The sequence below is a fragment of the Streptomyces armeniacus genome, assembly GCF_003355155.1.
GTDB lineage: Bacteria > Actinomycetota > Actinomycetes > Streptomycetales > Streptomycetaceae > Streptomyces > Streptomyces armeniacus.
This window is the reverse complement of the sequence record NZ_CP031320.1, coordinates 6,006,845-6,064,515: the sequence shown is the minus strand read 5'-3', so window position 1 is coordinate 6,064,515 and position 57,671 is coordinate 6,006,845. Positions and strand designations below refer to the sequence as shown.

31 protein-coding genes and 2 pseudogenes (2 of these 33 running past the window's edge) are annotated in these 57,671 nt (G+C 73.0%); 14 read left to right on the top strand and 19 right to left on the bottom strand.

The window, feature by feature from the left end; translation table 11 throughout:
- On the bottom strand, positions 1–106 hold the beginning of the coding sequence (locus tag DVA86_RS26285) for a sensor histidine kinase (protein WP_208881963.1). It extends 1,169 nt beyond the left edge of the window; only the first 106 of its 1,275 coding nucleotides appear in the window; the start codon lies at positions 104–106; the stop codon falls past the left edge of the window.
- A 253-nt stretch (positions 107–359) separates the two neighbouring features.
- On the opposite strand from DVA86_RS26285, the gene DVA86_RS26280 reads away from it, so the two are divergent.
- Genes DVA86_RS26280 through DVA86_RS26270 form a run of 3 tightly spaced genes read left to right on the top strand, consistent with a single transcriptional unit; the run spans position 360 to position 3,889 of the window.
- Entirely contained in the window at positions 360–608 is a 249-nt protein-coding gene (locus DVA86_RS26280; RefSeq protein WP_208885629.1) for a hypothetical protein, read from the top strand.
- Complete coding sequence (locus DVA86_RS26275) at positions 605–1,366, top strand: ABC transporter ATP-binding protein (protein ID WP_208881961.1); 762 nt, start codon at positions 605–607, stop codon at positions 1,364–1,366. Before DVA86_RS26280 ends, DVA86_RS26275 begins: the two co-directional genes overlap by 4 nt.
- 3 nt (positions 1,367–1,369) lie before the next feature.
- A complete protein-coding gene (locus tag DVA86_RS26270) occupies positions 1,370–3,889 on the top strand; it encodes an ABC transporter permease (protein ID WP_208881959.1) in 2,520 nt (839 codons plus the stop codon).
- 109 nt (positions 3,890–3,998) lie between these two features.
- Here the strand turns inward: DVA86_RS26270 and DVA86_RS26265 are convergent, their stop codons facing one another.
- Positions 3,999–4,538, bottom strand: coding sequence for an NUDIX domain-containing protein (locus tag DVA86_RS26265; protein WP_245997188.1), 540 nt, complete (start codon positions 4,536–4,538; stop codon positions 3,999–4,001).
- A gap of 40 nt (positions 4,539–4,578) precedes the next feature.
- A complete protein-coding gene (locus tag DVA86_RS26260) occupies positions 4,579–5,913 on the bottom strand; it encodes an NsdA family TPR-like regulatory protein (RefSeq protein ID WP_208881955.1) in 1,335 nt (444 codons plus the stop codon).
- Between the two features lie 200 nt (positions 5,914–6,113).
- Between DVA86_RS26260 and DVA86_RS26255 the strand changes: the two genes are divergently transcribed.
- The 5 genes from DVA86_RS26255 to DVA86_RS26235 all read left to right on the top strand — a co-directional run bounded on the left by DVA86_RS26255 (position 6,114) and on the right by DVA86_RS26235 (position 8,780).
- Positions 6,114–6,428, top strand: coding sequence for a DUF6415 family natural product biosynthesis protein (locus DVA86_RS26255; RefSeq protein WP_208881954.1), 315 nt, complete (start codon positions 6,114–6,116; stop codon positions 6,426–6,428).
- Positions 6,425–6,655 carry a hypothetical protein gene (locus DVA86_RS26250; protein WP_208881952.1) on the top strand — a complete coding sequence of 77 codons (231 nt, stop codon included), beginning with the start codon at positions 6,425–6,427 and terminating at the stop codon, positions 6,653–6,655. Before DVA86_RS26255 ends, DVA86_RS26250 begins: the two co-directional genes overlap by 4 nt.
- 384 nt (positions 6,656–7,039) lie before the next feature.
- Positions 7,040–7,225: a hypothetical protein gene (locus tag DVA86_RS26245; protein WP_208881950.1), complete on the top strand. Its 186-nt coding sequence runs from the start codon at positions 7,040–7,042 to the stop codon at positions 7,223–7,225.
- Between the two features lie 479 nt (positions 7,226–7,704).
- Positions 7,705–8,340, top strand: a complete 636-nt coding sequence (locus tag DVA86_RS26240) for a nucleoside/nucleotide kinase family protein (protein WP_208885183.1) — start codon at positions 7,705–7,707, stop codon at positions 8,338–8,340.
- Positions 8,328–8,780, top strand: coding sequence for a YbhB/YbcL family Raf kinase inhibitor-like protein (locus DVA86_RS26235; RefSeq protein ID WP_208881948.1), 453 nt, complete (start codon positions 8,328–8,330; stop codon positions 8,778–8,780). Before DVA86_RS26240 ends, DVA86_RS26235 begins: the two co-directional genes overlap by 13 nt.
- Positions 8,781–8,955: 175 nt before the next feature.
- Here the strand turns inward: DVA86_RS26235 and DVA86_RS26230 are convergent, their stop codons facing one another.
- Together DVA86_RS26230 and DVA86_RS26225 are read right to left on the bottom strand one after the other, a co-directional pair.
- Positions 8,956–10,869, bottom strand: a complete 1,914-nt coding sequence (locus DVA86_RS26230; RefSeq protein ID WP_208881947.1) for a right-handed parallel beta-helix repeat-containing protein — start codon at positions 10,867–10,869, stop codon at positions 8,956–8,958.
- A 230-nt stretch (positions 10,870–11,099) separates the two neighbouring features.
- A complete protein-coding gene (locus DVA86_RS26225) occupies positions 11,100–11,783 on the bottom strand; it encodes an HAD family hydrolase (protein WP_208881945.1) in 684 nt (227 codons plus the stop codon).
- Positions 11,784–12,008: 225 nt separating this feature from the next.
- Between DVA86_RS26225 and DVA86_RS26220 the strand changes: the two genes are divergently transcribed.
- The 4 genes from DVA86_RS26220 (at position 12,009) to DVA86_RS26205 (ending at position 16,026) form a co-directional block, all read left to right on the top strand.
- Positions 12,009–13,496, top strand: a complete 1,488-nt coding sequence (locus DVA86_RS26220; RefSeq protein WP_208881943.1) for an aminotransferase class I/II-fold pyridoxal phosphate-dependent enzyme — start codon at positions 12,009–12,011, stop codon at positions 13,494–13,496.
- Between the two features lie 205 nt (positions 13,497–13,701).
- Entirely contained in the window at positions 13,702–14,157 is a 456-nt protein-coding gene (locus DVA86_RS26215) for a hypothetical protein (protein ID WP_208881941.1), read from the top strand.
- 70 nt (positions 14,158–14,227) lie between these two features.
- A complete protein-coding gene (locus tag DVA86_RS26210; protein ID WP_208881940.1) occupies positions 14,228–14,551 on the top strand; it encodes a plasmid stabilization protein in 324 nt (107 codons plus the stop codon).
- A gap of 14 nt (positions 14,552–14,565) precedes the next feature.
- Positions 14,566–16,026, top strand: coding sequence for a cytochrome P450 (locus DVA86_RS26205; protein ID WP_245997184.1), 1,461 nt, complete (start codon positions 14,566–14,568; stop codon positions 16,024–16,026).
- A gap of 67 nt (positions 16,027–16,093) precedes the next feature.
- Here the strand turns inward: DVA86_RS26205 and DVA86_RS26200 are convergent, their stop codons facing one another.
- From DVA86_RS26200 to DVA86_RS26150, 11 genes and pseudogenes are all read right to left on the bottom strand, one after another.
- Positions 16,094–17,272 carry an aromatic ring-hydroxylating oxygenase subunit alpha gene (locus DVA86_RS26200; protein WP_208881937.1) on the bottom strand — a complete coding sequence of 393 codons (1,179 nt, stop codon included), beginning with the start codon at positions 17,270–17,272 and terminating at the stop codon, positions 16,094–16,096.
- A gap of 108 nt (positions 17,273–17,380) precedes the next feature.
- Complete coding sequence (locus DVA86_RS26195; protein ID WP_208881936.1) at positions 17,381–19,849, bottom strand: GcvT family protein; 2,469 nt, start codon at positions 19,847–19,849, stop codon at positions 17,381–17,383.
- A gap of 170 nt (positions 19,850–20,019) precedes the next feature.
- Positions 20,020–20,547: pseudogene (locus tag DVA86_RS35545) on the bottom strand (MBL fold metallo-hydrolase); the annotation flags it as partial.
- A gap of 31 nt (positions 20,548–20,578) precedes the next feature.
- A pseudogene (locus DVA86_RS26185) lies at positions 20,579–28,576 on the bottom strand (type I polyketide synthase); the annotation flags it as partial.
- 59 nt (positions 28,577–28,635) lie between these two features.
- Positions 28,636–35,391 carry a type I polyketide synthase gene (locus tag DVA86_RS26180; RefSeq protein ID WP_425471001.1) on the bottom strand — a complete coding sequence of 2,252 codons (6,756 nt, stop codon included), beginning with the start codon at positions 35,389–35,391 and terminating at the stop codon, positions 28,636–28,638.
- A gap of 62 nt (positions 35,392–35,453) precedes the next feature.
- Positions 35,454–41,078 carry a type I polyketide synthase gene (locus tag DVA86_RS26175; RefSeq protein ID WP_208881933.1) on the bottom strand — a complete coding sequence of 1,875 codons (5,625 nt, stop codon included), beginning with the start codon at positions 41,076–41,078 and terminating at the stop codon, positions 35,454–35,456.
- Positions 41,075–46,753, bottom strand: coding sequence for a type I polyketide synthase (locus tag DVA86_RS35535; RefSeq protein WP_208881931.1), 5,679 nt, complete (start codon positions 46,751–46,753; stop codon positions 41,075–41,077). Before DVA86_RS35535 ends, DVA86_RS26175 begins: the two co-directional genes overlap by 4 nt.
- Positions 46,754–46,775: 22 nt before the next feature.
- Entirely contained in the window at positions 46,776–49,556 is a 2,781-nt protein-coding gene (locus tag DVA86_RS26165) for a type I polyketide synthase (RefSeq protein ID WP_208881930.1), read from the bottom strand.
- Positions 49,557–49,760: 204 nt separating this feature from the next.
- Entirely contained in the window at positions 49,761–50,717 is a 957-nt protein-coding gene (locus DVA86_RS26160; RefSeq protein WP_208881928.1) for a hypothetical protein, read from the bottom strand.
- Positions 50,718–51,042: 325 nt separating this feature from the next.
- Positions 51,043–52,875, bottom strand: coding sequence for a thiamine pyrophosphate-requiring protein (locus DVA86_RS26155; RefSeq protein ID WP_208881926.1), 1,833 nt, complete (start codon positions 52,873–52,875; stop codon positions 51,043–51,045).
- Positions 52,876–52,995: 120 nt separating this feature from the next.
- Complete coding sequence (locus DVA86_RS26150) at positions 52,996–53,607, bottom strand: TetR family transcriptional regulator (protein ID WP_208881925.1); 612 nt, start codon at positions 53,605–53,607, stop codon at positions 52,996–52,998.
- A gap of 98 nt (positions 53,608–53,705) precedes the next feature.
- On the opposite strand from DVA86_RS26150, the gene DVA86_RS26145 reads away from it, so the two are divergent.
- Complete coding sequence (locus tag DVA86_RS26145; RefSeq protein WP_208881923.1) at positions 53,706–54,548, top strand: SDR family NAD(P)-dependent oxidoreductase; 843 nt, start codon at positions 53,706–53,708, stop codon at positions 54,546–54,548.
- Here DVA86_RS26145 and DVA86_RS26140 read toward each other — a convergent pair.
- From DVA86_RS26140 to DVA86_RS26130, 3 genes are all read right to left on the bottom strand, one after another.
- The gene (locus DVA86_RS26140) at positions 54,545–54,898 is read right to left on the bottom strand and encodes a hypothetical protein (RefSeq protein WP_208881921.1); all 354 of its coding nucleotides are present in this window, start codon (positions 54,896–54,898) and stop codon (positions 54,545–54,547) included. The two genes, DVA86_RS26145 and DVA86_RS26140, sit on opposite strands and share 4 nt — an antisense overlap.
- Before the next feature lie 83 nt (positions 54,899–54,981).
- Positions 54,982–56,325, bottom strand: coding sequence for a 6-phospho-beta-glucosidase (locus DVA86_RS26135; protein ID WP_208881919.1), 1,344 nt, complete (start codon positions 56,323–56,325; stop codon positions 54,982–54,984).
- Entirely contained in the window at positions 56,322–57,074 is a 753-nt protein-coding gene (locus DVA86_RS26130; protein ID WP_208881918.1) for a DeoR/GlpR family DNA-binding transcription regulator, read from the bottom strand. Before DVA86_RS26130 ends, DVA86_RS26135 begins: the two co-directional genes overlap by 4 nt.
- Before the next feature lie 150 nt (positions 57,075–57,224).
- Between DVA86_RS26130 and DVA86_RS26125 the strand changes: the two genes are divergently transcribed.
- Positions 57,225–57,671: the 5' portion of a carbohydrate kinase family protein gene (locus DVA86_RS26125; RefSeq protein ID WP_425470930.1), read on the top strand. It continues 675 nt past the right edge of the window; only the first 447 of its 1,122 coding nucleotides appear in the window; the start codon lies at positions 57,225–57,227; the stop codon falls past the right edge of the window.

Below are 57,671 nucleotides of genomic sequence, written 5' to 3'. Positions count from 1 at the left end.
CGCCGACGATGTGCTCGAGCCCGTCGAGCGTCGCGCGGCCCCGGGCCCGCAGGTCACGTTCGACGGCCCGCCTCAGGCCGGCCGTACCGGCCTTGTCGGCCTGCATCCGCTGCTCCCCCGTTCGTCCCGGACCCCCGTTCGTCCGGACCCCCGTTCGTCCCGGACCCCTCCCCGGTCCGGCGACGATATGGCACCGGCGCCGCGCCTGTCAGGCCGCGGACCGGGGAGTACAGCCTGCTGTACCACGGCTGACCGGCTGGCGGGATCGTACGGGGAGGCCGCCGCTCGTAGCGTGATGCTCCGTCAAGCGGCCCACCGGACGAGGAGACGCCGTGTCGGACCCCTACCGTTTTCCCGATATGCCCGGATCTGGTGCGCCGGGCACCCCCGGCGGCCCGGACGGCGGCGGTCCGGACGGCCCCGGCACGGACCCGCAGCGCGGGATGCTGCGGCCGGTGCTGTGGACCGGACTGGTGATCAGCGCCGCCGCCAACGCGCTGCTCTCCGGCACCGGCGCCAGCGTGCCGGCCGGCATCGGGTGCGGGCTGCTGACCCTGGCCTGCGCCACCGCGCTCGTCGTCCACCACTACCGGAACCGGCGCGGATGAGGACCGCCGCCGAGTACGGCCCTCCCGGCACGTCCCGGCAGGCGCACGCCGTCGCGCTGGAGAACGTCACCAAGACCTACCCAGGCGGCGTCACCGCCCTCGACGACGTGTCCCTCGCCGTACGCCCCGGCACGTTCACCGCCGTGATGGGCCCGTCCGGCTCAGGCAAGAGCACGCTGATGCACTGCGCGGCCGGGCTGGACGCGCCGACCGAGGGCACCGTCCACATCGACGGCACCGCCATCAGCAGGCTGAGCGAGACCCACCGCACCGAACTGCGCCGCGACCGCGTCGGGTTCGTGTTCCAGTCCTACAACCTCGTGCCGTCGCTCAGCATCGCCGACAACATCACCCTGCCGCTGCGGCTCGCGGGCAAGCGCCCGGACCACGACTGGCTGCGGCTGCTCGTCGAACGGGTCGGCCTGGAGGGCCGGCTGACGCACCGCCCCGCCGAACTCTCCGGCGGGCAGCAGCAGCGCGCCGCCATCGCCCGCGCGCTGGTGTCCCGGCCCGCCGTCGTGTTCGCCGACGAGCCGACCGGCGCGCTGGACCTGCGTACGGCCCGCGAGGTACTCGGGCTGCTCCGCGACCTGGTCGCCGGCCTCGGCCAGACGGTGGTGATGGTCACCCACGACCCCGCCGCCGCCTCGCGGTCGGACCGGGCGCTGGTCATGGCCGACGGCCGGGTGGTCGACACCCTCGAGTCCCCTACGGCCGCGGAGCTGGCGCACCGCATCACCACCCTGGAAACGGAGTAGGCCGTGCTCTACCTGGCGTTGCGCATGGCGCGCCACCGGATCGCCGCGCTCGTCGCCGTCGCGTGCGCGACGCTCGGCGGCGCGGCCGTGCTCACCGCCGTCGGCGTGCTGGCCGAGTCGGGGCTGCGCTCGCACGCGCCCGTCGACCGGCTGGCGCGGGCCGATGTCGTCGTCTCGGCAGACCAGACGTACCGGCCTCCCGGCCCCCTGCCGTTCGCGCTGCCCGAACGGGCGCGGGTGCCAGGCGAGTTGACCGGACGGCTGGGACGGCTGCCCGGCGTCACGGCCGCCGTCGGCGACCTGAGCTTCCCCGCCGCCCCGGTCGACGGGCGCGGCCGGCCCGTCGCCGCCGGCGAGCCCGGGACCGCCGGACACGGCTGGTCCTCGGTCGCCCTGCTGGACGGCGCGGACGTGTCCGGCACGGCCCCGTCGGGCCGCGACGAGGTCGCCGTCGACGAGGCCACCGCGGAGGCCGCCGGGGTCAGGCCCGGCGGCCGGCTCACGGTCGTCGCCGCCGGACAGCCCGCCGACTACCGGGTGTCCGCCGTCGTCGCCGGCTCCGACCGCGGCGTCTACTTCGCCGACACCACCGCACGTCGCCTCGCCGGCCAGGGCGAACTCGCGGACGCAGTCGACCTCGTGGCACTCCGTACCGAACCGGACGCCCGCGGCTCCGTCGCCGAACAGGCCCGGAAGATCGCGCGGGAGGACGGGCTGACCGTGTCCACCGGCGCCTCGCGCGGCGACGTCGAGGCACCCGACGCGATGGCGGCGCGTAACGTCCTGCCGCTGATGGCGAGTTCGCTCGCCGGCGTCACCGTGCTCGTCGTCGGCTTCATCGTGGGCGGCGCCCTCGCCGTGTCCGTCGCCGCGCAGCGCCGTGACCTCGCTCTGATGCGCGCGGTCGGCGCCGTACCGCGGCAGGTACGCCGCCTCGCCGCCGCACAGGCGGCCCTCGTGACCCTGGTGACGCTGGTGCCGGGCGCCCTCCTCGGCTATCTGCTGGCCGAACGGTTCCGTGAACTCCTCGTCTGGGCAGGGATGCTGCCCGACTCGCTGCCGCTGACGTTCAGCCCGCTCCCCGCCGTCGCCGCGGCGCTGCTGCTGACCGGCGTCGTGTGGGTGTCGGCCTGGTGCTCCTCGTGGCGTACGTCGCGGATGCCCGCCACGGAAGCGGTCTCCGAGTCGCACAGCGAACCCCGTACGCCCTCCAGAGGCCGCGGATTCGCCGGCATGCTGCTCATCGCCGCCGCGACCGTACTGTCCGGCGGGCCCTTGCTGGCACGCTCGCAGGCCGGTGCGGCGGTCACCGCGGTCTCCGGCCTCGTGGCCGTGATCGGCCTCGCCCTCGCAGGCCCCGACCTGGTCCGCCGCATCGCCCGTACGCTGGCTCGCAGGCTGCCCGCGAAGGTGTCGGCGCCGACCTGGCTGGCCGTCGCCAACAGCCACGGGTACGCGCTGCGCGTCGCCGGCGCCGTCACCACCCTCGCCATGGCCGTGGTCTTCACCCTCACCTACACCCTGACCCAGACCACCGTCCTCGCGGCCACGGACGAGGACGCCGAGGCCGCCAACCGCGCCGAGTTCAGCCTGAGCGCCCCCGCGCTCGGCGGGCTCCCCGCCGACCTGCCCGCCGCCGTACGGGACACCCCCGGCGTGACGGCCGCGGAACCGGTCAGCGCGACCACGGTGCTGTGGACGTACGAGATGCTGGGCGAGCCGGAGACCGGCAACGGCTCGGCACTCATCCTCACCCCCGGCGCGCCCGAGGTGCTCGACCTCGACGTACGCTCCGGGGACCTCGGCGACCTGACCGGCGCCACCGTTGCCATGGACCAGGGCACCGCGGACCAGCACAACGCGTCCGTCGGCGAGCGCGTCAGCGTGATCCTCGGCGACGGCGCGCAGGTGGACGCGCGGCTCGTCGCGACGTACGCGCGCGGCCTCGGCCTCGGCCCCGTGGCGCTCTCCCGCGACCTGGCCGCGGGCCACACCACCACGGGCCTCGACCAGGACCTGCTGATCCGCACCGACGGCTCCGACGAGGCCCAACGCGGCCTCGCCGCCCTCGCCCAGTCCCGTCCGGGCCTCGCCCTGGACGACTCCTGGGACGCGCCGGGCGGGACACCGCCGGAACTGTGGATCAACATCGCGGTGCTCGCCGTACTCCTCGGCTACATCCTCCTCGGCATCGCCAACAAACTCATCGCCACGACGACCGCACGCCGCCACGAGATCGCCGCACTCCAGCTGATCGGCGCCACGCCGGCGCAGATACGGGCGATGATGCGGAAGGAGTCGACGCTGGTCGGTGGCCTCGCGCTGGCCACAGGGCTGCTGCTGTCGGCCGTGCCGCTCGCCCTGCTGGGCATCGGCTTCCTGGGCCGCCCGCTGCCGGCGGGCCCGGTCTGGCTGCTGCCGGCGGTGGCGGCGACGGTGGCGGGGATCGCGTTCGCCGCGATGGAGTTCCCGACCCGCAAGGCGCTCCGCACACCCCCGGCCCAAGCCCTGACCCGCGGCTGATCCCCGTCCCGCCGTGCACACGTGGACGGCGCTCAGCCACCAACTTGAGCCCGTCCGGCGATTGAGGACAGCCACCCGCCACGGACCACACACGGCGAGAGGACGGCGTCTACGCGTCAGCCCGGAGCCGGTGGAGCATGAGTAGCGCGGCCAGTGCGTTCGCCGATCGGATCTCGCCGCGCTCGATCAGCTCGGGCACGTTCTCCAGCGGCACCCATTCCCGCCGCGCCGACTCGATGTCGTCGGTCGGGATCTGCCGCACCTGCTCGGCACTGTCCGACCAGTACACGCGGTGGTGAGATGTCGAAATCCCGGGCATGGGATCCATGGAGACGAGGAGCCGCATCGGTCCTGGCCGCCAGCCGGTCTCTTCCTCGAACTCGCGCGCTGCTGCGGCTGCGGGGTCTTCGCCCTCGGCGGTGCCGCCGGAGGGAAGTTCCCAGCCCCAGGCGCCGGTGATGAAGCGGTGCCGCCACAGCAACAGCACCTCGTTCCGCTCGTTGACGACGGTCGCCACGGCCACGGGCCGCAGACGGATCACGGTGTGGTCGAGGCGGCGGCCGTCGGGCAGGGCGACGTCCGCCATGTTCACCGTGACCCAGCGGTTCTCGTACACGGTGTGCTCGCCGAGGTTCTGCCACACGGACACGGGAGCTGCCTCTCGTCGGGATCCCATCCCAGCACACGCGTCACATCGGCAGGTCGAGGACCCCGTCGATATGCTCCACGACGTCCGCGGCAGCGGCGCTGTTGGTCGCGGTGAGCGACCGGCGGACCTTCGTGAGGCGGTCGTTCAGGCGGCACGACTCCATGCCGGCCATGGTCTCCAGCATCTGACTCGCGGAGTTGACTGCGGCGTCGACGCTTCCCGCTTTCAACTCGCAGTCAGTGAGGGTGGCCAGCCGGTGTACGCGGCCCCGTGCGTGGGTCTGCGCTGCGACGGCCTGGGCGGCGTACGTCTGCGCGGGGCCGGTGTCACCGATCCGCATGAGCGCATCAGCCATGTTGGACTCCAGCAGTCCGGGCTGTACGTAGCCGGTTTCGGCTGGCTCCTCGTCCGGGCGGATCCGCTCCGCAGCGGTCTCAGCCAGGGTCATGCTCCTGCGGGCTGCCGCGCGGTCGCCCATCCGGGAGAACGCTTTGGCCTGCATCGCGTGCAGGTCGCAGGAGAGACCGGGCGAGATGGCGTGCCCGGCGGTGCGCAGCCCGGCTTCGGCGAAGGCGACTGCCGAGCGGTACTCGCCCAGGTAGAGCGACTGGTTGACCAGGAGCGCTATCACGTACCCGCCGAACGCCCGGTCGCCGGACGCCTTTGCGAGTCGGAGCGCTTGGTGGAAGTAGCGTTGCGCGAGGCCCTGGGTGTTCGAGTCGTAGGCGCAGATCCCGGCGATGGCGACGAGGCCGCCGGTCGCCCGGTGCAGTTCCCGGCCGATGGCGTCGGTGTACGCACCGTGAATGAGGGGCGCGGTGTCGGAGACGAGGTAGAGGAGCACGCGGGAGCGGGTCACGACGCCTCCTGTCTTGCGGTACATCTGCTCGTAGTGGGAGCGGGCGGCGCGCAGCGCGGTGATGTCGCGGGTCCGTACGCGTACGGACCCGTGCCGGGACACGTCGGTGTCCTCCGGCGGGTTCTCCCACTCCCACACGGGGCCGACGGCAGTCAGGCCGGTGAGGACGGGCGCCTGCCGGAGGTCGTCACGCTGCTGATGGTCACCGCGCCACAAGGCGGTCGCGCGGTTGAGGAAGGTCTCCAACGGTACCGCCGGGGTGGCAGGGGCGGCGCTGCCCATGCCGATGTCGTCAAGGGTGAGAGGCCGGGCGAGGCGCCTGGACAAGGTCTCCGCGATCAACTCGGGCACCCGGCCTCGGGGTTGCTGGCCCTTGAGCCAGCGGATCACCGAACTGTGGTCGTAGCGCACGGTCTTCCCTCGCACCGAGGCTGCGCGATTGACCCGCGTGGCAAGGCCGAGCCGCGACATTCCCGCCTCGTCGAGTAGCGCGCCGAGCAATGTGTTGGGCTCCATGTGCCCCCCCAGGGACCGGACGTCCGCTCAGCGTAGCCACACTCCGGTCACACACTGTGTGAAGCCGTCAACGCACAGCCCCTGCAGCACACAATGGCACTGGCCGCAGCAGGTGCCTGATCGTGTGGCACATGAAAGGGAAAGAGCTGCCCCCACTCGTCGAAGGCGACCCAACCGGCACAACGACGGCCGGGGCGCCCTTGGACATTCACGCGATCCGAACCACCGTCGACCGCGCACTACGCCCCCTCGCACGCCCGGCCCGGCCGGACATGGTCGAGCTGGAGCAGCTGCTGCGGGAGCACGTCGAGCAGCTGCTGCCAGCCGCGGAGTTCGCCATCGAGCAGATGTGGCACGGCTCGGTGGACTGGTGGGACCACCGCACCCAACTCGACCGCATCCGCCGTGACGCCGACCGCGGCCTCGGCGACAGCCCGCTGTCCGCGCACGTGCAGGTGCGACACCTCGCCCGCGACTGCGCAACCCTCCTCGCGTACGCGGGGGCAGAGCGGTGACCGCCGCGGCCGAACTACTCGCCCCGGGCGGCGAGTGCGCCGTGTGCAAGGAACACGCAGACGAACGCGTACTGGTCAGCCTGGTCGAAGTGGGCTCCGGACCGGGGCACTCCGTCCACGGCTGCCTGCCCTGCGCCCGCCGTCGAGCCGCCTCGCAGTTCGCCCCGTCGTGGCTCGCGGAGGACCTGGCCGTCATCGACGCGGAACGCGGAGGCACTGACTCGTGACGGACCTGCCCCGCCCCTGGCCGCGCTGACTGTACGCGGGCGCGCGGCCGGGAGGGGCACCACCGAGATAGGAGATCGCCATGTGCCGAGTCACCGGCCAGCCCTGCCAATTCGTCCGCCAAGGCGACGGGACCATGCGCTGCCAGAACTGCCGCCTCGTCGTCCAGTGACACCGACCCCCGCGCCCGGCGCGTGTGCGACGGACACCACTGGGCGCGGGCCCAACCCCGACAGGAGGACCGATGAGCGAGTACAGCGAGTACCAGGACCGGGCGAACGGCGTGGGGAAGGCAAGCACGCCAAGGACGAGGGCGGCGGTTGCATGGTCGTCGGGCCGTTACCGGCAGCGTTGGTCGGTATGGTCGTGGCGGCGTTATTCCGAGCATGGAGACGGTCCCTGTGAAGATCCTCGGCGTGCGGGAGTGCCAGAACCCGGCGTGCCCTGAAACGTCACCGCACGAGGATGACGAGGGCCTGCGGCTCTTCGGCGTGCCCTCGTGGTTGATCGCGTTCCTGACCGTGGTGGCCATGGGCGTGGGGATGCTGGCGTACACCGCCGCCGTACGCTGACCGCGACCACAGAGCGCATGCGTCCCACGGCGACCGTGGCGGGGATCGCGTTCGCCGCGATGGAGTTCCCGACCCGCAAGGCGCTCCGCACACCCCCGGCCCAAGCCCTGACCCGCGGCTGATCCCCGTCCCGCCGTGCACGCGTGGACGGCGCGCAACCAGCGATTGAGCCCGTCCGGCGATTGAGGACAGCCACCCGCCACGGACCAGCCGCACCGGCCGGTGAACGGACACGCACCACGACCAACCGCCGATCCGATTCTCAGCATGCGCCGATTCTGGCGGACAGCCCCGGGCAGGGCAGCACGCGCGCGGCGCGGCCGCGTACGGTCGGGCGCGCGTCCCCGTACGAGCCGAGCCCCTGGAGAGCGCACGTGCACCCGCCCGCCGGACCCAACGCCGGAGCACACCCCGGACCCAGCGCCGGTCCTCCCGCCGAGACCGACTTCGCCGCCCTGCTCGCGCGGGCGCGGCGGCTCATGGAGCGGCCGGGGCGTGCCTTCCTCGGTGTCGCCGGGCCGCCCGCCGCCGGCAAAAGCACGCTGGCCGCGCTGCTCGCCCGCGAACTGGGGCCGTGTGCCTGCCTGTTGCCGATGGACGGCTTCCATCTGGCGGACTCGGTGCTGATCGCGCTCGGCCGCCGGAACCGGAAGGGTGCCCCGGACACGTTCGACGCCGCCGGTTTCGCCGCTCTCCTGCACCGGCTGCGGGAAGCGGAGGCATCCGAAGAGACCGTGTACGCGCCGCGCTTCCACCGGGAGATCGAGGAGTCCATCGCGGGCGAGATCGTCATCGGCCCGGAGACGGCCCTGGTCATCGCCGAGGGCAACTACCTGCTGCTGCCGGACGGCCCCTGGGCGCGTATCCGGCCGCTGCTGGACGAGGGCTGGTACGTGGAGCCGGACGAGGAGCTGCGGCTGCGGCGGCTGGTGGACCGGCACGTCGAGTTCGGCAAGAGCCCGGAGGAGGCGTACGCCTGGGCGCACGGCACCGACCAGGCGAACGCCGCCGTCATCGCGGCCACCCGCGGCCACGCCGACCTGCTGGTACGGCTGCCGCCCGGATGCGGAATGCGCCCGGACGAGGGGGGAACCCGGGCGCCATGGCTGGGATAGACCTCAAGAGTTCCGCGTTCAGCGACCACGCCCCCGTACCGCGCCGGTACTCGTGGGAGGGCGACAACGCCTCGCCGCCGCTGACCTGGTCGGGCGTGCCGGACGGTACGGCCGAGCTGGTGCTGCTGTGCGAGGACCCCGACGCCCCGTCGGGCACCTTCGTCCACTGGGCGGTACGCGGCATCGACCCGCGCACGGACGGCGTGGACGCGGGCGAGCCGCCGCCGGGCAGTACGGAGCTGGTCAACGGCTTCGGGCAGCGCGGCTGGGGCGGCCCCCTCCCGCCGCCCGGCGACGAGGCGCACCGCTACTTCTTCCGCCTCTACGCGCTCTCCGGGCCGAGCGCCCTCCCGGACGCGCCTTCGGCGGACGACGTGCACCAGGCGGTGGAGGAACGGCAGCTCGCCAGCGGCACGCTGGTGGGCCTGTACCAGCGCTGACCCGCCCGCCGAGCCCCGCCCAACCCAAGCCCGTCCGGCGTTCGAGGACGGCCTGAAGCGGCCACCTTCCGGTGGTGGCCCACAAGCCTGTGGCGCAGCGCACGCTTCGCCATGGCCGGGGGCTGTCCTCAAACGCCGGACGGGCCGGGTCGTGCCGGACGGGCTGGGGCGCGTGCTACGGGGCGCCGTTGATCACGAACTGCGAGCCCGGCTCGACCACCACGTCGCCCTCCGCCGAGTCGGTGATCGTCACGTCCGTCAGCGTCGCGCTGCCGCGCGCGCCGCCGTGGGCGAGGATGCCGGCGCCGTTGTTGGACTTGTCGATCACCACGTTGCTGATCGCCGCGTCCGGTACGGCGCCGCCGCCCGACTTGAACTGGATGCCGTCGTACGTCGAGTCGTGGATCTCGGTGTCCCGGATCGTGACGCCGGGGATGTCCCCGCTCGCCGCGAACAGCGTGATGGCGCCGAACTCCTGCGCCTCGCCCCAGAAGGCGCCGCCGCAGCGCTGGAGCGTGTTCCCGGCGAGCACGGTCTCGCCGGAGAACGGCAGCGGGTCGTGGTCCGTGGCCAGCATGATGCCGGGGTAGTTGGCGGTGTCGGCGATCAGGTTGTTCTCGGCCTTGTTGCCGTAACCGCCGTAGATCGCGATGCCGTTGGCCCGCCAGGGCAGCTGGATGGTGTTGTCGCGGAAGGTGTTGTCGTGCCCGATGTCCGTCGCCGGGTCCTTCACGTAGCGGCTGGCCCAGACGGCCAGCGCGTCGTCGCCGGTGGTGCGGAACGACGAGTTCGTCACGCTGGAGTTCCGGGTGCCGTTGGTGAAGTTGATGCCGTCGGCGTACGTGTTGCGGATGCGCATGCCGCTGAACTCCAGGCCGTCGCCCGGTCCCCACAGCTCCGGGATGTTGCTGTGGTCGCGGCCGGCCCAGACGCCCACGTTGGCGTGCTCGATCCACACGTTGGAGATCTTCGTGCCCTTGCCGAAGCGCCCGTTGAGGCCCACGCCGCCCTCGGCGCCGCCGTCCCCGCCGCGGATGGTGCCGGAGCCGAAGATGGCGATGTCGGAGATCCGGGTGTTGGCGTCGATGTCGAAGCCGAAGTTGCCCTCGTGCGGGTGGTTGATGCCGTCCGCCTCGTGCGGCGGTGTCTCCGTGTGGAACTGCGAGTGCCACATGCCCGCGCCGCGTACGGTCACGTCGCGGATGCCGACCTGGTTGTACTCGCCGCGGTCCTGCGGGTCGTCGGTCAGGATCTTCTGCTCCTGCCGCCACTGCCCGGCGGGCACCCACACGCACTCGATGGTGCCGTTCTGGTCGTCCGTCACAGCCTTCTGGAGGGCGGCCGTGTCGTCCTCGCCGTCGTCGGGCACCGCGCCGTACTCCTCGATCGAGGTGCATTCGGCGGGCTTCTCCGCGGGCGGCGCCACCTGCTCCAGGTCGACCAGGTCGATGACGTGGAACTCGGCGTCGTCGCCCTCGTCGCGCTGGAGCCGGAACGTGCTGCCGGCCGGGTAGCTCTCCGGCAGCAGCGCGTGCGACTCGTCGAACAGCCGCCGGGCGTCGGCCCCCGGCGTGTTCGTCAGCCCCTCGGGGTCGTCGGTGTTGCCGTACAGCCAGCTGTGCTTGGAGGACAGGTCGAGCTTCTGCACGAACGTGTCGTTGACGTAGAGGCTGATGGTGGCCTCGGTGCCGCCGCCGTTCGGCGCGTCGGGGATGGAGTTGCGCACGACGATCGAGTTCGCGGCGTCGGTGGAGGTGAACTCCACGAACTGCCCGGTGCCGTCCAGCCGTACGGACTGCCGCCCGGACGACTCGCTGCCGAAGTTGGTGTGCCCGAACGTCCGCTTCGAGTCGGCCTCCAGCAGGGTGCCCTCGTACGTGCCGGCCTCCGCCTCGTATTCGGTGTACGGGAGGTCCGCCCCGCTCTGGGCGGCTTGCGCGCCGGGTGCGGCGGCCGTGCCCCTTCCGCGGTCTGCGGTGCGGCCGCCGGGGTCGTCGGCCGCGGCGGTGAGGGGCACGAGCGCGACGGCGAGCAGGCCGGCCACGGGGATGCCGGTGATCAGCCGCCGTCTGAGTTGCGTCCTTTTCATGGGGGTCCTCGCCTGGTGCCGGGAGTGGGGGATGGAACCGGAAACGGCAGACTGCCGCAGCATTGCAAGGGAAACGCGAAGAATTGAGTTGTTGAGTCAATCTCTTGCGGGATGGCAGTCAGAGTTTTCAAGCGGTGCTGGGGTTTGTCAACAGTTCGCGCACGCGTCAATCCCGCCCACAGGGGCGGGACTTCGCGGCGGGGGCGCGTCTGCGCCGCGTCAGGCGCGCGTCAGGCGCCCGTCATCGCCGTACCGCGGCGCAGCTGTGCCAGCAGGTCGGCGAGGCCCTCGTACACGGCGGCCGCGCCCGCCGCCTCCAGGTCGGCCCTCGGTATGCCGCCGGACAGCAGGCCGAGGCAGCGCACCCCGGCCGCGCCGCAGGCGCGCATGTCCCAGACGGTGTCGCCGACGAACAGCGCCTGCGATGCGGGGAGTCCGGAGAGCCGTACGGCCGCCCGTACGAGGTCGGGTGCCGGCTTGGTCGCGTCCACGTCGTCGCCGCTCGTGGCGCCGGCGATGACGTCGTCGGCGTCGACCGCCGCGCGCATCGCGGCGAGTTCGGCGCCGCCGGCGGAGCTGGCGAGGACGACGCGCCAGCCGCGTTCCGCCAGGGCACGCAGCAGGTCGGCGGCGCCGGGCAGCGGGGCAAGCTTCGGGAAGTACGCGGCGTACAGCGCGGTGTGCGCCGCGCTGACGGCGCCGTCCTGCGAACGGTCGCGGTCCGGGCCCAGCAGGTGCACGATCAGCCGGTCGCCGCCCATGCCGACGGCGCGGTGGATGTCCGGCATCGGAACGGTGTGCCCGGCCTGCCGGAACGCCTCCCACCAGGTCACGGCGTGCAGGTAGTTGGTGTCCACGAGGGTGCCGTCGACGTCGAAGAGCGCCGCGCGCCGGGGTCCGCCGGAGTGTGCCATCGCCCGCTCCTCTCCTCCCGGTGCGGCGCGGCCCGGCCGCCGACGGCCCGGGTCCCCGCCGCCCGCGAGCGGAAACCACGGGCGGGACCACCGGACGGACCACCGGCACAGACCCCGGCGGACCACGGCCGGACCACCGGCCGGGGCCCCGCTCGTGCCCGCCCCGGCGCCGCGGAGCCTGAGCCGCACCGTGTCGTACGGAGCGACCGGGGAACACGCGGCTGCATGGACCACTCGCGCGCACCCGTACTCGACGCCCTGCGCCGCTACCACGAGCAGGGCGACACCCCCTTCACCCCGCCCGGCCACAAGCAGGCCCGGGGCGCCGACCCCCGGGTACGGGAGGTGCTCGGGGACGCGGTGTTCCGGTCCGACGTGCTGGCGATCAACGGGCTGGACGACCGGCTGTCCTCCGGCAGCGTGCTGGAGGAGGCGCACCGGCTGATGGCCGACGCCGTGCACGCGGACCGTACGTACTTCTCCACGTGCGGCAGCTCGCTGTCCGTGAAGGCCGCGATGCTGGCCGTCGCGGGCCCGTACGAGAAGCTGCTGGTGGGCCGGGACGCGCACAAGTCGGTCGTGGCGGGGCTGGTGCTGTCCGGTGTGCTGCCCGTCTGGGTGCCGCCGCGGCACGACCCGGAGCGGCATCTCGCGCACCCGCCGGCGGCGGAGGCGTTCGCGGCGGCGTTCGACGACCATCCGGACGCGCGCGGCGCCCTGGTGACCAGCCCCACCCCGTACGGCACCTGCGCCGACCTGGCCGCCACGGCGGAGGTGTGCCACCGGTACGGGCGCCCGCTCCTCGTGGACGAGGCGTGGGGCGCGCACCTGCCCTTCCACCCCGCGCTGCCGAGCTGGGCGATGGACGCGGGCGCCGACGTGTGCGTGACGAGCATCCACAAGATGGGCAGCGGCCTGGAGCAGGGCTCCGTCTTCCATCTGCAGGGCGGGCTGGTGGACCCGACGGTGCTCGCGCACCGCGCCGATCTGCTGGGGACGACCAGCCCGTCGGTGCTGATCTACGCCGGGCTCGACGGCTGGCGGCGGCAGATGGCGGAGGACGGCGAACGGCTGCTGGCCGGGGCGCTGCTGCTGGCCTCGGACGTACGGCGGTCGGCCGAGGAGATCGACGGGCTGCACGTGAACGGGTGGGACGAGTTCACGGGCCCGCGGCGGGCGGCGGACCTCGATCCGCTGCAAGTCGTCATCGACGTCGCCGAGTTGCCGCTGAACGGCTACCAGGCCGCGGACTGGCTGCGGCAGCGGCACCGTGTGAACCTCCATCTCGCCGACCACCGGCGGGTCAGCGCCCAGCTGACGCACGCCGACGACGAGGAGACCGCCGACCGGCTCCTCGCGGGACTGCGTGATCTCGTCCGGCACGCGCACGAGTTCCCCGCCGCGCCCGCCGTGCCGGTGCCGACGCCCCGCGAACTCGACCTGGAGCAGGTGCTGTCGCCGCGCGACGCGGTCTTCGGCACCACCGAGGACGTGCCCGCCGGGAAGGCGCCCGGGCGGATCGCCGCCGAGATGCTGACGCCGTACCCGCCGGGCATCCCGGCGGCGCTGCCCGGCGAACGCCTCACCGAGCCGGTGCTCCGCTATCTGACCTCGGGTGTCGCGGCCGGCATGAACGTGCCGGACGCGGCGGACCCGGCGCTGGGCACCGTACGGGTGGCGGTGGAGGACGGGCGGGGGCCGTCGGCCGACTGAGTGTTCGCCGGCCGGGTGTTTCGGCGGGCGCGTGCGTGGCACCCGGACGCCGGGATGGAGCGCCCCTTGTGGGTGAGGAGGAAGTGTCCGGGCGCGGCGGTCCGCCGCCGCGCCCGGACACTGTCGTCAGGCACCGGACACGGTGCGCCGGACACCAGGCAGCACCAGGCACCAGGCACCAGGCACCAGGCACCAGCAGGAGCCCATGGAACGTTCGCTGGAGACCTACGCCCGCGGCGTGCGCACAGCGCTCCGTGACAACGCCACGGCCTACGGCTTCTCCATCTCCGTCACCGCCGCCTACGGCCTCGCCGGCACCGGCGGCGCCCCCACCGCGTTCGAGACGGTGTGCTTCGCGCTCGCCGCGGCCCTGGCGTTCTTCCTGGTGAGCCTCGTGTTCCTGGCCCTGTTCCGGCACCAGCGGCTGAGTGAGGGCGAGCAGGTGCTGACGCTCTCGGGCGGCATCGACGTGCTGTCCGTGGTCGCCGCCGTGTGCACGGCGTACGGCTGCTCGCACCTCCCCGGCTTCGCCGTCTGGCCGGTCACCGGGCTGGCCACCGTCGTCGTGTACCTGCTGGCCGGCGGCCTCGACGTGGTGCTGGCGCGTGCCACGGCCCGCCGTACGTCGGTGGGCCGCCCGAGCGCCCGCGGCGAGCGGTGACACCTGCTGTGTGAAACGGGACGCACCGTGGAACACGGTGCTGTGCAGCACGCCAAGCGAGGAGGAGACCATGCCGCAAGGTGCGACCGCCAAGCAGGAACGGCAGTACGAGCACATCAAGGAAGGCGCGAAGAAACGGGGCGCCTCGACCGGCCGCGCGAAGGAGATCGCGTCGCGCACCGTGAACAAGGAGCGGGCCCAGAAGGGTGAGGCCAGCCGCAGGAGCCGCACCTCCGTCAAGGACAAGCCCGCGCCCGTACGCGGCGGCGAGCGCTCGCACCGCGGGTCGGTCAGCCCGACGCGCGACCAGCTGTACAACGAGGCGAAGCAGCGCGGCGTCGAGGGCCGCTCGAAGATGAACAAGCAGCAACTGCAGCGCGCCCTGGGCAAATGAGCCCGGCTCCGGACGTGCGGAGCACGGTACGGGCGCGGCACCTCAGCACGGCCGACACCCTGAACGTCGCGCTGCGCGTGCTGGCGCCCACCGTCGCCGAGGGGCCGGTGCTGCGCCGGCCCCGTGCGATGGCGCTCGCCGAGCGGTTCCGGTGGGACCGGCGGGCGGTGGACCTGCTGGAGCGGCTGCGCGAACGGTACGGGGCCGGGGTGCTGGCCTGCTCGCTCGGCGGCCGGCGCGTGGCGCTCGTACTCGACCCGGACGAGGCGCAGCGCGTCCTGCGCGAGACGCCGGTGCCGTTCAGCCCGGCGACCGCGGAGAAGCGCGGGGCACTGCGGCGGTTCCAGCCGCACGGCTCCCTCGTCACCGAGCCGGGCGGGCTGCGTACGGCGCGGCGCCGGCTGAACGAGGCGGCGCTGCAGCCGGACGAGCCGTTCCACCGGGCGGCGGCCCGCATCCAGACGGCGGTGTACGAGGAGCTGTCCGCGGCGGCGCGGGACGCGGCGGCCGGGCGCTTCGGGCACGCCGGGGACGGCGGGGACGGCGGGGACGGCGGGGACGGCGGGGACGGCGAGGCGCACGGTGCCGGGCTGCTCGACTGGGCCGGTTTCGAGGCCGCGTGGTGGCGTGCCGTACGGCGGACCGTGTTCGGCGACGCCGCGCGGGACGACACCGAACTGACCTCTCTGCTGGGCCGGTTGCGCCAGGCCGGCAACTGGTCGCTGTTCGCGCCGCAGCACCGCGCCGTACGCGACCGCTTCCTGCAACGTCTGCGGGAACGCGCCGCGCGCGCCGACCCGGACAGCCTGGCGGGCTCGCTGCCGCCGAAGCCGCCGGGCCCGCCGGACTCCTACGGGCCCGGCGAGCTGGACCCGTACGGGCAGGTGGCGCACTGGCTGTTCGCGTTCGACGCCGCGGGCATGGCCGTGTTCCGCGCGCTGGCCGTGCTGGCGACCCACCCGTACCAGCGCGAACGCGCCCATCACGAAGCCGACCCGGCGGACGGCACCGGCGACGCGGCGGACGGCACCGGCGGCGCCCCGCGGGAGCTGGCGTTCCTGCGTACGTGCGTGCTGGACTCCGTACGGCTGTGGCCCACGACGCCGCTGCTGCTGCGCGAGACCACGCACGCCGCGCGGTGCGGCGACGCGGTGCTGCCGCCGGGCACGCTGGTGCTGCTGTACACGCCGTACCTGCACCGGGGCGAACCGGCCGAGCCGTACGGCGACCGGTTCGCGCCCGAGCTGTGGCGGGACGGCGGGGCCGCCGCCTGGCCCGGCATGGTCCCCTTCAGCGACGGGCCCGGCCGCTGCCCCGGCCGCGACGTGGTGCTGCTGACCTCCGCGACGGCGCTCGCCGCGCTGCTGGCGGGGCACGGCCTCGCGCTGGACTCCCCCGTGCGGCCCGTGCCGGAGCGCCCGCTGCCGGCGACGCTCGACCACTTCGCGCTGCGGTTCGCCGTACGGCCGCGCTGAGGCACGCCACGCCTCGATACGCCACGCCTCGGTACGGCCGCGGTGACCGCCGTACGGCGGACCGCGGTCAGCCCGCCTCGTCCGTGCCGCAGCGCTCCCGCACCCACGCGTGGAACTCGCCGATGTGGTGCTCGCTGGGGACGAGGACGCCGCCGTGCCGGTAGGCGCGGGACCCCATCATCACGTGGCAGCGCTCGCAGGCGGCGAAGTCCTGCTCGTTGACACGGTGGAACAGCTCGACGGAGCGCGACAGGTCCCGCCCCTCGGCCACGACCTGCGGGAGGTACAGCCAGTCGCACTCGACGCGCGTACGGTCCACCGCCGTCGGATACATGCGGTGCACGATGACGTGGTCGGGCACGAGGTTCAGGAACACCTGCGGCCTGACGGTGATGGCGTAGTAGCGGCGGTCCTGGTCCGTGCCGATGCCCGGGATGGGGTCGAGGCCGTCGCCGCCGTCCACGGTGAAGCCGCTGACGTCGTGCCCGAACTCCGCGCCGTGGCCGACGTAGTACTGCGCGGCGAAGCCGTCCGCGAACTCGGGCAGCACCTCGGTCAGTTCGGGGTGGATCGTGGCGCAGTGGTAGCACTCCATGAAGTTCTCGATGATCAGCTTCCAGTTGGCCCGTACGTCGTAGGTGACGCGGCGGCCCAGCTCCAGCGAGTCGACGGCGTAGCGGTCGACGGCGCCTGCGTCGCCGAGCCGTTCGCTGACGGCGCCGATCACGTCGTCCTCGAAGGAGGGCGGCTCGTCGGCGAGGCAGACCCAGACGTAGCCGAGCCACTCCCGTACGTGGACCCGTACCAGGCCGTGCTCGGTGCGGTCGATGTCCGGCATGCTCGTCAGGTTGGGGGCGGCGATCAGCTTGCCGTCGAGGTCGTAGGTCCAGGCGTGGTACGGGCACTGGAAGCTGCGCTTGACCTCGCCCTCGGGCTCGGTGCACAGCTTGGCGCCGCGGTGCCGGCAGATGTTGAGGAACGCGCGCACGGCGCCGCCGCGGGACCGGGTGACGAGCACGCTCTCGCCGCCGACGGGCACCGTACGGAACGCGCCGGGGCGGCCGAGGTCGGCGGAGCGTACGGCGCAGAACCACATCTGCTCGAACAGGTACCGCTGTTCGCGCGCGAAGATCCCGGGGTCGGTGTAGTGGTGTCCGGGCAGGGTCGGCATGAGGCTGTCCGGCAGCACACGCGCGCCGGCGGAGCCGTTGGGGGAAGCGGGGGTGATACCGGTGGTGGTGGTCATGTCGTAACACCTCACGGTGAGATGGAGTGTTGTTCCGCCGCGACGGCGAGCGACCGGTACGGCGAGGGTCCGGCGGTGTAGCGAACGGCGATCACAACTGCGTACGGCTCAGCACCGGATGCGGTCCATCGCCGGGTCGAACAGCGGCTCCGCCGCCACCGTGGCGGGGACCTTCTCGCCGAAGTACTCGATGATCACGGGCGTTCCGGGCACCGACGCCGCCGCGGGCAGCCAGGCGTACGCGACGGTCGTGCCGACCGTGTAGCCGAACGCGGCGCTCGTCACGTACCCCGCGGGCGCCCCGTCGACGTGCACCGGCTCGCTGCCGAGCACCGTACGGGCCGGGTCGTCCACGGTGAGGCAGGTGAGCCGGCGGCGTACGGTCTGCTCGCTGCGGCCCTCCAGGGACTCGCGGCCGACGAAGCCGCCCTCCTTGTCCATCCGGACGGCGAAGCCGACGCCCGCCTCGTACGGGTCGTGCTCGGTGGTCATGTCGGTGCCCCAGGCCCGGTAGCCCTTCTCCAGGCGCAGGCTGTTGAACGCGCTGCGGCCGCCCGCGATCACGCCGTGCTCCTGGCCGGCCTCCCACAGCGTGTCCCACAGCTTCAGCCCGGCGTCGGCCGTCGTGTACAGCTCCCAGCCCAGCTCACCGACGTAGCTCAGGCGCATCGCGGTGACCGGCACGTTGCCGATGGACGTGCGCCGATTGCGGAAGTAGCCGAACGCCTTGTGCCCGAAGTCGTCGCGGGTCAGCGGCTGTACGAGGGCGCGCGCCAGCGGGCCCCACACGCCGATGCAGCAGGTGCCGGGCGTGATGTCGCGGATCTGGACGCTGCCGTCGGCGGGCAGCCTGCGCTGGAACCAGTCCACGTCGAGGTTGCCGTTGGCGCCCACCTGGAACCGGTCGCGGGACAGCCGCGCCACGGTCAGGTCGCTGCGGACGCCGCCGGACTCGTCGAGCAGCAGGGTGTACGTGACGGCGCCCGGCTTCTTGGCCAGGTTGTTGGTGGTGAGGTACTGCAGGAACGCCAGCGCGCCCGGCCCGGTGACCTCGATCCGCTTGAGCGCGGTCATGTCGTACAGCGCCACGCGCTCCCGCGTGGCCTTCGCCTCCGCCGCGGCGATCGGCGACCAGTGGCGGGCGGACCACTCGTCGCGCTCTGGGATCTCCGTGCCGTCGAGCAGGCCGGAGTCGAGGAGCGCGGCGTTCGCCTCGTACCAGTGCGGGCGCTCCCAGCCGGACGCCTCCAGGAAGTACGCGCCCAGCTCCCGCTGCCGTACGTGGAACGGGCTGACGCGCAGCGGGCGCGGGCGCTCCATCGGCTGGAGCGGGTGGATGATGTCGTAGACCTCGGCGAAGTTCTGGCAGCCGCGCTCGCGGATGTAGTCGGGCGTCAGCTGTACGTCCTCGAAGCGGTTCAGGTCGCACTCGTGCACGTCGGTGCCGGGCCGGCCGTCGGCCAGCCACTCGGCCATCGCGCGGGCGACGCCCGCGGAGTGGGTCACCCAGACCGCCTCGGCCAGCCAGAACCCGGCCAGCTCGGGGTGCTCGCCCATCAGCGGCAGGCCGTCGGGCGTGAAGGAGAACAGCCCGTTCATGCCGTCCCGCACCTCGGTGCCCGCGAGGTCGGGCAGCAGCCGTACGCTCTCCCGCCAGGCCGGGGCGAAGTCGTCCTCGGTGAACGGCAGCATCGACGGCATGTCCGGCGCCTCGTCCGGTGCGAGCACGTCGTCGAGGGAGACGGGCATCGGGCGGTGGCCGTAGTAGCCGATGCCGATGCGGTCGCCGTGCTCGCGGAAGTACAGGTCGTGGTCCTGGTGCCGCAGGATCGGCAGCCCGGCCTCGCTCAGCTCGTCGTTGACGCCGCGGAGGACGTCCAGCGGGCCGGTCTTGGCGTACTGGTGCGCCAGCGGGACCAGCGGCACGGTCATGCCGACCATCCGGCCGATCTTCGGCCCCCAGAAGCCCGCGGCCGAGACCACGATGTCGGCGGGGAACCGCGCCTCGCCCGCGCGTACGGCGGTGACCCGGCCGTGCTCCTGCTCGATCGCGGTCACCTCCTGGTGCGGCACGAACCGCGCGCCCCGCGCGGTCGCCCGGCGCGCCTGCGCCTCGCCCGCGCGTACGGCCTTGGCCAGCCCGTCACTCGGCACGTGCAGGCCGCCGTACACGCGGCCGGGGTCCAGCAGCGGGTGCAGGTCGGCGCACTCCTCGGGGGCGAGCAGCCGGCCCTCGGTGCCCCACGAAGTCGCCCAGCCGTGCTTGCGCTTGAGGTCCGCCCAGCGTTCGGGGGAGCCGGCGACCTCGAGCGAGCCCAGCTGCCGCAGGCACCAGGCGCCGTCCAGGGACAGGCCGGCGAACTTGCGGAGCGTGTACTGCGCGAACTCGGTCATCGTCTTCGACGGGTTGGTCTGGAAGACGAGTCCGGGAGCGTGCGAGCTGGAGCCGCCGGTCGCGAACAGGGGGCCCTGATCGAGCACGGTGACATCGGTGAGACCGCGTTCGGTGAGCTCGTCGGCGAGCCCGCAGCCGACTATGCCGGCTCCGATGATGACGATGCGGGGTTGTGCCGCCATGGTCGACCCTCCTGTTTCGGAACGTGCCGTCAACTTCGTTATGCGCAACAGCTGGTGGACATGCGGGGGCCACGGCCGTAAACGGACCGGGTGGCCCCCTGAGGGTGTTTGTCGACGCGGGTCAGGGTCGGGGTCGGGTCTTGGGTCGGGTCTGAGGTCGGGCCGGTGTGTCAGCGGCGTCCGGCGAGCAGTTCGTCGATCGCCTTCGCCTCGGACTCGATGAGGGTGCTGTCACCGTGGCCGGTGAGCACCTGCGTACGGCTCGGCAGCGTCAGCAGCCGGTCGCGGATGGACGTGACGATGGTGTCGAAGTCGCTGTACGAGCGGCCTGTGGCGCCGGGACCGCCGTTGAACAGGGTGTCGCCGGTGAAGACGGTGCCCAGCTCGGGGACGTAGAAGCAGACCGCGCCGGGCGCGTGCCCGGGTGTGTGGATCACCTTCAGCCGGACGCCGGCGACGGTGAGTTCGGCGCCGTGCGAGAGATGGCGGCCCGGCGGGTACGTCGGGTGGGTGAGCTTCCACAGCACCTCGTCCGCCGGGTGCAGATGGATCGGGGCACCGGTGCGGGCGGACAGGGTGGGTGCGGCGTTGATGTGGTCGTTGTGTGCGTGGGTGCACAGGATGGCGCGGAGGGTGCGGCCGGCGATGGCGGTGGTGATGGCGTCGGCGTCGTGGGCCGGGTCGATGACCACGACTTGTGCGGTCCGTGGGCCAGGGGGCGGGAGTCCGGCCGGTGGTGTGGAGGGTGGCCAGGGCGGTGAGGGTGGTGTGGATTTCGTTGTGGCCCGGACGGAGGGTGCTGAGGGTGCTGCTCGGATCGGCGTCGGGGAGGGCTTCTTGGGTGAGTGCGGTGAGGGTGGTGTCGGGGCCGAGTTCGAGGTAGGTGGTGACGCCTTCGCGGTCGAGGGTGGTGAGGGTGTCGTGGAATCGGACGGTGTGGCGGATGTGGTGTGCCCAGTACCCGGGTGAGCAGAGTTGGTCGGCTGTGGCGGGTTCTCCGGTGGTGTTGGAGATGACGGGGACCTGCGGCGGGGTGTAGGTCAGGTGGGCGATGGCGTCCCGGAACTCGTCGAGCACGCCGTCCATGTGGGGGGAGTGGAAGGCGTGGCTGACGTTGAGCCGCCGGGTTTTGTGTCCTCGTTCCGTCCACTGTTCGGCGATGTGCTGGACGGCGTCGTGGTCGCCGGAGATGACGGTGGTGGCGGGGCCGTTGACGGCGGCGATGGTGACGTTTTCGTGTCCGGTGAGGGAGGCACGTACGTCTTCTTCCGTGGCGCGGATGGAGGTCATGGCGCCGCTGGGGGTGGCCTGTTGCATGAGGTGGGCGCGTGTGGCGACGAGGGTGGCGGCGTGGGGGAGGGTGAGGACTCCGGCGGTGTGGGCGGCGGTGATTTCGCCGAGGGAGTGGCCGGTGAGGTAGTCGGGGTGGATGCCCCAGGACTCCATGAGGCGGAAGAGGGCGGTTTCCACGGCGAAGAGGGCGGGTTGGGCGTAGCGGGTCTGCTGGAGGAGTTCGGCTTCGGGGGTGCCCTCGGCGGCGAAGACGATGTCGTGGAGCGGCCGGTCCAGGTGTGGGTCGAGGTGGGTGCAGGCCTGGTTGAAGGCGTCGGCGTAGGCGGGGAAGGTCTCGTGGAGCTGGCGGCCCATTCCCACGCGCTGACTGCCCTGCCCACTGAACAGGAACGCCAGCTTCCCCGTGCCGGACGCGCTCGCCTGGCCCTGGATGACGGTCGGATGGGGCTCGCCATTGGCCAGGGTGTGGAGGCTGATGAGCAGGCTGTCGCGGTCCTCGGCGGCCGTGAGGGCGGCGCGGTGGGTGAAGTGGGTGCGGGTGGTGGCCAGGGCGTGGCCCACGTCGGCCGGGTCCTGTTCCGGGTGCGCTGTGAAGTGTGCGTGCAGGCGTGCGGCCTGGTCGCGCAGCGCCTGTTCCGTACGGCCCGACAGTACCCATGGCAGGGCTGCCCCTACGGGCCCCTCCGGTACGGGTTCGGGGGCGGGCGCGGCCTCCAGGATCACGTGTGCGTTGGTGCCGCTGATGCCGAACGAGGACACTGCCGCCCGTCGCGGCCGGTCCGTCTCCGGCCATGCCACCGGCTCGGTCAGCAGCCGTACGGCGCCCGCGTCCCAGTCCACATGGGGCGTCGGCTCGTCCACGTGCAGGGTCCTGGGCAGTTCGCCGTGGCGCATGGCCTCGACCATCTTGATGATGCCCGCCACGCCCGCCGCTGCCTGCGTGTGCCCGATGTTGGACTTGACCGATCCGAGCCAGAGCGGCTGCGAGGCGGCCCGCTCCTGCCCGTACGTCGCCAGCAGCGCCTGGGCCTCGATCGGGTCACCCAGCGACGTACCCGTTCCGTGCGCCTCCACGGCGTCCACGTCGCCCGCCGTGAGCTGCGCGTTGGCGAGTGCCTGCTGGATGACGCGCTGCTGCGAGGGCCCGTTCGGTGCGGTGAGCCCGTTCGACGCCCCGTCCTGGTTGACGGCCGAGCCCCGTACGACGGCCAGCACCGTGTGCCCGTTGCGCCGCGCGTCCGAGAGCCGCTCCACGAGCAGCATCCCGACGCCCTCGCCCCAGCCCACACCGTCGGCCGCGCCCGCGAACGCCTTGCAGCGCCCGTCCGCAGCCAGCCCGCGCTGCCTGCTGAACTCGATGAACGTCGCCGGCGTCGCCATCACCGTCACGCCCCCGGCCAGCGCCAGGCCGCACTCGCCGCCGCGCAGCGCCTGCGCGGCCAGGTGCAGGGCGACCAGCGACGACGAGCACGCGGTGTCCACGGTGACGGCCGGTCCCTCCAGCCCGAAGGTGTACGCGATACGGCCGGACGCGACGCTGTACGAGCTGCCCGTCCCGATGTACCCCTCGAAGCCCTCCGGCGTCCGCTGGATCAGCCGCGTGCCGTAGTCGCCGTACATCACCCCGGTGAAGACCCCGGTGGGCGTGCCGGCGAGGGACGCCGGGTCGAGGCCGGCGCGCTCGAACGTCTCCCAGGTCGTCTCCAGCAGCAGCCGCTGCTGCGGGTCGATGGCCAGGGCCTCGCGCCGGCTGATGCCGAAGAAGTCCGCGTCGAACTGTTCGGCGTCACGCAGGAATCCGCCGTGCCGTACGTAGCTCTTGCCCGTACGGTCCGGGTCCGGGTCGTACAACTCCTCGACGTTCCAGCCGCGTTCGGCCGGGAACGGCGCGATCCCCTCGCCGCCCTCGGCGACGAGCCGCCAAAGCTCGGCGGGCGAGGTGACCCCGCCGGGGTAGCGGCAGGCCATCCCCACGATCGCGATCGGCTCTTCCTGGCGGGACCCATCGGACACACGGGACCCACGGGACACGGCGGAGGTGCGTGCCGACGCCACGGCCGTCGCCCCCGCGCCGGCCAGCTCGGTACGGACGTACGCGGCGAGCGCCTTCGCCGTCGGGTAGTCGAACAGCAGGGTCGCGGGCAGGCGCAGACCGGTCGCCGCGTTCAGGCTGTTGCGCAGTTCGACGGCGGTCAGCGAGTCGAACCCCAGCTCCTGGAACGCGCGGTCGGGCGCGACGGCCTCCGGCGAGGCGTGACCGAGCGCCACGGCGGCCTGGCCGCGGACGAGTTCCAGCACGAGGACGTCCTGCGCGTCCTCGTCCAGCGCGGCGAGCCGTTCCGCCAGCGGGGTGCCGGTGGCCGCTTGCCGGACCTTGCCGCGGACGAGGCCGCGCAGAGGCGCGGGGAGAGCGCCCGCGGCGGCCTGCGTACGGAGGGCGGGGGAGTCGAGCCGGGCGAGGGTCAGGGCGGGGCCGCCCGAGGCGAGAGCGGTGTCGAGCAGGGCGAGCCCCTGCCCCGTGCTGAGGGGGATCAGGCCGCCGCGCGTGACGCCCTCGGCCATGGCGCTGTCCGCCCAGAGCCCCCAGGCGAGTGAGGTGGCGGGCCGGCCCTGCGCGTGGCGGCGGTGGGCAAGGGCGTCGAGGAAGGTGTTCGCGGCGGCGTAGTTGGCCTGCCCCGGATTGCCGAGGGTCCCGGCGATGGAGGAGTAGAGGACGAACGCCGACAGGTCGAGATCCCGGGTCAGCTCGTGCAGATGCCAGGCGGCGTCGGCCTTGGGCCGGAGCACCCGGTGCAGGTGTTCGGGTGTGAGGTTGGCGACGGTGGCGTCGTCCAGGACACCGGCGGTGTGGAACACGGCCGTGAGCGGGTGCGCGTCCGGAATCGCGTCCAGTACGCGGGCGAGGGCGTCCCGGTCGGCCGTGTCGCAGGCGACGAGAGAGACCTCCGCGCCCAACGCCTCCAGCTCCGCCCGCAGTTCGCGAGCCCCGGCCGCGTCCGGGCCGCTGCGGCTGGTCAGCAGCAGACGGCGGACCCCGTACGCCTCCACCAGATGCCGGGCCAGCAGACCACCGAGGGTCCCGGTGGCTCCGGTGACCAGCACGGTGCCGTCCGCGTGCAGGGCTGTGCCGTCCGCGTCCAGGGCGGGCGCCTCGCCGTCTTCCCCGACCGTCCGTACGAGGCGGGGTGCGTACGCCGTGCCGTCGCGCAGCGCGAGCTGGGTCTCCCCGGCCGCCACCACCGTACGGAGCGCGTCCCATGATGCGTCCGAGCCGTCCACGTCGACCAGCAGCAGCCGGTCGGGGTGCTCGTTCTGCGCGCTGCGGACCAGGCCCCATACGGCGGCCGCCGCCAGGTCCCGTACGTCCTCCCCGCCCGACGCGGCCACCGCGCCCCGCGTGACGACCACCAGCCGGGAGTCCGCGAGTTCGCCGGCGGCGAGGAAGTCCTGCACCGCGCCCAGGACGTGCCCGGTCGCAGCGTGCGCGGCCGTGTGCGGATCGTCGTACGGGGGGCCGGACAGGCACGGCAGCAGCACCACGTCCGGCGCCTGCTCGCCCGTACGGATCGCCTCCGAGAGCGCGCCGACGCCCGCGTACGCGCGCTCGTCCCGTACGGCGGCTCCCACCGCCGTGTCGCCGCCGAGCACCGCCAGAACACCACCGTCGGGGCCATCCAGCGGGGCGGCCTGCCAGTCGAGCCGGAACATCAGGCCGCGCTGCGCGGCGTCCGCCGGCGTCAGCCGGCTGGTGTCGACCTCCCGGGTGACGAGCGACTCAACGGTCAGCACCGGCGCGCCCGTTCCGTCCGTGACGCGCAGCGCGATGCCGTCACCGGAGAGCGGCGTCAGCTGCGCCCGTACGGTGGCGGCGCCGGTGGCGTGCAGCGTGACGCCGTTCCAGGCGAACGGCAGGCGCGTGGCCGTCCGCGTACCGCCCGTCCGCGTACCGCCCTCCCCGGCGGCCGCGTTCCACGCGCTCGCGTGGAGGACGGCGTCGAGCAGCGCGGGGTGCAGGCAGAAACCGGCCGCGTCGGTGCCGCCGGGCAGGGCGGCCTCGGCGTAGAGGGTGTCGCCGTCGCGCCATGCGGTGCGGAGGCCCTGGAAGAGGGGGCCGTAGTCGTAGCCGAGGCCGGCCAGGCGCTCGTACAGGTGCGCCAGTTCGACGGGTTCGGCGTCCGGCGGCGGCCACGCGCCCGGCGCGGTGGGCTCCGGTTCGGTTGCCGCGTCCGAGGTGAGGAGCCCGGACGCGTGCCGGGCCCAGGGCCGGTCGTACGGGTCCGCGCCCGGGTCCGTACCGACAGTGCCGTCCGGGCGTGACCGTACGGTGAACGGCCGCTGCCCCTTCTCGTCCGGGGCCGCGACGGTCAACTGCAGCTGTACGGCGCCCCGTTCCGGAAGGACGAGCGGCGCGTGCAGCGTGAGTTCCTCCACCCGTCGGCAGCCGGACCGGTGCGCGGCGTGCAGGGCCAGGTCCACGAAGGCGGTGCCGGGCAGCAGTACGGTGCCGTCGACGGCGTGGCCGGCCAGCCAGGGGTGCGTCGCGAGGGAGAGCCGGCCGGTCAGCACCTGCCCGTCCTCGCCGCCCGCCTGCCCCGCGCCGTCCGTGACGGTAACGGCGGCGCCGAGGAGCGGGTGTTCGGCGGCGTCGAGGCCGAGGAGGCCGGGGTCGCCGTCGAGGCCCGGCCGTGCCAGCCAGTACGGCTGGTGCTGGAACGCGTACGTGGGCAGCCCGACGGTCCGCGTACCGCCGTGCGCCGGCCAGGGGCCGGGCGTACGGCCCGTGGTGTGGAGGGCGGCCAGCGCGGTGAGGGCGGTCTCCGTTTCGGGCCGCTTGGGGTGCAGGGCGCCGAGCGCGGTGAGGGCGGCGTCCGGAAGGCTCTCCCGCGTGAGGGCGGTGAGCGTGGTGTCGGGGCCGAGTTCGAGGTACGTGGTGACGCCTTCGCCGTCCAGGGTGCGGACGCCGTCGTGGAAGCGGACGGTGCCGCGTATGTGCCGGGCCCAGTAGTCGGGAGAGCACAGGTCGTCGGTGGTGGCGAGGCGGCCGGTGACGTTCGAGACGACGGGAACCGCCGGAGGGCTGAGGGTCAGCGCCGCGACGGCGTCCCGGAACTCGTCGAGCACGCCGTCCATGTGGGGGGAGTGGAAGGCGTGGCTGACCTTCAGCTGCCGGGTCTTGCGCCCGCGCTCCCGCCACTGCGCGGCGACGTGCTGTACGGCGTCGTGGTCGCCGGAGACGACAGTGGCGGACGGGCCGTTGACCGCCGCGACGGCGACCCGGTCCTCGAGCCCGGCCAGGGACGCGGCGACCTCGGCCTCCGGCGCCTGGACCGCGGCCATCGCGCCGCCGCTCCGGGCGGCCCGCATGAGGCGGCCGCGTGCGGCGACCAGGGCGCAGGCGTCGGGGAGGGTGAGGACCCCGGCCGCGTGCGCGGCGGTGATCTCCCCGATGGAGTGCCCGGCGAGGTAGTCGGGACGGATGCCCCAGGACTCGACGAGCCGGAACAGCGCGGTCTCGACGGCGAACAGCGCGGCCTGCGCGTAGTCCGTGCGGTGGATCAGCTCGCCCCCGCGGGCGTCCCCGCCCCCGCCCCCGTCCCCGCCGTCGCTGTCGCTGCCGTCGGCGAAGACGATGCCGCGCAGCCCGTGCTCCAGGTGCGCGTCCAGATGCCCGCACACCTCGTCGAAGGCGTCCGCGAAGACCGGGTACGCGGCGTGCAACCCCCGTCCCATACCCGTGCGCTGGCTGCCCTGCCCGGTGAAGAGGAACGCCAGTTTCCCGCCGCTGCTCCGGCCCCGTACGACGTGCGGGTCCGCGCCGCCCTCCGCGAGGGCGCGCAGCCCGGCCAGCAGGCTGTCGCGGTCCTCGGCCGCGGTGAGGGCGGCGCGGTGGGTGAAGTGGGTGCGGGTGGTGGCCAGGGCGTGGCCGGTCTCGGCCAGGACCTGTTCCGGGTGCGCGGTGACGTGTGCGTGCAGGCGTGCGGCCTGGTCGCGCAGCGCCTGCTCCGTACGGCCCGACAGTACCCATGGCAGGGCTGCCCCTACGGGCCCCTCCGGTACGGGTTCGGGGGCGGGCGCGGCCTCCAGGATCACGTGTGCGTTGGTGCCGCTGATGCCGAACGAGGACACTGCCGCCCGTCGCGGCCGGTCCGTCTCCGGCCATGCCACCGGCTCGGTCAGCAGCCGTACGGCGCCCGCGTCCCAGTCCACATGGGGCGTCGGCTCGTCGACGTGCAGGGTCTTCGGCAGTTCGCCGTGGCGCATGGCCTCGACCATCTTGATGATGCCCGCGACCCCCGCCGCTGCCTGCGTGTGCCCGATGTTGGACTTGACCGATCCGAGCCAGAGCGGCTGCGAGGCGGCCCGTTCCTGCCCGTACGTGGCGAGGAGCGCGTGTGCCTCGATCGGGTCGCCGAGCCGCGTGCCCGTTCCGTGCGCCTCCACCGCGTCGACCCCCTCGGGGGCCAGCCCGGCGTTCTCCAGGGCGCGGCGGATGACGCGTTCCTGCGAGGGGCCGTTGGGTGCGGTGAGGCCGTTCGACGCCCCGTCCTGGTTCACGGCCGAGCTGCGGATGACGGCGTGCACGGTGTGCCCGAGCCGTACGGCGTCCGAGAGCCGTTCGAGGACGAGCATGCCGACGCCCTCACCCCAGGCCGTGCCGTCCGCCGCGCCCGCGAACGCCTTGACCCGCCCGTCCGCCGCCAGCCCGCGCTGGCGGCTGAACTCCACGAAGATGCCCGCGCTGGGCATGATCGTGGCGCTGCCCGCCAGCGCCATCCGGCACTCTCCCGCGCGCAGCGCCTGGCCCGCCAGGTGCAGTGCCACCAGCGACGACGAGCACGCCGTGTCGACGGTGACCGCCGGGCCCTCCAGCCCGAGTACGTACGCGAGGCGGCCCGACGCGACACTGGCCGCGATGCCCGTCAGCAGGTAGCCGTCCGTGCCCTCGGCGCCCGGCGGCCGGATGGAGGCGTACTCCTGGCCGGGCGCGCCCGCGAACACGCCCACGTCGCGCCCCCGTACGGAGCCCGGGTCGATCCCGGCGTGCTCGAACGCCTCCCACGCGGTCTCCAGCAGCAGCCGCTGCTGCGGGTCCATGGCCAGCGCCTCGCGCGGGCTGATGCCGAAGAACTCCGCGTCGAAGAGGTGCGCGTCGTGCAGGAAACCGCCGTGCCGCACGTACGTGGTGCCGAACGAGGCGGGGTCGGGGTCGTAGAGCGCGTCCACGTCCCAGCCCCGGTTGACGGGGAATTCCGAGACGGCGTCACGGCCTTCGGCCACCAGGTCCCACAATCCGGCGGGCGAGGTGATGCCGCCGGGAAAACGGCAGCCCATTCCGACGATGGCGATGGGCTCCTGCCGCTCGGACTCGATCTCCTGAATACGGCGGCGCGCCTGATGGAGATCGTTCGTCACGCGCTTGAGATACGTGCGGAGCCGTTCCTCGCTGGCGCTGGCGTTGGCCATTTCCTCAACCCGTCCCGGTGGTCACTGACTCAGAGTTCGTTGTCGATGAAGTCGAAGATTTCGCTGTCCGTCGCCGAGTCGATCTTTTCGGAGAGATCGGCGGCGTCGCCGTCGCCCGGTTCGGGCGGCGCCGCTGCTTCGTTGAGCCGGAACAGGAAATCCTTGAGGCGCGCGGTGACACGTGACCGCGACTCCTCGTCCGTACGCGGCGACAGCGCCTCCGCTTCCAGCCTCTCCAGGTCCGTCAGCAGCGACTGCGCCGCCGCCCCCTCCTCGGGGGCGAGTTCGACCCGCAGATACGTGGCCAGCGCCGCCGGCGTCGGCTGGTCGAAGACGAGGGTGGTGGGCAGCCGGAGGCCGACGGCCGCGCACAGCCGGTTCCGCAGCTCGACGGAGGTCAGCGAGTCGAAGCCGGTCTCCTTGAAGCTCTGCTCGCTTCCGACCGTCGTCGGCGACCGGTGCCCGAGCACGGTGGCGACCTCCGCGCGTACCAACTGCAGCAGCGCCTCGTCCTGTTCGGCGCGCGCCATCCCCGCCAGCCGCTTCGCCCACCACTCCGCGGGAGCCTGGCCGCCGGGCCCCGGACCCTGGGCGGCGGCGGCCCGTCGCGACGGGCCGCCGGCGAGGGTGCGCAGCGGCGCCGGCAGCGCCGCCGAGTCCGCCCGCGCCCGCAGCGCCGCCGCGTCCAGCCGCGCCGCGACGACCACCGGACGGCCGCTGCTCCACGCCGAGTCGAACAGCGCCAGCCCCGCGTCCGTGGGCAGCGCCCGGATGCCCGTACGCGCCATACGGCTCAGGTCGGCCGTCTCCAGCATGCCCGTCATCGCGCTGGCCTGCTCCCACAGGCCCCACGCCAGCGACGTCGCGGGCAGGCCCAGTTGGCGCCGGTGGTGGGCGAGGGCGTCCAGGAACGTGTTGGCCGCCGCGTAGTTGGCCTGCCCCGGGTTGCCAAGCGTCCCCGCGACCGACGAGAACAGCACGAACGCGCTCAGGTCCAGATCGCGGGTGAGGCTGTGCAGATGCCAGGCGGCGTCGGCCTTCGGCCGCAGCACCGCGTCGAGCTGCTGCGGCGTCAGCGCGGTGAGCGTGGCGTCGTCCAGCACTCCTGCCGTGTGTACGACGGCGGTGAGCGGATGCGCGTCCGGGACGCCGGCGAGGAGGCGTACGAGGTCGTCGCGGTCGGCCGTGTCGCAGGCGGTGACCGTGACATGGGCGCCCAACTCTTCGAGGTCGGCGTGTAGTTCGCCGGCCCCGGCCGCCTCCGGTCCGCTGCGGCTCGTGAGCAGCAGATGCCGTACGCCGTGCTCCGCGACGAGGTGCCGCGCCAGCAGCCCGCCCAGGGTGCCCGTACCACCCGTGATCAGCACGGTGCCGTCCGCGTCCAGACCGACGGGCAGGGTCAGGACGACCTTGCCGACGTTGCGGCCCTGGCTGAGGAAACGGAACGCCTCGTCCGCCTGCCGGATGTCCCACACCGTCGTCGGAAGCGGCTCCAGCACGCCGCGTGCGAAGAGGTCGCTCAGCTCCGCCAGCATCTCCCGTATCCGGTCCGGCCCTGCCTCGGCCAGGTCGAACGGGCGGTAGTCGACGCCCGGATGGCGCCCGGCGACCTCCGACGCGTCCCGGATGTCCGTCTTGCCCATCTCCAGGAAGTGGCCGCCGCGCGGCATCAACCGCAGTGAGGCGTCCACGAACTCGCGGGCGAGTGAGTTGAGTACGACGTCGAAGCCCTCGCCGCCGGTGGCGTCCCGGAACTCCTCCTCGAAGTCCAGGGTGCGCGAGTTGCCCAGCCGGTCGTCGGTGAAGCCCCGCCCGCGCAGCACGCCGTGCTTGCCGGGGCCGGCCGTGCCGTACACCTCGGCGCCCCAGTACCGCGCCAGCTGCACCGCGGCGGTGCCGACGCCGCCCGCGGCGGCATGCACCAGCAGCCGCCTGCCCGCACGCAGCCCGGCGAGGTCGGCCAGCCCGAGGTACGCCGTCAGGAACACCACCGGCACGGAGGCGGCCTGCGTGAACGACCAGCCCTCGGGCACCGGGGCCAGCAGCCGGTGGTCGGTCACGGCCAGCGGCCCCATCGCGCCGCTGAACATGCCCATCACGCGGTCGCCGACGGCCAGGTCCGGCACGTCCGGACCGACGGCCACGACCGTTCCCGCGCCCTCGCCGCCGATCACCTCGGCGCCCGGGTACATGCCGAGGGCGATCAGGACGTCGCGGAAGTTCAGCCCGGCGGCCCGCATCGCGACCCGTACCTGGCCCGGGGCCAGCGGCTCGTGCACCTCGGGCGCGGGCCGCAGCACGAGGTTCTCGAGGGTGCCGGGCTCGGTGACGTCGAGCCGCCAGGCACCCGCGGCCGTGTCCGCGCCGCCGCCGCCGTCCGGCGGTGCCAGCCGCGGTACGGCGTCCGCCCGCGCCAGCCGCGGCGCGAGGAACTGCCCCGAGCGCACCGCCAGTTGCGGCTCGCCCGCGGCGGCCGTCGCCAGCGCCAGCGGGAGACTCGTACGGGAGGCGTCCTCTCCGTCCAGGTCGATCAGCACGATCCGGTCCGGCGCCTCCAGTTGCGCGGTGCGCAGCAGGCCCCACACCGGGGCGTTCGCCGGGTCGCGTACGTCCTCGCCGCCGTGCGTGGCGACCGCGCCGTACGTCACCACCGCCAGCCGCGAGTCCGCCAGCCGCTCGTCGGTGAGGAACCACTGCACGATGGCCAGCGCCCGCTGCGCGGCGCCGTGCGCGGCGGCCACAAGACCGGCCCCGCCGCCCGCGGTGCCCGCGGTGTCCTCGCCGCCCGCAGGCAGCCCGGCGCGCTGCCCGCCCGCTTCGTACGGGGCGCCCGCTTCGTACGGGGCGCCCGCCTCGTACGGGACCGAGCCGCCGTACGGAACGGCGTCCTCCGCCCCGTCGCACCACATCAGCACCGTGCCCGGCACCGGGCCGCCCGCGTCCAGCGCGTCCCACAGCTCCGGCAGGTCCGCCGGCGGCTCCGCGCCCGGCTGCGCCGCCGCAGGCACCGGCGACCAGCCGAGGTGGAACCGCGACCCCTCGTGGTTCGTGAACGTCGCCGCCAACTGGTCCGCCGGCACCGACCGCACGGTCAGCGAGTCCACCGTCGCGACGGCACCGCCCGCACCGTCGGCGACCGTCAGCGCCACCGTCTCCGGGCCGGTCGGCGACAGCCGTACGCGCAGCTCACCCGCGCCCACCGCGTGCAGCGCCACCCCGTCCCAGGCGAACGGCAGCCGCACCGCGCCCGCGTCCCGGTCCGCCAGCGGACCGCTCAGCGCCAGCGGGTGCAGCGCCGCGTCCAGCAGCGCGGGATGCAGGCCGAAACCGGTGCGGTCGGTGCCCTCCGGCAGCGCGACCTCCGCGTAGATGTCGTCGCCGCGCCGCCACGCCGCGCGCAGCCCCAGGAACGTCGGTCCGTAGCCGACACCGACGCCCGCGAAGTACGCCCGTACGTCCTCCACGTCGATCGCGTCCGCGCCGTCCGGCGGCCAGGCGCTCAGCTCGCCGTCCGGCGCCGGTGCGGCCTGCTCCGGGCCGAGCGCGCCAGTCGCGTGCCGCGTCCAGCCCGCGCCGGGCAGCGCGTCCTCCGGCCGCGAGTGCACCGTGAACGGCCGCCGCCCGTCCTCGTCCGCGCCGCTCACCGACACCCGCAGCTGGAGCGCGCCCTGCTCGGGCACGAACAGCAGCGAGTCGTGCGTCAACTCCTCGATACGGCCGCCGCCCAGCTCGTCGGCCGCGCGCAGCGCCAGGTCCAGATACGCCGTGCCCGGCAGCACCGGCACCCCGGAGATGGTGTGGTCGTCGAGCCACGGATGGCCCCTGCGGGACAGCCGCCCGGTGAAGACGTGGCCCTCGCCGTCGGGCAATTCCACCGCGGCGTCCAGCAGCGGGTGGCCCGTCGCACGCTGCCCCAGGTCGCCGGGGCTGGCGGAGATGGCCGGGGCGCGCAGCCAGTACGGCTCGTGCTGGAAGGGGTACGTCGGCAGCGGCGTCGGGTCCGGCCGGTGCGGCGTGCCGGGCGCGGGCCAGTGCAGCGGCGAGTGCGTGGTGTGCAGGGTGGCGAGCGCCGTCAGCACGGCGTGCGTCTCGCCGTGTCCGGGACGGAGGGTGCACAGCGTACGGGGGCCGGGGCCGGGGAGGCCGCCGTCGCGAGTGTCTGCCGGGCCGCCCGCGGCGTCGGGGTCGCCCGTAGCGTCCGAACCGTTCGCGGCGTCCGGGCCTGCCGGGCCGTCCGGCAGGCTCTCGTGCACCATCGCCGTCAGCGTGGCGTCCGGGCCGATCTCCACGTAGTTGGTGACGCCCGACTGGTCCAGGGTGCGTACGGCGTCGTGGAAGCGGACGGGGTTGCGGATCTGCTGCGCCCAGTAGTGCGGATCGGTCAGCTGCTCCGTCGTCGCGATCTCGCCCGTCAGATTGGACACGACCGGAATGTGCGGAGGTCGGTAGTCCAGCGCCGCCGCGGCATCCTCGAACTTGCCCAGCACCGGGTCCATGTGCGCCGAGTGGAACGCGTGGCTGACCTGGAGCCGCCGCGTCTTGTGGCCGCTCTCCGCGTACGCTCGCGCCAGCTGCTCCACGGCCTCGGCGTCACCCGAAACGACCGTGGACCGCGGCCCGTTGACGGCTGCGATCCCCACCCGCTCGTCCAGGCCGTGCCGCTGCAGCGCCGCACGTATCTCGCTCTCCGGCGCCTGCACCGCCGCCATACCGCCCTGCCGCGCGGGCAGGTCCTGCATCAGCCGGGCACGGGCCGCGACGAGCGTCGCCGCGTCACCCAGGTCCAGGACACCGGCGAGATGCGCGGCGGTCAGCTCGCCGATGGAGTGGCCCGTGAGGTAGTCGGGCGTGATGCCCCAGGTCTCGATCAGCCGGTACAGCGCGGTCTCCAGCGCGAACAGCGCCGTCTGCGTGTACAGCGTCTGGTCCAGCAGCGCCGCCTCGTCCGTGCCCTCCGCCGCGAACATGACGGCCTTCAGCGGGTGTTCGAGGTGCGGATCGAGCCGTTCGCACACCGCGTCCAGCGCCCGCGCGAACGCCGGGAACGTCCCGTACAGCTCGGCCCCCATCCCCGCGCGCTGGCTGCCCTGGCCCGTGCACAGGTACGCCGTCTTCCCGTGCGTCGCCGTCCCCTGCACCACGTGCGGGTCCGGCCGCCCGGCCGCCAACGCGTCCAGCCCGCCCAGCAGTTCGGCACGCGACGCGCCGAACACCACCGCACGGTGCTCGTGGTGCGTACGGGTCGTCGCCAGCGAGAACCCGACGCCCGCCAGGTCCACCTCCGGGCGCGCCTCCACGTGCTCCCGCAGCCGCGTCGCCTGAGCGCGCAGCGCCCGCTCCGTCTTGGCCGACAGCACCCACGGCACCGCGCAACCGGCGCCGGTGGCGTCACCGGCGGCATCACCGGAGTCGTCCGTGGCCCGCGGTGCGTCCTCCGGCGCGGGCGCGGCCTCGAGGATCACGTGCGCGTTCGTACCGCTGATCCCGAACGAGGACACGGCGGCACGGCGGGGCCTGTCCGTCTCGGGCCACGGCTGCGGGTCGGTCAGCAGTCGTACGGCGCCCGCGTCCCAGTCGACGTGCGGTGTCGGCTCGTCCACGTGCAGGGTCCTGGGCAGTTCGCCGTGCCGCATGGCCTCGACCATCTTGATGACGCCCGCCACCCCGGCGGCGGCCTGGCTGTGCCCGATGTTGGACTTGACCGAGCCGAGCCAGAGCGGCCGGTCCGCGGGCCGGTCCTGTCCGTACGTCGCCAGCAGCGCCTGCGCCTCGATCGGATCACCCAGCGACGTGCCCGTCCCGTGCGCCTCCACAGCATCGATATCGCGTGCCGTGAGCTGTGCGTTGGCCAGCGCCTGCCGGATGACGCGCTGCTGCGACGGCCCGTTCGGCGCCGTCAACTGGCTGCTGGCCCCGTCCTGGTTGACCGCGCTCCCACGTACGACAGCCAGGACGGGGTGACCGAGACGCCGCGCGTCCGCCAGCCGCTCCACCAGCAGCACACCCACGCCCTCACCCAGCGCGGTGCCGTCCGCGGCACCCGCGAACGCCTTGCACCGCCCGTCCGGGGAGAGCGCGCGCTGCCTGCTGAACTCGATCAGCGTCGCCGGCGTCGCCATCACCGTCACACCACCGGCCAGCGCCAGATCGCACTCCTGGCTCCGCAGCGCCTGGCACGCCAGATGCAGCGCGACGAGCGACGATGAACAGGCCGTGTCGACACTGACCGCCGGACCCTCGAAGCCGTACGTGTACGACACCCGGCCGGACGCCACGCTGTACGCGCTGCCCGTGCCCACGTAGCCCTCGAGGCTCCCCGGCGTCTGGAGCAGCCGCGCGCCGTAGTCCCCGTACATCACCCCCGTGAACACCCCGGTGCTGCTGCCGCGCAGCGTCCCCGGCTCGATGCCCGCCCGCTCCAGCGCCTCCCAGGTCACCTCCAGCAGCAGCCGCTGCTGCGGATCGATCGCCTGCGCCTCACGCGGACTGATGCCGAAGAACCCGGCGTCGAAATGGTCCGCGCCCTCGAAGAAACCGCCCTCCCGGACGTACACCTTGCCCGGCCGGTCCGGATCCGGGTCGTACAGCTCCTCCACCGGCCAGTCCCGGTCCGCCGGAAACTCCGCGATCGCGTCGGTGCCTTCCGCCACCAACCGCCAGAGTTCCTCGGGAGAACCCGCACCGCCCGGATAGCGGCAGCTCATCGCGACGACCGCGATCGGCTCCGGATCGCCGGACTCCACCTCGAGAAGGCGTTCCCGCGTCTGGTGCAGCTCGGCCGTCACCCGCTTGAGGTAATCGCGGAGCTTGCTCTCATTCGTCGTCATACGAGGCTGATCCCATCGACTCAAGAAATTCCGAGCTCGTTGTCGATGAAGTCGAATACTTCATCGTCCGTGGCGGATTCGATCCGGTGAGAGACGACGGAAGCGTTCTCTCCCGCGTCTTCCTGTGCCTGGTGCAATTTCAGGAGAAAGTCCTGCAGGCGAACGGAGAGCGTGGCCCGCTCGTCCGGAGTCGCCAGCGCCAATTCGGACTCCACCCGGTCGAGCTCGGTCAGGACGGGCCGCGACAGTGCCGCCTCCGCGGGCTTCAACGCGGCGAAGAGATGGTCGGCGAGCGCGGCGGGGGTGGGGTGGTCGAAGACGAGGGTGGAGGGCAGTCGCTGACCGGTCGCGGCGTTCAGCCGGTTGCGGAGTTCGACGGCGGTGAGCGAGTCGAACCCCATGTCGAGGAAACCGCGCTCCATGTCCACCCGGTCGGGCCGGTCGTGCCCCAGCACAGCGGCCACCTGGGTGTGCACCAACTCCAGTACGAGCTTGAGCTGCTCGGCCTCCGGAAGGCTCCCGAGCTGCTGCGTGAGCGACGCGTGCGCGGCGGAGCCCGAGGAGGCCTGCCGGGCGGCGGGTGTACGGACGAGGCCGCGGAGGGGCGGCGGCAGCTGACCTGCGGCGGCTTGGGTGCGGAGGGTGGTGGTGTCGAGTTGGGTGAGGGTGAGGGTGGGGTGGTTGGTGGTGAGGGCGGTGTCGAGGAGGGTGAGGGCGTCGTCGGTGGCGAAGGGGGTGATGCCGGTACGGGGGGTGTTGCCGAGGGTGGCGGTGAGGGTGCTGGTGTCGGTCCAGAGGCCCCAGGCGAGTGAGGTGGCGGGTTGGTGTTGTGTGTGGCGGTGGTGGGCGAGGGCGTCGAGGAAGGTGTTGGCGGCGGCGTAGTTGGCTTGTCCGGGGTTGCCGAGGGTGCCTGCGATGGAGGAGTAGAGGACGAAGGCGGTGAGGGGGAGGTGTTGGGTGAGGGTGTGGAGGTGCCAGGCGGCGTCGATCTTGGGGCGGAGGACGGGGTGCAGGCGTTCGGGAGTAAGGGAGGTGAGGGTGCCGTCGTCGGTGATGCCGGCGGTGTGGAAGACGGCGGTGAGGGGGTGTGCGTCCGGGATGGCGTCGAGTACCTGGGCGAGTGCGTTGCGGTCGGCGGTGTCGCAGGCGGTGATCGTGACGTGGGCGCCCAACGCCTTCAGTTCGGCGTGTAGTTCGGTGGCTCGGGGTGCGTTGGGTCCGCTGCGGCTGGTCAGCAGGAGGTGGCGGGCGCCGTGTACCCGTACGAGGTGGCGGGTGAGGTGCGTGCCGAGGGTGCCGGTGGCTCCGGTGATCAGTACGGTGCCGTCCGGGTCCAGGGCGGGGGTTTCGCCGCTTTCGTGAGTCGGGCGGGTGAGGCGGGGTGTGTGGGCTGTGCCGTCCCGCAGGGCGAGTTGGTTCTCGCCGGTACCAACAGCCGTGCGGAGGGCGTGCCATGAGGCGTTGGTGCTGTCTGTGTCGATGAGCAGCAGTCGGTCGGGGTTCTCGTTCTGGGCGGTGCGGATCAGGCCCCATACGGCGGCTGCCGCGAGGTCTCGTACGTCCTCTTCGGGCTTGGTGGCGACCGCGCCCTGGGTGAGGATCACCAGGCGGGTGTCGGCGAGCTGTTCCGCCGTGAGGTAGTCCTGCACTGTGCGCAGGACGTGTTCGGTTGCGGCGTGTGCGGCCTCGTGTGGGGCGTCATCCGGCTCGTTGAGGCAGGGCAGGAGCAGCACTTCCGGGGCGTCTGTCACGGAATTGATGTCCGTATGGTGTGCGAAGCCGTGGCCGTCCTCTCCCAGCACCATCCACCCCGAGGTGTCAGCGGCGCCGGTCTGCGGGAGCGCGTACGGCTCCCACGCCAGCTGGAACAACGCGTTCCGGTGCGTCGCAGCCGAGGAGTTGAGCTGTTCGGGCGTGACCGGGCGACGTTCGACGGACCCGATCGTGGCGACCGGCCGGCCGGTGTCGTCCGCAAGGGTCAGCGTCGCCCCCTCGCCGTCCTCCGACGGCGCCAGGCGTACGCGGAGTTCCGTCGCGCCCGCCGCGTACAGGGTGACGTCCTGCCAGCGCGCGGGCAGTTGCGGAAGGCGTTCCTCCGGCCCGCCGGAGAGGAGGGCGAGCGCGTGGTGGGCCGAGTCGAACAGGGCCGGGTGGATGCCGTAGCGCTCGGCATCGGGACCGGACGCCTCCGGGAGCCGGATTTCCGCGTAGACGGTGTCGCCGTGCTGCCAGGCGCTGTGCAGGCCCTCATACGCCGTGCCGTACGCGAGGTCGCTGTCGGCCAGCCGCTCGTAGAGCGCGTCGACGTCGAGTGGCACCGCATCCGGTACGGGCCACTCCGCCGCGTCCACCGGCCGGACGGACGTCGCGTCCGGGCCGGGCGACGGCGTAAGGGCCGCGGAGGCGTGCCGCGTCCACTCGGCGTCGGGGTCCTGGCCGTCCGGGCGGGAGTGGATGGTCAGGGGCCGGTTCCCCGCCTCGTCCGCCGTTCCGACGAAGACCTGGAGCTGGACGGCGCCGCGTTCCGGGACGAGGAGGGGAGCGTGGAGCTCGAGGGTTTCGATACGGCCGCTGTCGGTGTGTTCCGCCGTGTGGAGGGCGAGTTCGAGGAACGCCGTGCCGGGGAGGACGCGGGTGCCGTGCACGGTGTGCTGGGTGATCCACGGTGTTCCGAGCGCGGACAGCCTGCCTGCCAGCAGGTGTCCGCCGTCGGCGGCGATGGTCACGGCGGCGCCGAGCATCGGGTGGTCGGTACGGTCCAGGCCCAGGTCGGCCGCGTTACCCGAACCGGCGCCGGGGTTGGGCCAGTAGGACTCGTGCTGGAAGGCGTACGTCGGGAGGTCGATGGCGCGGGGCGTGTGGTCCGTCGGCCAGGGGTCGGGGGTCCGGCCGGTGGTGTGCAGGGTGGCGAGCGCGGCGAGGGCCGTCTCGGGCTCGGGGTGGTCCGGGTGGAGCGTGTGGACGGCGACCGGGTCGCTGTCCGGAAGGTTCTCCTGGGTGAGTGTGGTGAGGGTGCCGTCGGGGCCGATCTCCAGGAAGCGGGTGACTCCCTGTGCCGCGAGCGTACGGACGCCGTCGGCGAACCGTACGGCGTGCCGCAGGTGCCGCACCCAGTAGTCGGGCGAGGTGAGCTGCTCGGCGGTGGCTGCTTCACCGGTCACGTTGGAGATCACGGTGATGGTCGGCGGGTGGTAGGCGACGCTCGCGGCGACGGTACGGAACTCCTCGAGCATCGGGTCCATCAGCGGCGAGTGGAAGGCGTGGCTGACCGACAGCCGCCGGGTGCGGCGGCCCTCCGTACGGAAGTGCGCGGCGAGTTCGGTCACGGCCGCTTCCCGGCCGGACACGACGGTGGAACGCGGCCCGTTGAGCGCGGCGAGGCTCAGTTCCGCCTCGCGGCCCTCCAGCAGCGGCAGCACCTCCGCCTCGGTGGCCTCCACGGCCACCATCGCTCCCCCAGAGCCTTCGGCCTGGGAGGCACCCCCTCCGCGCGGCAGCGCCTGCATCAGCCGCCCTCGGGCAGCCACCAGACGGCACGCGTCCGCGAGCGACAGCACACCGGCGACATGCGCGGCGGCCAGCTCACCGATCGAGTGGCCGAGGAGCACATCGGGGCGGATGCCCCAGGACTCCATGAGGCGGAAGAGGGCGGTTTCCACGGCGAAGAGGGCGGGTTGGGCGTAGCGGGTCTGCTGGAGGAGTTCGGCTTCGGGGGTGCCCTCGGCGGCGAAGACGATGTCGTGGAGTGGGTGGTCGAGGTGTGGGTCGAGGTGGGTGCAGGCCTGGTTGAAGGCGTCGGCGTAGGCGGGGAAGGTCTCGTGGAGCCGGCGGCCCATTCCCACGCGCTGACTGCCCTGCCCACTGAACAGGAACGCCAGCTTCCCCGTGCCGGAAGCGTCCGCCTGGCCCTGGACGAGGTGCCGGTCCGTGCCGCCCTCGCGGAGAGCGTGCAGGGCGGTCAGCAGGGCATCGCGGTCGTCGGCCGCCGTGAGGGCGGCGCGGTGGGTGAAGTGGGTGCGGGCGGTGGCCAGGGCGTGGCCGGTCTCGGCCAGGTCCAGTTCCGGGTGCGCGGTCACGTGTGCGTGCAGCCGCGCGGCCTGGTCCCGTAGCGCCTGCTCCGTACGCCCCGACAGCACCCACGGCAACGGCAACGGGAGTGGCAGCGGCAACGGGAGCGCCACGCCGTCGCCGTCGGACACCCCGGACGCGTCAGCCGCCCCCGGTTCCGTCTCCGGTGCGGCCTCCAGGATCAGGTGCGCGTTCGTGCCGCTGACGCCGAACGACGAGACTCCCGCCCGTCGCGGCCGGTCCGTCTCCGGCCATGCCACCGGCTCGGTCAGCAGCCGTACGGCGCCCGCCTCCCAGTCCACATGGGGCGTCGGCTCGTCCACGTGCAGGGTCTTGGGCAGGACGCCGTGCCGCAGGGCCTCGACCATCTTGATGACGCCCGCCACGCCCGCCGCTGCCTGCGTGTGCCCGATGTTCGACTTGACCGACCCGAGCCACAGCGGCCGGTCCTCCGGACGCTCCTGCCCGTACGTCGCCAGCAGCGCCTGGGCCTCGATCGGGTCACCCAGCGACGTACCCGTCCCGTGCGCCTCCACCGCGTCCACGTCGCCCGCCGTGAGCTGCGCGTTGGCGAGTGCCTGCTGGATGACGCGCTGCTGCGAGGGCCCGTTCGGTGCGGTGAGCCCGTTCGACGCCCCGTCCTGGTTGACGGCCGAGCCCCGTACGACGGCGAGCACCGTGTGCCCGTTGCGCCGCGCGTCCGAGAGCCGCTCCACGAGCAGCATCCCGACGCCCTCGCCCCACCCCGTACCGTCGGCCGCGCCCGCGAACGCCTTGCAGCGCCCGTCCGCCGCCAGCCCCCGCTGCCTGCTGAACTCCGTGAAGATCCCCGGCGTCGCCATCACCGTCACGCCCCCGGCCAGCGCCAGGCCGCACTCCCGGTTGCGCAGCGCCCGCGCCGCCAGATGCAGGGCGACCAGCGAAGACGAGCACGCCGTGTCGATGCTGACGGCCGGGCCCTCCAGCCCGAAGGTGTACGAGATACGGCCGGACGCGACGCTCGCCGACGTACCGGTGACGAGATAGCCCTCTGCGGCGTCCAGTTCGCCCATCAGCACGCGTGCGTAGTCCTGGCCGTTGGTGCCGGTGAAGACGCCCGTGGCGCTCCCCTTCAGCGCGGCCGGGACGATGCCCGCCCGCTCGAACGCCTCCCACGACGCCTCCAGCAGCAGCCGCTGCTGCGGGTCCATCGCCCGCGCCTCCCGCGGGCTGATGCCGAAGAACTCCGCGTCGAACTCGTCGGCGTCGCGGACGAACGCGCCCTCGCGGACATACGTGTGCCCGGAACGGTCGGGATCGGGGTCGTACAGCGCCTCCACGTCCCAGCCGCGCTCCGCCGGGAAGTCCGACATCGCGTCCTCGCCGTCCAGGAGCAGCCGCCACAGCCGTTCCGGCGACGTCGCACCCCCGGGGAACCGGCAGGCCATGCCGACGATCGCGATCGGCTCGCGGTCCTTCGCCTCGGCCTCCCGCAGCCGCCGGTTCGCCTGCCGCAGGTCGGCGGTGGCCCGCTTGAGGAACTCGCGGAGCTTGGTTTCGTTCGTGGGGGTGGCGCCCCCGCCTGAGACAGCGTTCATCGGACCTCATCCACTCCGGAAATCCCCAGCTCCTTGCCCAGCACGTCAAAGAGCTCTTCGTCGGTCACTGCGTCGAGATCGCCCTCCGCCGAGTCGTCGGCCGCTCCGGCCGGTTCCTCGAGGGCGCCGTCCAACTTCCATACGAGGGCCCGCAGCCGTGCCGTGACCTTCGCGTACGTCTCGTCCTGCGGCGCCAGCCCCCGCAACGCGGCCTCCAGGCCGTCCAGTTCGGCCAGTACGGGCCCGCCCGCGCCGCCGTCCCGCGCCGGGGCGACGCGCTCGCGCAGGTGCGCGGCGAGTGCCGTCGGCGTCGGGTAGTCGAACGCGACGGTCGCGGGCAGCCGCAGGGCACACGCCGTACCGAGGCGGTTGCGCAGCTCCACCGCCGTCAGCGAGTCGAACCCGAAGTCCTTGAACGCCCGCTCCGGATCGATCACATCCGCCGAAGCGTGCCCGAGCACGGCGGCGATCTGCTGCCGTACGAGGTCCAGCAGCACCGCCTGCTGCTCCTCCGCCGGCAGCCCCGCGAGCCGCTGCGCCAGCGCCTGCCCGGCCGCCCCCGCACCGGCCCCGGCACGGCGGGCGGGGACCCGTACGACGTTCCGCAGGATCGGCGGCACCGGCCGGATGTCGGTCTGGGCGTGCAGCGCGGCCAGGTCGAGCCGGGCCGGTACGACGAGGGCACGGTCGGCGCCGAGCGCCGCGTCGAACAGCGCCAGCCCTTCGGCGGCGGTCATCGGGGCGATGCCGCCCCGGGACAGCCGTGCCTGGTCGGCTTCGTCCATGCCGCCGGTCATCGCGCTGGCCTGCTCCCAAAGGCCCCAGGCGAGGGAGACGCCGGGCCGGTTGTGCGCGCGGCGGTGGTGGGCGAGGGCGTCGAGGAAGGTGTTCGCGGCGGCGTAGTTGGCCTGGCCGGGAGTGCCGAGTGTGCCGGTCGCGGAGGAGAACAGGACGAACGCCGACAGGTCGAGATCCCGGGTCAGCTCGTGCAGATTCCACGCCGCGTCGACCTTGGGGCGCAGCACGCCGCTCAGCCGGTCGGACGTGAGAGCGGTCAGCGTCGCGTCGTCCAGGACGCCCGCGGTGTGCACCACGGCGGTGAGGGGCCGGTCGTCCGGGACGGCGTCCAGTACGCGGGCGAGGGCGTCACGGTCGGCGGCGTCGCAGGCGGTGACCGTGACGTGCGCGCCCGACTCCTCCAGCTCGGTGCGGAGCTCCTCCGCCCCGGGCGCGTCCGGGCCGCTGCGGCTGGTGAGCAGCAGGTCCCGTACACCGTGCCGCCGTACGAGGTGGCGGGCCAGCAGCCCGCCGAGCAGACCGGTACCGCCGGTGATGAGGACGGTGCCGTACGGGGCGACGGGCGCGGGGTCGGCGGCGGGGGCGGGTGCCTGTGTACGGGTCAGCCGCGGCACCAGCAGCACCCCGGACCGTACGGCGACCTGCGGCTCGTCACACGCCAACGCGGCGGACAGGGCCGTACGGGAGGACTCCGCACCGTCCAGGTCGATCACCTGGAACGGCGCGGGATGCTCCGACTGCGCCGAACGCAGCAGCCCCCACGCCGCCGAACCGGCCAGATCCCGTACGTCGCCCCCGCCCGCGCCCAGGTCTGCGCCCGCGGCCACGGCGTTCTGCGTGACGACGGACAGCCGGGCGGAGGCCAGCCGTTCATCGGTCAGCCACTCCTGGAGCACGTGGAGGAGGTGGCGGGTGGCGGCGTGCGTGGCGTCGGCGGTGTCCGCTGCGGCGTCACCGTCTGCCCCCGCCGTACGGTGCGGCAGCAGCACGTGTTCCGGCACCTCCGCACCGGAGTCCAGGGCGGCGCGCAGCGCGGCCAGATCCGGGTACGCGGGCATGGCTGGCATGGCCTCGGCGGAGTCACCGGCCCAGTCGCCGGAATCCGGACCGAGTACGGCGACCGTGCCGAGCGGCTTCGAGGACGGCGCCGGCGTCGGCGTGGCACGGGGCCACTCCAGGTGGAAGAGGGAGTCGCGGCGCTCCACCCCGCGCCGTATCCGTTCGGGTGCGAAGGGCCGGAGGGTGAGGGAGCGGAGGGTGGCGACGGGCGCGCCCACCGCGTCGGCGATCGTCACGGTGAGGGCGTCCGGACCGTCTGCCTCCGGGCCGCCGGTCGGACCAGGACCGGTCGGGCTCACCCGTACGCGTATCCGCTGGAGAGACGTACCCGCAGCGGCGTACGGGACGACCCCGCCCACCGAGCCCGGCAATCGCGCCGACCCCAGCACCGCGTGCAACGCACCCTCCAGCAGCGCCGGATGAACGGCGAACCCGCCCGCGTCCACGTCCTCCGGAAGATCGACCTCCGCGTACATGTCGTCGCCGTCCGCCCACGCCGCACGCAGCCCTTGGAACACGGGACCGTGGTGGAAACCGGCCTGGAGCAGCCCCTGGTACACGTCGTCCGCGTGAACTGCCTTCGCGCCGGCCGGAGGCCACGCGGCCATGCGGTCGAACGAGGCGGCATCGGACGCGGCACTGTCGGACGCGGCGTCGTCGTCGTATGAGCGCAACTGCCCGGCGGCGTAACGCGACCAGGGCGCGTCGTCGCCACCCTGCGTACGGGCATGGAACGCGATACCGCGACGTCCCGCCTCGTCCTCCGGCCCCACGGTCACCCGCAGCTGTACGGCCCCCTGCTCGGGGACGACCAGCGGCTCGTCATCCCACGCGAGCTGCTCGACGCCGCGACAGCCGGTGTGGTGGGCGGCGTGGAGGGCGAGCTCGGCGAAGGCGGTGCCGGGGAGGATGACGGTGTCGAGTACGGCGTGGTCGGCGAGCCAGGGGTGGGTGTCGAGGGCGAGCCGTCCGGTGAAGAGGTGGCCGCCGTCGGGGAGTTCGGCGGTGGCACCGAGAAGCGGGTGATCGGCGTCGTCCAGCCCGGCCGAGGCGACGTTCCCGGCACCGAGGGGAACATCGAGCCAGTAGCGGTCGCGTTGGAAGGGGTAGGTGGGGAGTTCGACGGGGGTGGTGTCGGGGGTGTGCCAGGTGGGGGTGGTGTTGCTGTTCTGGGTCCAGGTGGTGGTGAGTGCGGTGAGGAATTGGGTGGGGGAGTGCTGGTCGCGGCGGAGGGTGCCGGTGATGGTGGCCTGGGTGTCGAGTTCTTCGAGGGTGTCTTGGATGGCGGTGGTGAGGACTGGGTGTGGGCTGGTTTCGATGAAGACCTGGTGGCCGTCGGTGTTGAGGGTGGTGAGGGTGTCGTGGAAGCGGACGGTGCTGCGGAGGTTGGTGTACCAGTAGTCGGCGTTCAGTCCGCTGGTGTCGTACGGGGTGCTGGTGACGGTGGAGTAGAACGGGATGTCGCTGGTGGTGGGGGTGAGGTCCGCGAGTTCGGCCAGGATCTGTTCGCGGATGGGTTCGACGTGGGGGGAGTGGGAGGCGTAGTCGACGGGGATGGTGCGGGCCCGTATGCCGTTGTTCTGGCAGGTGGTCACGTAGTCGGTGACGGCTTGGGTTTCCCCGGCGATGACCGTCGAACTCGGGCCGTTGTGGGCGGCGATGGTGATCCGCTCGCCCCAGCCCGTGAGGTCAACGTCCGCTGCGGGCAGCGGAATCGAGGCCATGGTTCCCGTACCGGCCAGGGCGACCAGCGCGCGGGAGCGCAACGCCACCGTCTTGGCGGCATCGTCCAGCGTGAGGGCTCCGGCGATGTGGGCTGCGGCGATCTCCCCCTGCGAGTGGCCAATCACCGCATCCGGTTGGATGCCGTGGTGCTGCCAGAGGCGCGCCAGGGAGACCATCACCGCGAACAGGACGGGCTGGATGACTTCGACCCGTTCCAGGGTCTCGGTGTGTTCCTCCGGATGGGTCAGTACGTCGATGAGTGACCAGTCGGTGTGCGGGGCGAGGGCGTCGGCGCAGGCGTGCAGGTGCTGGGCGAATACCGGTGAGGAGGCCAGGAGTTCGCGTGCCATGCCTGGCCATTGCGAGCCCTGGCCGGGGAAGACGAACACCGTCTTGCCCGTACTGTTCACCGGAGTCCCAGGAGCGACCAGGTGAGGATTGGCCTGGTCATCGGCGAGAGCGTGCAGCCCGGTCAGGAACGTCTCGCGGTCCTGGCCGATGACCGCGGCCCGGTGCTCGAAGTGTGTACGGCCCGTCGCCAGCACGTGGCCGATCTCGGCCACTCCCAGTTCCGGGTTGGCACTCACATGTGCGTGCAGACGCGCGGCCTGGTCACGTAGCGCCTGCTCCGTCTTTCCCGACAGCACCCACGGCACGGGGGAGTCCACCGGCTCAACCGGCGGCTCCACAGCCTCCGTTGAGGAGGCAGCCTCCAGGATCACGTGCGCGTTCGTGCCGCTGATCCCGAACGACGACACCGCCGCCCGCCGCGGCCGGTCCGTCTCCGGCCATGCCACCGGCTCGGTCAGGAGCGAGACCGCACCCGCGTCCCAGTCCACATGCGGAGACGGCTCGTCCACATGCAGCGTCCGGGGCAACTGACCGTGCCGCATCGCCTCGACCATCTTGATGACGCCCGCGACCCCCGCCGCCGCCTGCGCGTGCCCGATGTTCGACTTGACCGACCCGAGCCACAGCGGCCGGTCCGCCGCCCGCTCCTGCCCATACGTCGCCAGCAGCGCCTGTGCCTCGATCGGGTCACCCAGCGTCGTACCGGTCCCGTGCGCCTCCACCACGTCCACGTCCGCCGGCGCGAGGCGTGCCGTACGCAGCGCGTGCCGGATGACGCGCTGCTGCGACGGGCCGTTGGGGGCGGTGAGCTGGCTGCTGGTGCCGTCCTGGTTGACGGCGGAGCCGCGTACGACCGCCAGCACCGGATGCCCGTTGCGGCGCGCGTCCGAGAGCCGTTCGACCAGCAGCATCCCGGCGCCCTCGCCCCAGCCCACGCCGTCGGCGGCCGCCGCGAACGACTTGCACCGCCCGTCCGGCGACAGCCCCCGCTGGCGGCTGAACTCCACGAACAGGCTCGGCGTCGCCATCACCGTGACGCCCCCGGCCAGCGCCAGGTCGCAGTCGCCGCTGCGCAGCGACTGGCACGCCTGGTGCAGGGCGACGAGCGAGGACGAGCACGCCGTGTCGATGCTGACGGCCGGGCCTTCGAGCCCGAAGGTGTACGCGACGCGCCCGGACGCGACGCTGTACGCGCTGCCCGTACCGAGATAGCCCTCGACGTCCTCGGGCACGCGCCCGTACAGGCGTCCCGCGTAGTCGCCGTACATGATCCCGGTGAAGACCCCCGTACGGCTGCCGCGCAGCGAAGCGGGCGCGATACCCGCGCGCTCGAACGCCTCCCAGGTCAGCTCCAGCGGCAGCCGCTGCTGCGGGTCGATCGTCAGGGCCTCGCGCGGGCTGATGCCGAAGAAGTCCGCGTCGAACCGGTCGGCGTCGTAGAGGAACCCGCCCTGGCGCGTGTAGCTCTTGCCCGTGCGCTCCGGGTCCGGGTCGTACAGCCCGTCCACGTCCCAGCCGCGCCCCGCGGGGAACTCGCCGATCGCGTCATCGCCCTCGGACACCAGCCGCCACAGCTCCTCGGGCGACGTGATGCCGCCCGGGAACCGGCAGCTCATCGCCACGATCGCGACCGGTTCCAGGGCTGATTCGGAGAGCAACTGGTTCTGCTTGCGCAGACGGTCGTTCTCCAGCAGCGAGGCGCGCAGCGCCGCTACGACCTTTTCCGAGGAGGCGTCTGTCATGGGTTCTCCGCTCCGAGTCACGTCAGGATTCGTCGTTGGCGAGCGCCATCTGCACGAGGGCGTCGACATCCGCTGTCTGTAGGGCGGACGCGCGGTCCTCCGCTTCGGCCGCCGCCGGCTGCCCGGGTACGGCCGTGGCGGGGGCGGCGGCCGGGTCGCCCTCCGCGGCGAGCCGCGTCAAGAGCTCGATGAGGCCCGCCTCGCGCAGCCGGTACGGCGGGATGGACGCGACGATCCGCCGGATCTCGGCCTCGCTGTCGCTCTCGGGGCTCGTGCCGTTTGTGCCGGGGGTGGTGTGGCCGCCGTCCTGCGGTGCCGACTCGTTCCGGATCAGCCGTGCGAGGGCGGCGGGCGTGGGGTGGTCGAAGACGAGCGTCGGCGGCAGGCGCAGCCCGGTCAGGGTGTTGAGGCGGTTGCGCAGCTCCAGCGCGGTGAGCGAGTCGAAGCCCATGTCGAGCAGGCCCCGTTCGACGTGGATCGGGTCCGTGGCGGCCAGCTTGAGCGCGGCGGAGATCTGCGTACGGACCACGTCCAGGGCGATCTCGTACTGCTCCGCCTCGCTCCGCCCGGCCAGGCGCTGAGCCAACGGGGCGGTGGTGGCGGCCGCTTCACGGACCGTGCCGCGGATGAGGCCGCGGAGGGGTGAGGGGAGCGGGCCTGCGGCGGCTTGGGCGCGGAGGGTGGTGGTGTCGAGTTGGGCGAGGGTGAGGGTGGGGTGGTCTGTGGCCAGCGCGGTGTCGAGGAGGGCGAGGCCCTGGGGGGTGGTGAGCGGGGTGATGCCGGTGCGGGTGATGCCCTCGGCCATGGCGCTGTCGGTCCAGAGGCCCCAGGCGAGTGAGGTTGCGGGTTGGTGTTGGGTGTGGCGGTGGTGGGCGAGGGCGTCGAGGAAGGTGTTGGCGGCGGCGTAGTTGGCTTGTCCGGGGTTGCCGAGGGTGCCTGCGATGGAGGAGTAGAGGACGAAGGCGGTGAGGTTCTTGTCCTGGGTGAGGGTGTGGAGGTGCCAGGCGGCGTCGATCTTGGGGCGGAGGACGGGGTGGAGGCGTTCGGGGGTGAGGTTGGTGAGGGTGGTGTCGTCGAGGACGCCGGCGGTGTGGAAGACGGCGGTGAGGGGGTGTGCGTCCGGGACCGTGTCCAGGAGGCTGGCCAACGCGTCCCGGTCTGCCGTGTCGCAGGCGGTGATCGTGACGTGGGCGCCCAACGCCTTCAGTTCGGCGTGTAGTTCGGTGGCGCCGGGTGCGTTGGGTCCGCTGCGGCTGGTCAGCAGGAGGTGGCGGGCGCCGTAGGTCTCCACCAGGTGGCGGGTGAGGTGGGTGCCGAGGGTGCCGGTGGCTCCGGTGATCAGTACGGTGCCGTCCGGGTTCAGGGCCGGGGTTTCGCCGCTTTCGTGAGCCGGGCGGACGAGGCGGGGTGTGTGGGCTGTGCCGTCCCGCAGGGCGAGTTGGTTCTCGCCGGTACCAACAGCCGAGCGGAGCGCGTCCCATGAGGCGTCCGTGCTGTCTGTGTCGATGAGCAGCAGTCGGTCGGGGTTCTCGTTCTGGGCGGTGCGGATCAGGCCCCATACGGCGGCTGCCGCGAGGTCTCGTACGTCCTCTTCAGGCTTGGTGGCGACCGCGCCCTGGGTGAGGATCACCAGGCGGGTGTCGGCCAGTTCGTCGTGGGTGAGGTAGTCCTGCACTGTGCGCAGGACGTGTTCGGTTGCGGCGTGTGCGGCCTCGTGCGGGGCGTCATCCGGCTCGTTGAGGCACGGCAGGAGCAGCACTTCCGGGGCGTCTGTCACGGAATTGATGTCCGTACGGTGCGCGAAGCCGTGGCCGTCCTCTCCCAGCACCATCCACCCCGAGGTGTCAGAGACGCCGGTCTGCGGGAGCGCGTACGGCTCCCACGCCAGCTGGAACAACGCGTTCCGGTGCGAGTTCGCGCCCGATCCCAGTTGCTCCGGGGTGACGGGACGCAGCATCAGCGAGTCCACGGAGGCCACCGGCGCCCCGGCCGCGTCGGCGAGGGCGAGCCGTACGGCGTCCGTCCCCGTCGGGGACAGTCGCGCCCGCAGGGTGGTCGCCCCGCTCGCGTACAGGCTGACGCCTCCCCAGAAGAACGGCAGCCGCGTCGCCTCGTCCTCTCCGCTCTCGGAGCCGCGACCGCCCGTACCGAGTGCGAGGGCGTGCAGCGTCGCGTCGAGTAGCGCCGGGTGGAGGCCGTAGCCGGTGGGGGCGGTGCCGTCCTGTTCCGGCAGTTCGACCTCGGCGTAGAGGTTGTCGCCGTGCCGCCAGGCGCGGCGCAGGCCCTGGAAGAGAGGGCCGTAGACCAGGCCGAGGTCTTCGAGGCGCTGGTAGAGCGCGTCGGTGTGGATGGCTTCCGCTTCCGCCGGGGGCTGTGTGTCGCCCAAGTCGGCGGCCGTGTCCACTGGTTCGGCGGCGAGGGTGCCCGACGCGTGCCGTGTCCACGGCTCGTCGTCCTCCGCGTCCGCCGGGCGCGAGTGGATGGTGACGAGCCGGTCGTCGCTGTCCTCCTGCGGTGCCGCGACCGTCACGTGCAGCTGGACCGCTCCCTCATTGGGGAGTACGAGCGGTGCCTCGACGGTGAGTTCGGCGACGTGGCCGGAGCCCGTACGGGCTCCGGCGTGCAGGGCGAGCTCCACGAACGCGCTCCCCGGAAGGATCACCGACTCCAGCACGCTGTGGTCGGCCAGCCACGGCTGGGCCTGACGCGACAGGCGCCCGACGAACATGTGGCCGCCGTCGGGCAGCGCGGTCGCCGCCCCGAGCAGCGGGTGGCCTGCGGCGGACAGTCCGGACGCGGCCACGTCCCCGTCGGTGCGTGCGTGCAGCCAGTAGGGCTGGTGCTGGAAGGGGTAGGTGGGGAGGTCGACGGCGCGGGGGGTGCGGTCCGTGGGGTTCGGAGGTGAGTAAGGGGACGGCTACAGCGCGGCGTCGGCCGGCCGCTCGGCCGGGCGGGCGGGGCCGGACGAGGGCGGGGAAGGGGCGCCCGACGGGATCAGGCGGGCGGATCACCTGCCATCGGGCACCGGAAGCCCGCACAGGCGTCTCGCCTTGCTCAGCTCCTCCTCGGGGTCGCCCGCCAGGCTCCACGGCATCCGGGAGGCGTACGGGCCCATGGCCAGGAACACGGCCCGCGCCTCGAACTCGCACCGCGCCATGACCAGCGCGTGCGCCAGGTACGCCAGGTCGAGCACGGGTGTGAAGCGGTACTCGGGCACCTCGGGCAGCCAGTGCTCGTACACGCTCAGGGCAGTCGACTTCCACTGCGGCTGCTGCCAGGTGCGGCCCGCCAGCGGCGACGACGGGTCGTTGTCCTCGACCAGCGCCACCAGCGGCAGCAGCCGCAACGGCGAGGTGACGGGCCCGCGTTGGCCGAGGAACGCGGCGACGTCCCACGCCTCCTTCGCCGAACCGCCGTGCCGTACGAAGAAGAAGGCCAGGAACCGGTGGTGGGCCTCGCGGTGCCACGGGTCCAGGCGCAGGATGTGCGAGAACAGCGTCCACGGCCCGAGCGGCGAGGTGAGCAGCCCCTGCGGCGCGGGGTCGCGCGGCCGCGTGAGCCGGGCCAGCGCCAACTGCGCCACGCGCGGCGTGGGATCGGCGGGCGAGGTCTCCGCCGCGCGCCGGCAGGCGCTGAGCGCTATCCGGCCCAGGTCCCGCGCGTGCCGGTCGCGCGTGTCCGCGGCGTGCAGCGCGCGCAGCACCGCCACCCGCGCCCACACCAGCGTCGATTCGGGGCTCGGCGCCTCGGCGAGCCAGCGTTCCGCGAGGTCCGAGTCGGCCGCCTCGGAGGCGAGTACGAGGGAGCGGTGGGCGCGCAGCCCGAAGTCGTCGCGGGTGGTGCGCAGCGCCTCGTCCGCGCTCAGGTACCGGCCCGCCCGTACGTCCACGCACGCGCGTGCGAGCCGACGGTCATCGGCTGACGGATGCCAGACGTACTGACCTTCGAAAGCTCCGGCGGTCATGCCGGATCGCCGAATCTGCCGTCGTACGTGCCGATGACGCCGCCGCCCTTCCGATATGCAGAATGAATTCGGAACGTGACCAGCGCTCCGCTCGCAGTGGGTCACACCTTACTCACCAGTGAGCCTGACCGGAACCGGTCCCTCTGATTACGCGGAGCTGTCATCTCACGCAAAGCGCGGCCTAATTGGCTGGCATATGACCGAACGTTTAGGCGTTTCGCAAGAAGGTTTCAGATTCAAATTCCAACTGTCCGCGGGCTGTCTGCGGACTGTCCACGGGTCGTCGACGTGCTGTCTACGCGCGCCCACCGCGCGGATCGTCTCCTCAGGACCCGCGCTCGTCCTGCCCGTGCTCCTCGTGCGGCCCCTCGCCCCGGCCCGGCAGGAACTCCTGCACCTTCGCCTTGAACCCCTGCCGGACGACCGGGCCCCGCTCCACGTCGCCCTTGAGGATCGACTTCGCCGTGGACTCCATCTGCTCCCAGGAGGCGTGCGGGGGGATGGGCGGCACCGAGGGGTCCGTGACGAAGTCCAGCACCACCGGCCGGTCGGCGGCCAGCGCCTCCCGCCACGCGTCCTCCACCTGGTCGGGCTTCTCCACCCGCACGCCCGCCAGCCCGACGGACTCGGCGAACGACGCGTACGGCACGTCCGGGATCGACTGCGACGGCACGAACTGCGGTGAGCCGCTCATCGCGCGCATCTCCCAAGTGACCTGGTTCAGATCGCGGTTGTTCCACACGGCCACGACGAGCCGCGGATCGTCCCACTCGTGCCGGTACTTGGCGGCGGTGACCAGCTCGGCCAGCCCGTTCATCTGCATCGCGCCGTCCCCGACGAGCGCGATCACCGGCCGGTCCGGATGCGCGAACTTCGCGCCGATCGCGTACGGCACCCCCGGCCCCATCGTCGCCAGCGTGCCCGACAGCGACCCGCGCATGGTGCCGCGCATCCGCAGGTGGCGCGCGTACCAGTTGGCGACCGAACCCGAGTCCGCCATCAGGATCACGTCCTCGGGCAGCAGCGGATCGAGGCAGTGCGCCACGTACTCCGGATTGACCGGGTCCGCCGACACGCGTGCGCGCCGCGACAGCATCTCCCACCAGCGGTCCACCGACGACTCGACGGCCTGCTGCCACTCCGTGCCCTCCTCGTTGGCCCGCAGCATCGGCAGCAGCCGCTGGAGGGTGGCCTGCGCGTCGCCGATCAGGTTGACCTCGTACGGGTAGCGCAGCCCGGCCATGTGCGGATCGATGTCGATCTGGACGGCCCGCGCCTGGCCGTACTCCGGCAGGAACTGGCTGTACGGCAGGTTCGATCCCACCGTGAGCAGCGTGTCGCAGTCCCGCATCAGCTCGTACGAGGGCCGCGTGCCCAACAGGGCGATCGAGCCGGTGACGTACGGCAGCGTGTCCGGCAGCACATCCTTCCCGAGCAGCGCCTTGGCCACCCCGGCACGCAGCTTCTCCGCCGTCTGCCGCACCTCCTCGCGGGCACCGGCGGCGCCCTGCCCGACCAGCATGGCCACCTTCCGCCCGGAGTTGAGCGCCTCGGCGGCCCGCTCCAGCGCCTCCTGCGACGGCACGGCCGTCCAGCCGCTCACGCCCAGACTGGACGGCACCATCTTGAACGCGTGCCCGGGTGCCTCGTAGTCCAGCTCCTGCACGTCGGCCGGGATGATCACGGCGGTGGGCGCGCGGCGGGCGTACGCGGTGCGGATTGCGCGGTCCAGCACGTTCGGCAGCTGCTCCGGGACGTTCACGGTCTCCAGGAAGTCGGAGGCGACGTCCTTGTACAGGCTGTGCAGGTCCACCTCCTGCTGGTACGAGCCGCCCATCGCGGTCCGCGCCGTCTGGCCGATGACGGCCACGACCGGCACATGGTCCAGCTTGGCGTCGTACAGCCCGTTCAGCAGATGGATCGCGCCCGGCCCCGACGTCGCGGTGCACACCCCGACCGTGCCGGAGAACTTGGCGTAGCCGACGGCCTGGAACGCGGACATCTCCTCATGCCGCGCCTGCACGAACCGCGGCCGGTCCCCGGCCCGCTCCCAGGCGGCCAGCAGCCCGTTGATGCCGTCACCGGGATACCCGAAGACGTGCTCGACGCCCCACTCCCGCAGCCGGGCCAGAACGTGGTCGGCAACCTTCTCGGACATGCGTGCGCGCTCCTCTCGGCGACGGGCGTCCACGAGCGACCCAGCCCGGGTGACCCGTCGGGGGCGCGGGAAACCCGGAGGGGCCGGGTGCGTACGCCGGGAGGCCGCGCGCGTACCCGCTCAGACGCGAGGGCCCACGGTCGCGAGAGCGTGGTCGACGGCGTCGGCGAAGGTGCTCTTCGCTCCCGGAGCGAGCAGCGAGTGCTGTGCGGCGACGAGGCACCCGAACGCGGCGGCCGTCAGTGCCCGGGGAGCCGGATCGTCGGCGTCGTAGGGCCGGCCGGCCGCCTCGGCGCGCTCCAGCAGCAGGGCGACGACGGCCTCCTGCATGAGCTGGAGCTTCTGCAGGTAGCCGGCGAGCAGCGTGGGGGTCTCGAAGACCAGCCGGTGCACCGGCTCCACCAGGTCCCGCTGCCCGGGAGCCTCGGAGACGGAGACGAGCACGTCGAGGACATGGCGCAGCGAGGTCCACACCTCCTCGCCGGGCGGGCGCTGTCGCAGCGCGTCAAGCATGTCGTCCACCACCAGGTCGAACCTGCCGAGGACGATCTCCTCCTTCGTGGCGAAGTAGCGGAAGACGCTGCGCTGCGACATGCCGACGGCCTCGGCGATGTCGTCGATCGTGGTGGCGTCGAAGCCCTGCTCGACGAAGAGCCTCTTGGCCGAGTCGGCGATCTCCGCCGTCACCGCGCGGCGGGTGCGCTCCCGCAGGCCGGGATGTTTCTCGCTCATGGTGTCCCGAGATTAGCAGGTACAGTCGAACCTGACAGTGTCTGACGAGTTAGGCGTACGGTGTCATCTGACGCAGCCGGCTCAGCAAGGGGAAAGCCATGGAAGAGCGCAAAACCATCGTCATCACGGGCGCCAGCGACGGCATCGGCGCCGCGGCGGCCCGTCGGCTCGGGCAACACGGTCACCAGGTGGTGGTGGTCGGACGCTCTCCCGGCAAGACCGAGGCCGTCGCCCGCGCGATCGGGGCGGACGCCCACGTCGCCGACTTCGCGCGCCTCGAGGACGTACGGAAGCTGGCGGCCGACCTGGACGCCGCGTATCCGCGCATCGACGTGCTCGCCAACAACGCGGGAGGTGTGTTCGGCGACCCGGCCAGGACCGCCGACGGATTCGAGCAGACCTTCCAGATCAACCACCTGGCTCCGTTTCTGCTCACCCGGCTGCTGACGGACAAGCTGGCCGCCTCGAAGGCCAGCGTGATCCAGACGACGACCCTCCACGGAGGCATGGTCCGCGCACTCGACGTCGACGACCTCAACCAGGAACGCGGCTTCGGCGCCGTCCGCGCCTACAACGCCGCCAAGTTGGAGAACGTCCTGTTCACCAAGGAGCTGCACCGTCGCTTCCACGCCCGGGGCCTGTCCGCCGCCGTGTTCTACCCGGGCAATGTCGCGACCAACTTCGGCGCGCAGACCACGAGCCGGCTGATGAGGTTCCTGACCACCAGCCGCCTGTCCCGCGCGGTGCTGCTGACGACGCCCGAGAAAGGCGCCGACCAGCTGGTCTGGCTCGCCGAGGGCCGGCCCGGCGCCGACTGGCGGTCAGGCGAGTACTACGCAAAGCGCAAACCGGGGAAGGGGCTCAACCGGCTCGCCCACGACGCTGACCTGGCACGGCAGTTGTGGGAGCGCTCGGAAGCGCTGTCGGCCCCGGCGCTCTAGCCGAACGAGATGTCGCCGTGGATGTCGCGCGCCTGGATGACCGGGCCGTGGACGCAGGCGTCGCCCCCGATTGTGTTGTGCACCGCGCCGCCGTCCGGCAGCAACTCCCGGTGCGCTTCCGCCCACTCGCACAGCTGCCGCGCGAACTCCGGGTCGGCGCCCGCCCGTTCGACGAGGCGGCCCTCCAGGACCCGTACGGCCTCGCTGTCCTCCGGTGTCGCCGGCTCGGCCTCGCGGCCCAGGGTGCGCCGGACCAGTGAAACCAGAGAGGTCCAGGCGCTCTGACCCGCGGAGGTCGCGACGCTCCTCGCCGCGACCGAGACCAGGGCGGCTGCCGCCTCCGTGTCCATGTGGCTACTGTACGTGAAGAGTCGGGTCCGTGCCACGGATTCCCGCCACGGGGCGGCGGGCCGTGGGGCAGGCGCCCGTACGGTCAGAACCCGCCCGCCGCGTGCAGGATGCGGTCCGCCACGCGTACCGAGTCGACCAGCGGGTGCAGGGCCAGGGCGCGCAGGGCCGCGTCGCGGGAGCCGGTGTGGGCCGCCTCGATGGTGGCGCGTTCGACGCCCTTCAGGGTCAGCATCAGCCCGAGCTGGTCCGGTGCGACGGCGCCCGTCGACAGCGGGCGCGCGCCCGCGGCGTCCACCAGGCAGGGGACCTCCACGACGGCGTCGGCGTCGACGCCGGGGACGGCGTTGCGGTTGGGGACGTTGAGGATCAGGGTCGTGCGCTCGTTGCGGGCGATCGCGCGCATCAGGGCCAGGGCCACCCGGTCGTAGCCGCCGCCGTCCAGGTCGCAGCTGTCGCGCTGCCAGCCGCCGGACGCCTTGCGGCTTTCCGCCATGTACGTCTCCTCGCGTTCGCGGCGGTTGCGCTCCCAGGCGGCGTACGCGTCCGTGTCCGCGCCCGCGTTGAGGCGCTCGTAGAAGCCGGACTGCTGGGTGTGCAGGAACTCGCCGCGGGTGGCGTCCGCTTCGCGGAGGGAGGCCACCGCTTCGCGGTTGAAGTAGTAGTAGTGGAGGTACTCGTTGGGGAGGGCGCCCAGCGCGCGCAGCCAGTCCGCGCCGAACAGCTTGCCCTCCTCGAACGACTCCAGCGCAGGCGCGTCCGCGAGCAGTTCGGGCAGCCGGTCGCTGCCGTCCACGACGACGCGGCGGAGCCAGCCGAGGTGGTTGATGCCGACGTAGTCGTAGCCGGCCCGGTCCGGGTCGGTGTCCAGGGCGCGGGCCGCGCGCCGGCACAGGCCGACGGGGGAGTCGCAGATGCCGATCACCCGGTCGCCCAGGCCGCGTTCGCGGAAGACCCGGCACATCGCCTCGGTGACCATGCCCGCGGGGTTGGTGAAGTTGATGACCCAGGCGTCGGGGGCGACGTCGGCGATCCGCTCGGCGATCCGTACGGCCACGGGCAGGGTGCGCAGCCCGTACAGCACGCCGCCCGCGCCGACCGTCTCCTGGCCGAGCACGCCTTCGGCGAGGGAGATCCGTTCGTCCGAGACCCGCCCCGCGAGGCCGCCGACGCGGATCGCGGAGAACACGAAGTCGGCGCCGCGCAGGGCGTCGTCGAGGTCCGTGGTGGCCCGTACGGCCGGGGCGGGCCCCTCGTGCCGCGCCGTCTGCTGGGTGAGGACCGCGCCGATGGCGTCGAGGCGTGCGCGGTCGGTGTCGTACAGGACGAGTTCGGTGCACCGGCCCGCCGGGTCGCCGCTGTCGTCGAGCAGGGCCTGGTGGACCAGCGGCACCCGGAACCCGCCGCCGCCCAGCACAGTGAGCCTCATACCTGAACTACCTCCACTTCGGCCTCGCGGAAGCCCGCGAGGGTGGCCGGATCGGACGTCCGGCCGGTGATGAGCGTGTCGATGTCGGCGGCCTCGCAGACACGGGCGCTGCCCGTGCCGGGGAACTTCCTGGCGGTGGCGAGGAGGACGACATGGCGGGCGGACCGCAGCATGGCCCGTTTCACGGGCACTTCGATGTCCGTGGTGTCCAGCACCCTGCCGTCCGGCAGGACGCCGCTGGTGCCGAGGAACAGCCGGTCGACGCACAACTGGTGCAGGCTCGACTCGGTGAGGAAGCCCACCAGGGAACGGTAGTTGCGCCGTACCTGGCCCCCGAGCAGGATCAGCGTCACCTCCGGGTCGCCGCGCAGCTCCTCGTATACGGCCAGGTTGCTGGTGACGACGGTGATCTTGCGCTGGTGCAGCCGGCGCGCGAGCTGGAGCGTGGTGGTGCCGATGTCCAGCAGCACCACCTCGCCGTCCTCGATGAGGGCGGAGGCGTGCTCGGCGACGGCGTTCTTCGCGGCGAGGTCGTCCACCTCCTCCTCGGCGAACGGCCGCTCGGCGGTGTCGCGCGCGACCGCGCCGCCGTACACCCTGCGCAGCCGTCCCGCGCCGCTGAGGTCGGCGACATCGCGGCGGGCGGTGGCCTCGCTGATCCCGAGCCGCTTGGCGATCTCGGTGACCGGGAGGACGCTCTCCTCGCGCAGGATGCGCAGCAGCTGTTCGTGGCGGGTCTCGCGGAGCATGCCTGGCAATGTATCGCGAGTGAGCGACCTTGCGCGAGTATGACCGAGGTATTGCATTCTGAGGCCGCACGCTGCAAGGTGTCGGTCACGACCGGACGGCTTTCGGCCACACGGCTCATAGCGCACGGCGCAGAGGGGAGCGAGAGGGACTTGAGCAACACGCCACGCAGCCCGGGTACGGCCCGGCCGGCGCCCGCACCCGCGCCCGTGGACCCGCTGGCCGCCGTGCGCCAGGACGAGGGCCCGGACGTGGACGTCTTCCTGACCGGCACCGTCTTCCTGGACATCATCTTCACCGGCCTCGACCACGCGCCCGTACGCGGCACCGAGTCGTGGGCCACCGGCATGGGCTCCAGCCCCGGCGGCGTCGCCAACATGGCCACCGCGCTGCGCCGGCTCGGCCTGCGCACGTCGCTGGCGGCGACGTTCGGCGACGACGTGTACGGCGACTACTGCTGGGAGGGACTCGCCGACAACGAGGGCATCGATCTCGCCCCCTCCCACCGCGCGCCCGGCTGGCACTCGCCGGTCACCGTGTCCATGGCGTACGAGGGCGAGCGCACCATGATCTCCCATGGCCACGCGGCGCCCAAGCCG

Coding starts and splice junctions, on each gene's coding strand:
- DVA86_RS26155 (WP_208881926.1), bottom strand. CDS start 52,875: ATGTCCGAGAAGGTTGCCGACCACGTTCTGGCCCGGCTGCGGGAGTGG.
- DVA86_RS26135 (WP_208881919.1), bottom strand. CDS start 56,325: ATGAGGCTCACTGTGCTGGGCGGCGGCGGGTTCCGGGTGCCGCTGGTC.
- DVA86_RS26225 (WP_208881945.1), bottom strand. CDS start 11,783: ATGGCACACTCCGGCGGACCCCGGCGCGCGGCGCTCTTCGACGTCGAC.
- DVA86_RS35535 (WP_208881931.1), bottom strand. CDS start 46,753: ATGACAGACGCCTCCTCGGAAAAGGTCGTAGCGGCGCTGCGCGCCTCG.
- DVA86_RS26160 (WP_208881928.1), bottom strand. CDS start 50,717: ATGACCGCCGGAGCTTTCGAAGGTCAGTACGTCTGGCATCCGTCAGCC.
- DVA86_RS26150 (WP_208881925.1), bottom strand. CDS start 53,607: ATGAGCGAGAAACATCCCGGCCTGCGGGAGCGCACCCGCCGCGCGGTG.
- DVA86_RS26195 (WP_208881936.1), bottom strand. CDS start 19,849: ATGGCGGCACAACCCCGCATCGTCATCATCGGAGCCGGCATAGTCGGC.
- DVA86_RS26140 (WP_208881921.1), bottom strand. CDS start 54,898: ATGGACACGGAGGCGGCAGCCGCCCTGGTCTCGGTCGCGGCGAGGAGC.
- DVA86_RS26275 (WP_208881961.1), top strand. CDS start 605: ATGAGGACCGCCGCCGAGTACGGCCCTCCCGGCACGTCCCGGCAGGCG.
- DVA86_RS26230 (WP_208881947.1), bottom strand. CDS start 10,869: ATGAAAAGGACGCAACTCAGACGGCGGCTGATCACCGGCATCCCCGTG.
- DVA86_RS26220 (WP_208881943.1), top strand. CDS start 12,009: ATGGACCACTCGCGCGCACCCGTACTCGACGCCCTGCGCCGCTACCAC.
- DVA86_RS26280 (WP_208885629.1), top strand. CDS start 360: ATGCCCGGATCTGGTGCGCCGGGCACCCCCGGCGGCCCGGACGGCGGC.
- DVA86_RS26245 (WP_208881950.1), top strand. CDS start 7,040: ATGGAGACGGTCCCTGTGAAGATCCTCGGCGTGCGGGAGTGCCAGAAC.
- DVA86_RS26210 (WP_208881940.1), top strand. CDS start 14,228: ATGCCGCAAGGTGCGACCGCCAAGCAGGAACGGCAGTACGAGCACATC.
- DVA86_RS26235 (WP_208881948.1), top strand. CDS start 8,328: ATGGCTGGGATAGACCTCAAGAGTTCCGCGTTCAGCGACCACGCCCCC.
- DVA86_RS26240 (WP_208885183.1), top strand. CDS start 7,705: ATGGAGCGGCCGGGGCGTGCCTTCCTCGGTGTCGCCGGGCCGCCCGCC.
- DVA86_RS26215 (WP_208881941.1), top strand. CDS start 13,702: ATGGAACGTTCGCTGGAGACCTACGCCCGCGGCGTGCGCACAGCGCTC.
- DVA86_RS26260 (WP_208881955.1), bottom strand. CDS start 5,913: ATGGAGCCCAACACATTGCTCGGCGCGCTACTCGACGAGGCGGGAATG.
- DVA86_RS26175 (WP_208881933.1), bottom strand. CDS start 41,078: ATGAACGCTGTCTCAGGCGGGGGCGCCACCCCCACGAACGAAACCAAG.
- DVA86_RS26200 (WP_208881937.1), bottom strand. CDS start 17,272: ATGACCACCACCACCGGTATCACCCCCGCTTCCCCCAACGGCTCCGCC.
- DVA86_RS26145 (WP_208881923.1), top strand. CDS start 53,706: ATGGAAGAGCGCAAAACCATCGTCATCACGGGCGCCAGCGACGGCATC.
- DVA86_RS26130 (WP_208881918.1), bottom strand. CDS start 57,074: ATGCTCCGCGAGACCCGCCACGAACAGCTGCTGCGCATCCTGCGCGAG.